Origin of the sequence: Brevundimonas intermedia (genome assembly GCF_027922165.1) — a bacterium.
In the GTDB taxonomy this organism is placed as follows: domain Bacteria; phylum Pseudomonadota; class Alphaproteobacteria; order Caulobacterales; family Caulobacteraceae; genus Brevundimonas; species Brevundimonas intermedia.
On record NZ_BSFD01000006.1, the window covers coordinates 1 to 55,079 of the forward strand.

Annotated in this window: 52 protein-coding genes and 1 tRNA gene (1 of these 53 running past the window's edge); 24 read left to right on the forward strand and 29 right to left on the reverse strand. The window is 67.3% G+C overall.

All coding sequences use genetic code 11. The features are described 5' to 3' along the window. Window positions 1-190: 190 nt before the first annotated feature. Complete coding sequence (locus PKE72_RS10230) at window positions 191-751, forward strand: lipocalin family protein (RefSeq protein ID WP_271165278.1); 561 nt, start codon at window positions 191-193, stop codon at window positions 749-751. 112 nt (window positions 752-863) lie between these two features. On the opposite strand, the gene PKE72_RS10235 is transcribed toward PKE72_RS10230, so the two are convergent. Together PKE72_RS10235 and cpdR are read right to left on the reverse strand one after the other, a co-directional pair. After that, a tRNA-Val gene (locus PKE72_RS10235) sits at window positions 864-938 on the reverse strand. A 146-nt stretch (window positions 939-1,084) separates the two neighbouring features. Then, the gene (cpdR, locus tag PKE72_RS10240; RefSeq protein WP_054764657.1) at window positions 1,085-1,441 is read right to left on the reverse strand and encodes a cell cycle two-component system response regulator CpdR; all 357 of its coding nucleotides are present in this window, start codon (window positions 1,439-1,441) and stop codon (window positions 1,085-1,087) included. Between the two features lie 58 nt (window positions 1,442-1,499). Here cpdR and PKE72_RS10245 point away from each other — a divergent pair, with 58 nt between their 5' ends. Next, window positions 1,500-2,393 carry an N-formylglutamate amidohydrolase gene (locus PKE72_RS10245; RefSeq protein ID WP_271165279.1) on the forward strand — a complete coding sequence of 298 codons (894 nt, stop codon included), beginning with the start codon at window positions 1,500-1,502 and terminating at the stop codon, window positions 2,391-2,393. A 254-nt stretch (window positions 2,394-2,647) separates the two neighbouring features. On the opposite strand, the gene PKE72_RS10250 is transcribed toward PKE72_RS10245, so the two are convergent. Beyond that, window positions 2,648-3,331, reverse strand: coding sequence for a DUF599 domain-containing protein (locus PKE72_RS10250; protein ID WP_271165280.1), 684 nt, complete (start codon window positions 3,329-3,331; stop codon window positions 2,648-2,650). Window positions 3,332-3,455: 124 nt separating this feature from the next. Between PKE72_RS10250 and ppa the strand changes: the two genes are divergently transcribed. Then, window positions 3,456-4,004: an inorganic diphosphatase gene (ppa, locus tag PKE72_RS10255; protein WP_271165281.1), complete on the forward strand. Its 549-nt coding sequence runs from the start codon at window positions 3,456-3,458 to the stop codon at window positions 4,002-4,004. Between the two features lie 59 nt (window positions 4,005-4,063). Here ppa and arsC read toward each other — a convergent pair whose 3' ends face one another. Continuing rightward, window positions 4,064-4,489: an arsenate reductase (glutaredoxin) gene (gene arsC, locus PKE72_RS10260; RefSeq protein WP_271165282.1), complete on the reverse strand. Its 426-nt coding sequence runs from the start codon at window positions 4,487-4,489 to the stop codon at window positions 4,064-4,066. Window positions 4,490-4,594: 105 nt separating this feature from the next. On the opposite strand from arsC, the gene PKE72_RS10265 reads away from it, so the two are divergent. Next, window positions 4,595-5,878 carry an arsenic transporter gene (locus tag PKE72_RS10265; RefSeq protein ID WP_271165283.1) on the forward strand — a complete coding sequence of 428 codons (1,284 nt, stop codon included), beginning with the start codon at window positions 4,595-4,597 and terminating at the stop codon, window positions 5,876-5,878. Window positions 5,879-5,881: 3 nt separating this feature from the next. Here PKE72_RS10265 and PKE72_RS10270 read toward each other — a convergent pair whose 3' ends face one another. Further along, entirely contained in the window at window positions 5,882-7,279 is a 1,398-nt protein-coding gene (locus PKE72_RS10270; protein WP_309298340.1) for an amidohydrolase family protein, read from the reverse strand. On the opposite strand from PKE72_RS10270, the gene PKE72_RS10275 reads away from it, so the two are divergent. After that, window positions 7,278-7,481, forward strand: a complete 204-nt coding sequence (locus tag PKE72_RS10275; RefSeq protein WP_444979385.1) for an ArsB/NhaD family transporter — start codon at window positions 7,278-7,280, stop codon at window positions 7,479-7,481. The genes PKE72_RS10270 and PKE72_RS10275 overlap by 2 nt on opposite strands. A gap of 227 nt (window positions 7,482-7,708) precedes the next feature. On the opposite strand, the gene PKE72_RS10280 is transcribed toward PKE72_RS10275, so the two are convergent. Continuing rightward, window positions 7,709-9,049 (reverse strand): serine hydrolase, encoded by a 1,341-nt coding sequence (locus tag PKE72_RS10280; protein ID WP_271165284.1) that lies wholly within the window; start codon window positions 9,047-9,049, stop codon window positions 7,709-7,711. Between the two features lie 262 nt (window positions 9,050-9,311). Here PKE72_RS10280 and PKE72_RS10285 point away from each other — a divergent pair, with 262 nt between their 5' ends. After that, the gene (locus tag PKE72_RS10285; RefSeq protein WP_271165285.1) at window positions 9,312-9,830 is read left to right on the forward strand and encodes a MarR family winged helix-turn-helix transcriptional regulator; all 519 of its coding nucleotides are present in this window, start codon (window positions 9,312-9,314) and stop codon (window positions 9,828-9,830) included. 436 nt (window positions 9,831-10,266) lie between these two features. After that, window positions 10,267-11,568 (forward strand): ATP-dependent protease ATPase subunit HslU, encoded by a 1,302-nt coding sequence (hslU, locus tag PKE72_RS10290; protein ID WP_271165286.1) that lies wholly within the window; start codon window positions 10,267-10,269, stop codon window positions 11,566-11,568. Here hslU and PKE72_RS10295 read toward each other — a convergent pair. Further along, window positions 11,558-12,889 carry a YihY/virulence factor BrkB family protein gene (locus PKE72_RS10295; protein WP_271165287.1) on the reverse strand — a complete coding sequence of 444 codons (1,332 nt, stop codon included), beginning with the start codon at window positions 12,887-12,889 and terminating at the stop codon, window positions 11,558-11,560. The genes hslU and PKE72_RS10295 overlap by 11 nt on opposite strands. Window positions 12,890-12,898: 9 nt before the next feature. Here PKE72_RS10295 and prmC point away from each other — a divergent pair, with 9 nt between their 5' ends. The 3 genes from prmC (at window position 12,899) to PKE72_RS10310 (ending at window position 16,075) form a co-directional block, all read left to right on the forward strand. Further along, on the forward strand, window positions 12,899-13,813 hold the full coding sequence (gene prmC, locus PKE72_RS10300; RefSeq protein WP_271165288.1) for a peptide chain release factor N(5)-glutamine methyltransferase: 915 nt from the start codon (window positions 12,899-12,901) through the stop codon (window positions 13,811-13,813). A gap of 92 nt (window positions 13,814-13,905) precedes the next feature. Further along, window positions 13,906-15,063 (forward strand): zinc-dependent alcohol dehydrogenase, encoded by a 1,158-nt coding sequence (locus PKE72_RS10305; RefSeq protein ID WP_271165289.1) that lies wholly within the window; start codon window positions 13,906-13,908, stop codon window positions 15,061-15,063. 655 nt (window positions 15,064-15,718) lie between these two features. Next, window positions 15,719-16,075, forward strand: coding sequence for an endonuclease domain-containing protein (locus PKE72_RS10310; RefSeq protein WP_271165290.1), 357 nt, complete (start codon window positions 15,719-15,721; stop codon window positions 16,073-16,075). 282 nt (window positions 16,076-16,357) lie between these two features. Here PKE72_RS10310 and clpB read toward each other — a convergent pair whose 3' ends face one another. Further along, window positions 16,358-18,946, reverse strand: a complete 2,589-nt coding sequence (gene clpB, locus PKE72_RS10315; protein WP_271165291.1) for an ATP-dependent chaperone ClpB — start codon at window positions 18,944-18,946, stop codon at window positions 16,358-16,360. 256 nt (window positions 18,947-19,202) lie between these two features. On the opposite strand from clpB, the gene PKE72_RS10320 reads away from it, so the two are divergent. Beyond that, window positions 19,203-19,565 (forward strand): BA14K family protein, encoded by a 363-nt coding sequence (locus PKE72_RS10320; protein ID WP_271165292.1) that lies wholly within the window; start codon window positions 19,203-19,205, stop codon window positions 19,563-19,565. A gap of 59 nt (window positions 19,566-19,624) precedes the next feature. Here PKE72_RS10320 and PKE72_RS10325 read toward each other — a convergent pair whose 3' ends face one another. Continuing rightward, window positions 19,625-21,934 (reverse strand): TonB-dependent receptor domain-containing protein, encoded by a 2,310-nt coding sequence (locus PKE72_RS10325; protein ID WP_271165293.1) that lies wholly within the window; start codon window positions 21,932-21,934, stop codon window positions 19,625-19,627. A 162-nt stretch (window positions 21,935-22,096) separates the two neighbouring features. Then, entirely contained in the window at window positions 22,097-22,741 is a 645-nt protein-coding gene (locus PKE72_RS10330; protein ID WP_271165294.1) for a LysE family translocator, read from the reverse strand. Between the two features lie 132 nt (window positions 22,742-22,873). Here PKE72_RS10330 and PKE72_RS10335 point away from each other — a divergent pair, with 132 nt between their 5' ends. Continuing rightward, a complete protein-coding gene (locus PKE72_RS10335) occupies window positions 22,874-24,520 on the forward strand; it encodes a serine hydrolase (RefSeq protein WP_271165295.1) in 1,647 nt (548 codons plus the stop codon). A gap of 21 nt (window positions 24,521-24,541) precedes the next feature. Here PKE72_RS10335 and PKE72_RS10340 read toward each other — a convergent pair whose 3' ends face one another. The 3 genes from PKE72_RS10340 to PKE72_RS10350 all read right to left on the reverse strand — a co-directional run bounded on the left by PKE72_RS10340 (window position 24,542) and on the right by PKE72_RS10350 (window position 27,133). Next, entirely contained in the window at window positions 24,542-25,282 is a 741-nt protein-coding gene (locus PKE72_RS10340) for a DUF4893 domain-containing protein (RefSeq protein ID WP_271165296.1), read from the reverse strand. Window positions 25,283-25,340: 58 nt separating this feature from the next. Further along, window positions 25,341-25,997, reverse strand: a complete 657-nt coding sequence (locus PKE72_RS10345; RefSeq protein WP_271165297.1) for a DUF4893 domain-containing protein — start codon at window positions 25,995-25,997, stop codon at window positions 25,341-25,343. Window positions 25,998-26,176: 179 nt separating this feature from the next. Further along, window positions 26,177-27,133: a DUF4167 domain-containing protein gene (locus tag PKE72_RS10350; RefSeq protein WP_271165298.1), complete on the reverse strand. Its 957-nt coding sequence runs from the start codon at window positions 27,131-27,133 to the stop codon at window positions 26,177-26,179. A 353-nt stretch (window positions 27,134-27,486) separates the two neighbouring features. On the opposite strand from PKE72_RS10350, the gene PKE72_RS10355 reads away from it, so the two are divergent. Together PKE72_RS10355 and PKE72_RS10360 are read left to right on the forward strand one after the other, a co-directional pair. Then, on the forward strand, window positions 27,487-28,719 hold the full coding sequence (locus PKE72_RS10355; protein ID WP_271165299.1) for an NAD-dependent epimerase/dehydratase family protein: 1,233 nt from the start codon (window positions 27,487-27,489) through the stop codon (window positions 28,717-28,719). 8 nt (window positions 28,720-28,727) lie between these two features. Further along, window positions 28,728-29,621: an NAD-dependent epimerase/dehydratase family protein gene (locus tag PKE72_RS10360; protein WP_271165300.1), complete on the forward strand. Its 894-nt coding sequence runs from the start codon at window positions 28,728-28,730 to the stop codon at window positions 29,619-29,621. Window positions 29,622-29,628: 7 nt separating this feature from the next. Here PKE72_RS10360 and PKE72_RS10365 read toward each other — a convergent pair whose 3' ends face one another. After that, on the reverse strand, window positions 29,629-30,684 hold the full coding sequence (locus tag PKE72_RS10365; protein ID WP_422653188.1) for a 1,9-bis(guanidino)-5-aza-nonane synthase: 1,056 nt from the start codon (window positions 30,682-30,684) through the stop codon (window positions 29,629-29,631). A 191-nt stretch (window positions 30,685-30,875) separates the two neighbouring features. Continuing rightward, the gene (locus PKE72_RS10370; RefSeq protein WP_271165302.1) at window positions 30,876-32,141 is read right to left on the reverse strand and encodes a type III PLP-dependent enzyme; all 1,266 of its coding nucleotides are present in this window, start codon (window positions 32,139-32,141) and stop codon (window positions 30,876-30,878) included. Window positions 32,142-32,517: 376 nt separating this feature from the next. Here PKE72_RS10370 and phnC point away from each other — a divergent pair, with 376 nt between their 5' ends. From phnC to PKE72_RS10405, 7 genes are all read left to right on the forward strand, one after another. Beyond that, window positions 32,518-33,327, forward strand: coding sequence for a phosphonate ABC transporter ATP-binding protein (gene phnC, locus PKE72_RS10375; protein ID WP_267515367.1), 810 nt, complete (start codon window positions 32,518-32,520; stop codon window positions 33,325-33,327). Continuing rightward, entirely contained in the window at window positions 33,324-34,340 is a 1,017-nt protein-coding gene (gene phnD / locus PKE72_RS10380) for a phosphate/phosphite/phosphonate ABC transporter substrate-binding protein (RefSeq protein ID WP_271165303.1), read from the forward strand. Before phnC ends, phnD begins: the two co-directional genes overlap by 4 nt. Before the next feature lie 17 nt (window positions 34,341-34,357). Further along, a complete protein-coding gene (gene phnE / locus PKE72_RS10385; protein ID WP_373878096.1) occupies window positions 34,358-35,227 on the forward strand; it encodes a phosphonate ABC transporter, permease protein PhnE in 870 nt (289 codons plus the stop codon). Between the two features lie 96 nt (window positions 35,228-35,323). Further along, on the forward strand, window positions 35,324-36,394 hold the full coding sequence (locus tag PKE72_RS10390; RefSeq protein WP_271165305.1) for a substrate-binding domain-containing protein: 1,071 nt from the start codon (window positions 35,324-35,326) through the stop codon (window positions 36,392-36,394). Between the two features lie 86 nt (window positions 36,395-36,480). Beyond that, entirely contained in the window at window positions 36,481-37,359 is an 879-nt protein-coding gene (gene galU, locus PKE72_RS10395) for a UTP--glucose-1-phosphate uridylyltransferase GalU (RefSeq protein ID WP_271165306.1), read from the forward strand. Between the two features lie 254 nt (window positions 37,360-37,613). Beyond that, entirely contained in the window at window positions 37,614-38,411 is a 798-nt protein-coding gene (locus PKE72_RS10400) for an enoyl-ACP reductase FabI (protein ID WP_267516691.1), read from the forward strand. 64 nt (window positions 38,412-38,475) lie between these two features. Beyond that, complete coding sequence (locus PKE72_RS10405; protein ID WP_271165307.1) at window positions 38,476-39,636, forward strand: benzoate/H(+) symporter BenE family transporter; 1,161 nt, start codon at window positions 38,476-38,478, stop codon at window positions 39,634-39,636. On the opposite strand, the gene PKE72_RS10410 is transcribed toward PKE72_RS10405, so the two are convergent. The 11 genes from PKE72_RS10410 to PKE72_RS10460 form a co-directional block, all read right to left on the reverse strand. Continuing rightward, on the reverse strand, window positions 39,633-40,334 hold the full coding sequence (locus PKE72_RS10410; protein WP_271165308.1) for a glutathione S-transferase N-terminal domain-containing protein: 702 nt from the start codon (window positions 40,332-40,334) through the stop codon (window positions 39,633-39,635). The two genes, PKE72_RS10405 and PKE72_RS10410, sit on opposite strands and share 4 nt — an antisense overlap. Window positions 40,335-40,416: 82 nt before the next feature. After that, a complete protein-coding gene (rimM, locus tag PKE72_RS10415; RefSeq protein WP_271165309.1) occupies window positions 40,417-40,944 on the reverse strand; it encodes a ribosome maturation factor RimM in 528 nt (175 codons plus the stop codon). 69 nt (window positions 40,945-41,013) lie between these two features. Then, complete coding sequence (gene rpsP, locus PKE72_RS10420; RefSeq protein ID WP_271165310.1) at window positions 41,014-41,556, reverse strand: 30S ribosomal protein S16; 543 nt, start codon at window positions 41,554-41,556, stop codon at window positions 41,014-41,016. Between the two features lie 24 nt (window positions 41,557-41,580). Then, entirely contained in the window at window positions 41,581-43,128 is a 1,548-nt protein-coding gene (ffh, locus tag PKE72_RS10425; protein WP_271165311.1) for a signal recognition particle protein, read from the reverse strand. A gap of 316 nt (window positions 43,129-43,444) precedes the next feature. Further along, entirely contained in the window at window positions 43,445-44,818 is a 1,374-nt protein-coding gene (locus PKE72_RS10430; RefSeq protein ID WP_271165312.1) for a S41 family peptidase, read from the reverse strand. 138 nt (window positions 44,819-44,956) lie between these two features. Continuing rightward, on the reverse strand, window positions 44,957-46,036 hold the full coding sequence (locus PKE72_RS10435; RefSeq protein WP_271165313.1) for a murein hydrolase activator EnvC family protein: 1,080 nt from the start codon (window positions 46,034-46,036) through the stop codon (window positions 44,957-44,959). Between the two features lies 1 nt (window position 46,037). After that, window positions 46,038-46,502: a 23S rRNA (pseudouridine(1915)-N(3))-methyltransferase RlmH gene (gene rlmH, locus PKE72_RS10440; protein WP_271165314.1), complete on the reverse strand. Its 465-nt coding sequence runs from the start codon at window positions 46,500-46,502 to the stop codon at window positions 46,038-46,040. A 4-nt stretch (window positions 46,503-46,506) separates the two neighbouring features. Next, on the reverse strand, window positions 46,507-46,932 hold the full coding sequence (gene rsfS / locus PKE72_RS10445) for a ribosome silencing factor (RefSeq protein WP_271165315.1): 426 nt from the start codon (window positions 46,930-46,932) through the stop codon (window positions 46,507-46,509). Window positions 46,933-47,065: 133 nt separating this feature from the next. Next, window positions 47,066-47,674, reverse strand: a complete 609-nt coding sequence (locus PKE72_RS10450) for a nicotinate-nucleotide adenylyltransferase (RefSeq protein ID WP_271165316.1) — start codon at window positions 47,672-47,674, stop codon at window positions 47,066-47,068. 155 nt (window positions 47,675-47,829) lie between these two features. After that, window positions 47,830-48,720 carry an alpha/beta hydrolase gene (locus PKE72_RS10455; protein WP_373878090.1) on the reverse strand — a complete coding sequence of 297 codons (891 nt, stop codon included), beginning with the start codon at window positions 48,718-48,720 and terminating at the stop codon, window positions 47,830-47,832. A gap of 2 nt (window positions 48,721-48,722) precedes the next feature. Next, entirely contained in the window at window positions 48,723-49,220 is a 498-nt protein-coding gene (locus tag PKE72_RS10460) for a Fur family transcriptional regulator (protein ID WP_271165318.1), read from the reverse strand. Window positions 49,221-49,327: 107 nt separating this feature from the next. Between PKE72_RS10460 and PKE72_RS10465 the strand changes: the two genes are divergently transcribed. Beyond that, the gene (locus PKE72_RS10465; protein WP_271165319.1) at window positions 49,328-51,364 is read left to right on the forward strand and encodes a TonB-dependent receptor; all 2,037 of its coding nucleotides are present in this window, start codon (window positions 49,328-49,330) and stop codon (window positions 51,362-51,364) included. A gap of 110 nt (window positions 51,365-51,474) precedes the next feature. After that, on the forward strand, window positions 51,475-52,251 hold the full coding sequence (locus PKE72_RS10470; RefSeq protein ID WP_271165320.1) for a SapC family protein: 777 nt from the start codon (window positions 51,475-51,477) through the stop codon (window positions 52,249-52,251). Between the two features lie 56 nt (window positions 52,252-52,307). On the opposite strand, the gene PKE72_RS10475 is transcribed toward PKE72_RS10470, so the two are convergent. Beyond that, on the reverse strand, window positions 52,308-52,715 hold the full coding sequence (locus PKE72_RS10475) for a hotdog family protein (protein ID WP_271165321.1): 408 nt from the start codon (window positions 52,713-52,715) through the stop codon (window positions 52,308-52,310). A 9-nt stretch (window positions 52,716-52,724) separates the two neighbouring features. Continuing rightward, window positions 52,725-53,753, reverse strand: coding sequence for an NADP-dependent oxidoreductase (locus PKE72_RS10480; RefSeq protein WP_271165322.1), 1,029 nt, complete (start codon window positions 53,751-53,753; stop codon window positions 52,725-52,727). Between the two features lie 341 nt (window positions 53,754-54,094). Here PKE72_RS10480 and PKE72_RS10485 point away from each other — a divergent pair, with 341 nt between their 5' ends. Further along, window positions 54,095-54,445: a hypothetical protein gene (locus tag PKE72_RS10485; protein ID WP_271165323.1), complete on the forward strand. Its 351-nt coding sequence runs from the start codon at window positions 54,095-54,097 to the stop codon at window positions 54,443-54,445. A 61-nt stretch (window positions 54,446-54,506) separates the two neighbouring features. Here PKE72_RS10485 and phyR read toward each other — a convergent pair whose 3' ends face one another. After that, window positions 54,507-55,079, reverse strand: the 3' portion of a protein-coding gene (gene phyR, locus PKE72_RS10490) for an anti-anti sigma factor/receiver protein PhyR (protein ID WP_271165324.1). The gene runs 222 nt beyond the window's last position; 573 of the gene's 795 nt are visible here — the last part of the coding sequence; the start codon falls outside the window, past its right edge; it ends in the stop codon at window positions 54,507-54,509.

Genomic DNA, 55,079 nt, shown 5'->3' on the forward strand with positions numbered 1-55,079 from the left:
TTCCGAGCGAGGCGGTCCTATACGGGCCACCCTTTTTCACCGCAACCAGATTCTGAACCTTTGTGAAAGATTCTCGAAAACCATCGATGGACGACCCGCGTCCGCCATTCTCGTTCGCCCCGCGCCGGCCCGGCCCCTCTCTCAGCCTCCTCCGCCAGGAACGGCGCGCCTGCCCGCCCGTTGGGCGCTCATGACAAGACCTATCCTCGCGACCCTGATGGGCGCCGGCGCCCTCCTGGCCCTTTCCGCATGCGCCAGCCTGCAATCCGGCCCGGTCGGCAACAGGGCGGTTCCCGAGCCGACCCGCCCCGTAGACCTGACCCTATATGCGGGACGCTGGTATGAGATCGGCCGCTACGAGGCCGGCTTCCAGCGCGGATGCGAAGCCAGCACCGCGACCTACGGCCTTCGCGCAGACGGACTGGTCAGCGTGATCAACACCTGCCGTCAGGATCGGGTGGACGGCCCGCTGCGCTCTATAGAAGGCAAGGCGAAGGTCATCGACGGCAGCGCAAACGCCAAGCTGAAGATCTCCTTCTTCGGCCCCTTCTATATCGGGAACTACTGGGTGCTGGATCACGCTGAGGACTATTCCTGGTCCATCGTCGGCGAGCCTTCAGGTCGCTATCTCTGGCTGCTGTCGCGGACGCCCCAGCCTTCAGCGCAGACCCGACAGACGATCATGGCCCGGGCGCGCGACCTGGGTTACGACCTGTCTCTGGTGAGATGGACCCGGCAGCCGGGCGCCTGAGGCCCTGCGGAACGCCCCCGGTGCGGCGGCCGCGCGAGCGGCGCGCCGCAAATGCGAGCCGTCGACCGCTGGAGAGCGGTTTTCGCAACCCTTTGAATGTCTTGGGAAGAAATGGTGGACGCGACAGGGATTGAACCTGTGACCCCCTCGATGTCAACGAGGTGCTCTCCCGCTGAGCTACGCATCCGCCGTAGGGCTCCGGGAAATGGCTCCGGAGCGGGAAGAGCGGTCGTATAGCGGCAGGCCCGGACGGCATCAAGCCGATTTCACGGCGAGAATGCGATTTTTGGCCGAACGCCGTTAAGCCCGCCGTTCTGCCGCCTTAAGACCGCGTCAGGCCGCAACCATCCGTTCGACCTCATTGACCAGGTCTCGCAGGTGCACGGGCTTGGACAGTACCTTGGCCTGAGGCGAGGCCTGGGCGGCGGTGAGGGCCACCGCGGCGAAGCCGGTGATGAACATGATGCGAAGCCCCGGCTGGCGGGCGGCGGCGACGCGCGCCACCTCGATCCCGTCGGCGCCCGGCATGACGATGTCCGTCAGCAGCAGATCGTAAGGGCCGTGCTCCAGGGCGTCGATGGCGTCGTCGCCATTCTCGCAGTCGATCACCTGATGCCCGGCCCGCTCCAGCGCCCGGGTCAGGAAACCGCGAAGCGAACTGTCGTCTTCGGCCAAAAGTATGCGCGCCATTCGAGAAGCACCCGTTTTAATCAGGGCCGCAGCCTAGGCCGCCAAGCGTAAACCGGCGATGAAATTCCGGACTTCGCCGCCTTCCTTCCACAACGAAACGCGCTATGCGGTGCTTATGAGTACGGACGGGGCCAGTTTCACGATCACTCTGCCGCCCGAGTCGGCGCCACAGACGCCCCTGGTCTTCGCCTCCCCCCACTCGGGGCAGACCTATCCCGACGACATGGGCGCGGTCGAAGGCCTGTCGCGTTCCAGCCTGAAAAGCGCCGAGGACGCCCTGGTCGGAACCCTGGTGCGGGCCGGCCCCGACCATGGAACGCCCCTGATCGAAGCGCGGATCGGTCGGGCCTATCTGGATCTGAACCGCGATCCCGCCGAGCTGGATCCCAGCCTGATCGACGACGTCGAGGGACCGGTCGGGGCGAAGACCCGGGCAGGATACGGTCTGATCCCGCGCCTGACCGGCGACGGCCTGCCGCTTTACGACCGCCGCCTGTCACGGGCGGAGGCCGAGGCGCGGATCCGCACGGCCCATACCCCCTATCATGACGCCCTCGCGGAAATGATGGCCCGGACGCACGGCCGCTGCGGCCGGGCGGTGCTGATCGACTGGCATTCAATGCCGGCGCGGGCGGTGGGCGCCGAGGTGGTGCTGGGCGACAGGCATGGGACCTCATGCCGATCGCGACTGACGCGGCGGTTGCGCGATCTGTTCGAGGGACTGGGCTGGCGGGTGGCGCTGAACCATCCCTATGCCGGCGGCTGGTCTACCCAGGTCTGGGGCCGGCCCGAGGACGGCTATGAGGCGATCCAGATCGAACTGAGCCGCAAACTCTATCTGGACGAGGCGACCCAGACGCCGAACGCCGCCCACGGCGCGACGGCCAAGGCGTTGAACCGCGTCATCGCCGCCCTGTGCCGCGAGGATTGGGCGGACGGATCCCGTCTCTGACTGATCAACGACAAGTCAAAAAAAAGCCGCGCCCGGAGGCGCGGCATATAAAGTCTATAGGGAGGAAACGCCCAGGAAGGGCAAGACGCCCGGAGGCGTCGAAGATCAATCTAGGTTGCGATGCACAATCGGTCAAGCGGCGACAGCGGTTTTCGGGTCACGGGTTGTTACGCAATTGCGGCGCCTTTCGCCGCAATTCACCGCTTTGGCGATGTCTCGGGGCTTCCGCGCCTACCGCAAACGCAAAATAACCGTCATTCACCCAGCAGGCGACGCGCGGTGCGGATGGCGCGGGCGGCGGGCGAGGCTTCCTGGCGATAGATCAGCAGACCGAAGGACGAGGCCACGCCCAGGGCCAGCCACAGCGGTCCGAACAGCCAGGCCGCCGCCGCCAGAGCGAAGTAATAGCCCCGCACGCCCTGGCTGAACGAACTCAGCGCCGGGTTCAGCAGTTCGGCCGCCGCATCGCCGAACGCCTTGCGGTCAGTCTTGTGGTGTAGCTCGGGGGCCGAACCGATCAGGGCCAGGGTGTAGTTCATCTGGCGCAGGGCCCAGATGAAATCGAGGAAGCCGCGCGTCAGGCAGATCAGCACCAGGGCCAGCTTGGCCTCCAGGATCTTGATCGGAACATTGTCCGCCCCGACGGCGGCGAAACCTTCCAGCTTGCTCTCGCCGCCGAACAATATCCCCCCCACCGCCGCGATCAGCAGCAGGTTGGTCGAGGCGAAGAAGGAGGCGGAATTGATCGAATGGCCCATCAGCTGGCTGTCGACCAGCCGGATCTCGCGGTGGGTCATGGCCGACATCCACACCCGGCGGACATGGCTCATGTCGTCGTTCAGCGAACCGCCGTGGCGGCCGACGAACTTCAGGATCGGCGCATAGCCGAGCCAGCAGATGAAGAAGAGCGCCAGCGCGGCCCAATCAACCCAGGTCATGGCGCGAAATGACCCCAGTCCGGGGCGCCGCGCAAGGGCGCCGACTCACGTCGCGCTTGCCCCGGCCGCGCGCGCGGCCTATCACCCATCGCCCAATATTCGCAGTCGCAGCAAAAGACCCGCCATGAACCTCGACGCCATTCCGGTCGGCCCGAACGCCCCCTGGGACATCAACGTCATCATCGAGATCCCGCAAGGGGGCCTGCCGGTGAAGTATGAGATGGACAAGGCCTCGGGCGCCCTGTTCGTCGACCGCTTCCTGCACACGGCCATGTACTATCCCGGCAACTACGGCTTCATCCCGCACACCCTGTCGGACGACGGCGATCCCTGCGACGTGATCGTGCTGAACCCGACGCCGGTCGTGCCGGGCTGCGTCATCCGCTCGCGCCCCATCGGCGTGCTGAAGATGGTGGACGAGGCCGGCGGCGACGAGAAGATCCTGGCCGTGCCGGTCGACAAGCTGAACCCCTATTACACCGAGATCGCCAGCTATCGTCAGCTGCCGGCCATCCTGATCGAGCAGATCGAGCACTTCTTCACCCGCTACAAGGATCTGGAGAAGGGCAAGTCGGTCACGGTCAAGGGCTGGGGCGACGCCGGCGAGGCCGCCGAACTGATCCAGGCCGGCATGAAGGCCCACCAGGACAAGCTGGCCGCCAAGAAGGCCTGATCCAAGGCGGCATCGCCGAACCCATCAAGGCGTCCTCCGATCCGGGGGACGCCTTTTTGCTATCCCCCGACCCGGCGACCGTCAGCGTCGATCACCACCTCGCCGTCCTCCTTGACGAAGGGCTTCAGCCCCTCCTCGGGCAGCAGGTCCAGCACCGCCTCGGACGGCCGGCACAGTTTCACGCCCCGGGGCGAGACGACAATGGGCCGGTTCATCAGGATCGGATGGGCCTCGATCGCATCCAGCAACTGATCGTCCGACAGGCCGGGCTCGCCCAGACCCAGTTCGGCATAGGGCGCGCCCTTCTCGCGCAGGATGTCGCGCACCGATACGCCCATCCGTTCGACCATCTGCGCCACCATCGCCCGGCTGGGCGGGCTCTTCAGATAGTCGACCACATGAGGCTCGATCCCGACATGGCGGATCAGGGCCAGGGTGTTGCGCGACGTCCCGCAGGCGGGATTGTGATAGATGACGACGTCCATCAGGGCCTCGGTTGCAAAAGAGAGCCGGTTCAGTCAGCAGGAAGCCGCACGCCCGACGCCGGCCCCCTGCTGACTGAACCGGGCCCGCGCGTCCAGAGCCTCTTCATGATCGTCGCCCTTCTGATCTTCGCCGTCACCATCGTTCTGGTGCTGTGGCAGCCCAGGGGATTGCAGATCGGCTGGAGCGCCCTGGGCGGGGCGGCGGCGGCCCTGCTGCTGGGGGTCGTGGCCCTGAACGACATCCCCGTGGTCTGGGGCATCGTCTGGAATGCGACGGCGGCCTTCGTCGCCATCATCGTCATCAGCCTGCTGCTGGACGAGGCCGGCTTCTTCGAATGGGCGGCGCTTCATATCGGCCGCTGGGGCGGCGGTCATGGACGGCGGCTGTTTGTCCTCGTGGTCCTGCTGGGCGCAGCCGTCTCGGCCCTGTTCGCCAATGACGGGGCGGCCCTGATCCTGACGCCCATCGTCATCGCCATGCTGCTGGCGCTCGGCTATGGGCCCAAGGCGACCCTGGCCTTCGTCATGGCGGCGGGCTTTATCGCCGACACCGCCAGCCTGCCGCTGGTGGTGTCCAACCTGGTCAATATCGTCTCGGCCGACTTCTTCGACATCGGCTTTGATCGCTATGCGGCGGTCATGGTCCCGGTGAACCTGGCTGCCGTCGCCGCCACCCTGGTCGTCCTGTTCGCGGTCTTCGGGCGCGACATCCCCAAAGCCTATGAGGTCGAGCGCCTCGCAGCGCCCGACACGGCCATCAAGGACCGCGCGACCTTCGTCGCCGGCTGGCTGGTGCTGGCCCTGCTGCTGGTCGGCTTCTTCGTGCTGGAGCCCCGGGGCGTCCCCGTCTCCGCCATCGCCGCCGCCGGCGCCGTCGTGCTGCTGGTCGTCGCCGGGCGCGGTTCGAAGATCAGCACCACCAAGGTCCTGCGCGAGGCGCCCTGGCAGGTCGTGATCTTCTCCCTCGGCATGTATCTGGTGGTCTATGGATTGGGCAACGCCGGCCTGACGCGTCACCTGGCCCAGCTGATGGACGGGTTCGCCCAAGGCGGAGTCTGGGGCGCGACCTTCGGCACCGGCTTCCTGACCGCCGTCCTGTCGTCCATCGCCAACAACCTGCCCACGGTCCTGATCGCGGCCCTGTCCATCGACGCCTCGTCGGCGACCGGCCCGGTGCGGGAAGCCATGATCTACGCCAATGTCATCGGCAGCGACCTGGGCCCCAAGATGACCCCCATCGGCTCCCTGGCCACCCTGTTATGGCTGCACGTCCTGGCCCGAAAGGGCGTCCGCATCGGCTGGGTCTATTATATCAAGATCGGCCTGATCCTGACCCTCCCTGTCCTCGCCGTCACCCTGACCGCCCTGGCCCTGCGGCTGACGGTCTAGCCGTCAGGGGCGTCTGTAAACGACCTTGCCTGCGCGGATCACCAGAACCACGTCCGACAGGGCGCCCAGGTCCGCCGTCGGATCTCCGGTCACGACCACCAGGTCCGCGACCATGCCCGGCGCCAGACGGCCCCGCCGGGCCTCTTCGCCGACCACGGCCGCCGGCGCCGTGGTCAGGGACGCCAGCAGGCCCCGCCAACCCACAGCCTCATACATCAGCCGCATCTCGCTCGAGGTGTCGAAGGCGTCGGTAAAGCCTGCGTCCGTGCCGAACAGCACCCGTCCCCCCGCCGCATACAGGGCGCGGGTCTGCTGGATCGCGGTCTGGACCGGCGTGCGCGGATCGGCGGCTTCCTCGAACAGGGCCAGCGTCGGAACCAGCGCCACGTCGGCGGCCAGCAAGGCGCGAACATCCGCGTCGGACCAGGGCCCCATGATCGGCGCCGAATGGGCCAGAACATCGACGCCGTTCCGGATCGCGACATCCAGGCCCGCCCGGTCGGTCGGGTGGGCGAAGACGGGTCGCCCCCTGCGATGCGCGGCGTCGGTGATCGCGCGCACCGTCGCGGCCTCCATATGCACCACATCTGGATCGCCGCCGACGATGGAGCCCGTGAACAGTTTCACGGCCGCGGCGCCCCCGTCGATCTGATCCGCCACCCTCGCGACGGCCTCGTCCGCCGACACGATCTCCGCCGACGGCAGGCCGAAGGCCTCATAGAAGGGACGGGCGTAAACCGGCGTCGCCCCCGGCGGATAGAAGGGCGCGCCGACACTCAGCAATCGCGGGCCGCGCACCCGCCCCTCTTCGATCCGGTCGGAGACCCCCTTGGCGATCGCCGTCGTCGACGCCAGATCCAGGATGGTGGTGAAGCCCCAGCGGGTGAAGTCGTTGTCCAGTTCGGCCTGAAGGGCGGCGTCCGTCTGCTCGCTCGCCGTCATCAGGACGGGCCGGGTCAGGTGAATATGGCTGTTCCAGAAACCGGCCAAGGCGCTGCCGCCCGGCGTTTCCAGCACCTGATAGGCTTCGGGAACCGGCCCCGCCTCGCGCCCGGACACCCGCGTGATCACCCCGTCCTCGATCAGAATGACGACATCCTCGATCGGCGCCGCCTCCGGCGAGGGAAAGGCCCGCACCCCGACGACGGCGATCCGATCCGGCGTCGCCGAAGCCGTCGTCGCGCCCGACTGCGCCGCCGCCGGCCCGGCCAAACTCAAACCCGCCAGGACGGCGATCAGGGCGCGGGCGAAAGATCGGTTTGTGGTCATGGCGGCGTCTCCCGCCCCCACCATATCGGACCGCGCCGCCGGGTAAACCTCAGCCGCACGGCCCACAAAACATCGGTCGCCGCCATCGTGCTGCTGTGCGTCGCCAGCGACCGGCCCGGTGCGGGAGGCCATGATCTACGCCAATGTCATCGGCAGCGACCTGGGCCCCAAGATGACCCCCATCGGCTCCCTGGCCACCCTGTTATGGCTGCACGTCCTGGCCCGAAAGGGCGTCCGCATCGGCTGGGTCTATTATATCAAGATCGGCCTGATCCTGACCCTCCCCGTCCTCGCCGTCACCTTGACCGCCCTGGCTTTGCGACTGACGGTCTAGGTCGCAACACCAGCCGCCGCCGCCCAACCACCCGCCCGTCTCCTCCCCCTCCGGGGGAGGTGTGACGGAGGGGGTGTGTCCGCGAAGCCGGCGCCCTGATCGCACGCAGACCCTTGGCTACCATGAGCCTAGCTTCGCCCGATTGTCCGCCCGTGACTCCAAGGCGAAGTTCGGAAGATGGACGACGGCGGGTCCCGCCCTCGGGGTTGAACCGTCAGCGCTTGCGGTCAGCGGCCGTCGCCGCCTCGTAGGCGTCTGACGCCGTCGATGGCGTATTGGTTTTCCGGGTCGATCTGCAGGGACGTCTCGAAATGCAAGATCGCCGCAGCCTTGTCGCCTTCGGCCGCCGAAATATCGGCCAGGCCGTCATGGCTGTAGGCCGATTGGGGAAACTGCTCGAGCGCGAACTGGAACACCCGACGCGCCGCCTCCATTGAGGGCAGCCCAAGAAGTTCATAGCCTATCTCGACGATCATTTCGTCGGTCGTGAAGATTTCAGCGGAGGGCTCAGCGACCTTCATCTCCTGATACCGACGCAGGCCCGCATCCACGCCGCCCGAGAGGATCGCATCCAGGATCAGCGTCTTTGGCTGGACTTCAGGCAGAGCCTGCGGGTCGCCGAAATATATCCCGGCCAGGGCGCGGGCCGTGCCGCCCCCGCTGGCCTCGTCGCTGTTGCTCAGAACGACGACCGTCAAGTCGTCGTCCGGGAAACGCGCGACCATGTTCGAGAAGCCCGGCCCGCTGCCAGCGTGACCAATCATGCGACGACCGTGCCAGGTCCTGATTTCCCAGCCGAAGCCGTAGTTGTTCCGAGCCTGGTCGATCATCTGTTCAGTGGACGCGCGAGAGATAAGCGTGTGGGTGTCAACCGCGCGAGCCCAGATCAACAGATCGCCCACCGTACTGCTGAGCCCGGCCTCGCCATACACGCCGGTCATCGATTGCGGCGTGGCCTCAATGAAGGTGGAGCCGAGGGAATAGTAGCCCGTCGCCAGATGAGGGATCACGAGGCGGGAGGCGTTGAAGACCGTATGGTCCATTCCAAGCGGCGTCAGGATCCGGTCCTGTAAGACATCCGGCAGCGGCTTTCCGGAAACGCGTTCGATGATCGCGCCGAGCAGATTGTAGCCCGCGTTGCTGTATCGATAGCCTTCGCCGGGTGCGAACTCGAGCGGGAGGTCCCGCACAAGCGCCACCAAGCCGCCCGTGCCGTAGGTCCGGCTGTCCAGGGTTTCGTCCCAATCCGGCAGGCTGCTGTAATTCGGTATGCCGGAGGTGTGGGTCAGCAGTTGCCGGATGGTGATGGAACGCCAGGCGAGGGGGCAATCGGCGAGATAGTCACAGGCAAGATCATCGACCTTCAGCTTGCCTTCCTCCTGCAGCATCATGATCAGGAGGGCGGTGAAGGGCTTGGTGACCGACGCCAACTGGTAAAGGGTGTCGTCCGCATTGGGAACGTCAAAGGCTCTGTTCGCCAACCCATAGCTCTTGCGGAAGATCGGCGCGCCGTCCCGGGCGACCAGGACCGTGCCGCTGAAGGCCGCGTTCCGGACGGCGGCCTGCATATAGGCGTCAAACGCTGCGCTTTGGTCCGCCGACCGCCCGGACGGCTGGGTCGCTGCGGAGTGAGCCGGGCCGGCGCCTGGAGCCGCGAGCGCAGGCTGCCCCAGTGTGAATGCCGAGATGGCGAAGGTCGCCGCCAAAAGTTTTGTCATGGTCACGGTGACGGCCCCCTGAAGCGAAAATATCTTTGTATCAAAATATATTATGCAAAGATTCTTTCTGTCAAGGTTTGTGCCCACCCGAGCGCTGGGTTAGTGTGATCGAATGACGACGACATCATCCCGTCCGGACGTGATCGATACGGTGCTCGCAGATTGGCGGAGCGCGCGCCCAGAGACCAAGGCAGGCGCGTTGCACGTGGTGGGGCGCATTCTTTGGTTGGGGCGGCGCTATGAAGAAGCCGTCGCTCAGTTGCTGTCGGAGCACCATCTCTCCTATTCCGACTACGACGTCCTCGCGACCCTGCGCCGGGCTGGCGCGCCCTTCGAGTTGACCCCGACCGAATTGGCCAAACGCGTGCTTCTGAGTTCCGGCGGCCTCACCGCCTGTCTTCGACGTCTGGAGTCCTCGGACCTCGTCTCCCGTCATGGCGTGCCGGAAGATCGCCGACGCCTGATGGCCAAACTGACGCCCAAGGGGTTTGACCTGGTGGAATCGTTCATTGATCAGCGGTTCGCCCTGGCGGATCTTGCCTTGGTCGAGCTTGATCGTGATGAGAGAGATCAGATGGAAGCCCTGCTGCGTCGGCTTGTGGTTTCGGCTGGGGGGGAGGCGCTCCGCTAAGCGGCAGAGCCGTGGCCTCCAAAGCTGACCGTTTCAGACGGCGCCTGCGGCTCTCGCCCTCGGCCGGAACCGTCGCCAACCGACGTCTATTCGCCGTTTCCTGCATCGGAACAGCGTCGCCTGGGACGCTCGCGATCACGACTTCCCATCCCAATTCCGCAACCAAACCCCCGCCTTTTCAACCCCCTGCCTCCCGCAACCGCCCTTCAACCTATCACACCCCAAAACCGTGCCATCATGCCCGCACGGTCTTTGACAACTGAACCCCCTCGCCCGTCCCGACCCGCTCGGGTCGGCGCGCCCCGGCGCCCCACCCCGAAGATTGTACGAAAATAGACTCCTTTTTTTTGCAGTGGATTGAGTCTAATCCCGCCCCGGAACGGCCCGTCGGCCCCGCCCCCTCCCGCTCGGGCTTTCGGCGCCCTATCTGCAGTCCATGACTGACCTCTCCCCCCGCGAAATCGTCTCCGAACTGGATCGCTATATCGTCGGCCAGGACGACGCCAAGCGCGCCGTGGCCGTGGCCCTGCGCAATCGCTGGCGTCGCAAGCGCGTGCCCGAGGATCTGCGTGACGAGGTGACGCCCAAGAACATCCTGATGATCGGCCCGACCGGCGTCGGCAAGACCGAGATCGCCCGGCGGCTGGCGCGGCTGGCCGGGTCGCCCTTCCTCAAGGTCGAGGCGACCAAGTTCACCGAGGTCGGCTATGTCGGCCGCGACGTCGATCAGATCATGCGCGACCTGGTCGAGAGCGCCCTGGTCATGGTGCGCGACCGCCGCCGCGGCGAGGTCCGGGCGCGGGCCGAGGGCGCGGCCGAGGACCGGATCCTGGACGCCCTGGTCGGTCCCGGCGCCGGGCCGGCGACGCGCGACAGCTTCCGCAAGAAGCTGCGGGCCGGCGAACTGGACGACAAGGAGATCGAGATCGCCCTGGCCGACACCGCCTCGCCGATCCAGGGGCTGGACATCCCCGGCGGCGGGGCCGTGGGCCTGCTGAACCTGTCGGAGATGCTGGGCAAGATGGGCGGCGGCCGGACCAAGACGGTCAAGCTGACGGTCCGCGACGCCACCGGCCCCCTGATCGCCGAAGAGGGCGACAAGCTGCTGGATCAGGACAGCCTGACCAAGGAGGCGCTGATCCTGGCCGAGAACGAGGGCATCGTCTTCCTGGACGAGATCGACAAGGTGGCCGCCCGCCAGGGCGCGTCCGGGGCCGATGTGTCGCGCGAGGGGGTGCAGCGCGACCTGCTGCCCCTGATCGAGGGGACCACCGTCTCGACCAAATACGGGCCGGTGAAGACCGACCACGTCCTGTTCATCGCCTCAGGCGCCTTCCACGTGGCCAAGCCGTCGGACCTGCTGCCCGAACTTCAGGGCCGGCTGCCGATCCGGGTCGAGCTGAAGGCCCTGACGCGGGACGACTTCAAGCGGATCCTGACCGAGCCCGAGGCCAATCTGATCCGTCAGAACCAGGCCCTGCTGGCCACCGAGGACGTGACCCTGACCTTCACCGACGACGCGGTCGAGGCCCTGGCCGACGCAGCGGTGGCGGCCAACTCGGCCGTCGAGAACATCGGGGCGCGGCGGCTTCAGACCGTGCTGGAGCGGGTGCTGGAGGAGACCAGCTTCAAGGCCTCGGACCTGTCGGGCCAGACGGTCACCTTCGACGGAGCGGCGGTGCGCGACAAGCTGAGCGCCCTGACCAAGGACGTGGATCTGAGCCGGTTCATTCTTTAGCGGCCTTGTCCCGCTCGCGGCGGTTCCGGCGGCGCATCAGCCGGTCGGCGACCGCCTCGGCGTGGCGCTGGGTGAAGGCCAGGGCGGCGGGGTTGCCCCGCTTGGCGCCGACGCTGTCGGCCACCTTGGCGCCCCGTTCGCCTATGGGCTGCGACTTGCCGGTGGTGGTGTCTATCGCCGTCTGATGCTCGATCTCGGCGTTCAGCTCGGCGCCCATCAGGATCACCTGGACCGACAGCCAGGTCCACAGCAGGAAGCCCATCATGGCCGCCAGCGGGCCATAGGAGTCGGTGCGGACGAAGTTGGTCAGGTACCAGCTGAAGACGAACGAGACCGTCAGGCTGACCACCGCCGCAAAGATCGCCCCCGGCGTCAGCCAGCGCCAGCGCGCCTTCTGCCGGCACGGACCGAACCGGTAGATCAGGGTCAGGGCCGCGACATAGCCGACCAGCAAAAGGGGCCAGCGCAGCAGGGCCAGCAGGCCCCACTCCTCCTGCAGACCGAACAGACGCACCACCACCGGCACCCCGACCACCAGCAGCGAGCTGAACAGCACGGCGGCCACCGCCCCCAGAGTGAAGCCCATACACAGAAGGTTGTAGCGGACGATGTTGCGGCGCTCGACCTCGTGATAGGCGATGTTCAGCCCGTAGAAGAGCACCTTGACCGCCCCATTGGCCGTCCACAGCGACAGGGCCAGGGTCCAGATCAGGGTGAAGGTCAGTTGCCCGCTGGAGTTCGCGGCCAGCCGCTCCATCTCGCCGCCCAGGAAGGCGGCGATGCTGCTGGGCATGACGCCATACAGGAACTGGAGCCGGCTCCAGGCGTCGGCCGGATCGGCGAACAGGCCGTACAGGGTCACGAACGTCCCCAGCAGCGGGAACAGGGACAGCAGGGTGAAGAAGGTCACGCCTCCAGCCACGAACCCGACCCGGTCGCCGAAGTAGGAGCCCCCCGTGCGCCACAAGATGTCGGTCCAGCCCTTGCGCGGGATGTGTTCGGGCCGGGCCGCCATCCGGCCGCGGCCCGGCTCCTTCGTTTCGTAGTCCTCGGGCGTCGGGGGTTTGGGCGGCAGGGGTTCGGGGCGTTCGGGCCGCAGCTCCAGCCCCACCTTGTGACCCTGGGTATAGAGCAGATGGGCCGCGCCGGCGCCGGCGCTCAGACCGCCCAGGGCCGCAGCGACGAACTTCCACAAGGGGCGGCGGGGGGGAGGCGCGGAAGACTTGAACCTGGACATCAGCAGGCGAACGGCGCAGCCGCCGCGACGTTCCCGCCGGGCGCGCAACCGGCCGTGCTTGAAATCCCCGCCGCGAAGGGCCAATCACCCGAAATGACCACCGAGCCCCTCTCCCCCAAGCCGAACGACGGCGCCGCAACCCTGCTGACCGTGTGGAAGGCCGCCCAGGCCCGCCTGAAGGGCGGACGCATCGACAGCCCGGCCATCGACGCCCGCCTGCTGCTGGAAGCCGCCGCCGGCGCCAGCCGTATGGACATTCTGACCGATCCCTATCGCGTCGTCACGCCCGAGCAGCAGGCCGAGTACGAGGCCATGGTCGAACGCCGCCTGCGCCGCGAGCCCGTCTCGCGGATCGTCGGCAAGAAGGGCTTCTGGAAGATCATGCTGAACGTCACCCCCGACGTCCTCAGCCCCCGCCCCGACACCGAGACCATCCTCGACATCGCCCTGCTGGCCTTCGCCAAGACCCAGGCCTTCAGCATCGCCGACCTGGGCACCGGCTCGGGCGCCATCCTGCTGGCCCTGCTGGCCGAGCGGCCGGCGGCTCAGGGCGTGGGCACCGATATCTCGACCGAGGCCCTGGCCGTGGCCAAGGAGAACGCCGCCAACCTGGACCTGAACGAACGCGCCGCCTTCCTGCGCACCGAATGGGCGGCGGGCTTCGGCGACGCCGGCTTCGACCTGGTGGTGTCCAACCCGCCCTATATCCCCACCGACCACATCCCGACCCTGGACCCCGAGGTCCGCGACCACGACCCCCACCTGGCCCTGGACGGCGGCCCCGACGGGCTTCAGGCCTATCGCGACCTGGCGCCCGAGGTGAAGCGGATCCTCAAGCCCGGCGGCGTCTTCGCCGTCGAGATCGGCTGGGACCAGGGGCCCCAGGTCAAGGCCCTGTTCGAGGCCCAGGGCTTCGCCGACGTCAAGGTGATCAAGGACCTGGGCGAACGCGACCGCGTCGTCACCAACGGCCCCGACCCCCGGACCAATCCGATCCCGCAGGACTGAGGGCGAACTGTAAAGCCTTGATTTTTCAAGCGGCGCCTTAGGAACCGCGCCCGCACAGCCGGATTGAACTCGCTCACACTGGGAGATCCGACATGAAGGCGTTGTGCTGGCACGGCAAGGGCGACATCCGCTGCGAAGAGGTGCCTGATCCCACCATCGAGGACGGCCGCGACGCCGTCATCCGGGTGACGAGCTGCGCCATCTGCGGCTCGGACCTGCACCTCTACGGCGGCTTTGTGCCCGGCATGAAGTCCGGCGACGTCATGGGCCACGAAACGATGGGCGAGGTCGTCGCCGTCGGCAAGGACAACGACAAGCTCAAGGTCGGCGACCGCGTCGTCGTGCCCTTCACCATCAGCTGCGGCGACTGCAAGATGTGCCGCGCCAGCCTGTTCAGCCTGTGCCAGCGCTCCAATCCGAACGGCGCCGAACAGGCCAAGCAGACCGGCTATCCGACCGCCGGCCTGTACGGCTACAGCGAGATGTACGGCGGTTTCGCCGGGGGCCAGGCCGAGTACCTGCGCATCCCCTACGCCGACGTCGGACCGATCAAGGTGCCCGAGGGTCTGACCGACGATCAGGTGCTGTTCCTGTCCGACATCTTCCCGACCGGCTGGATGGCGGCGGAGAACTGCAACATCCAGCCCGGCCAGACCATCCTGGTGTTCGGCTGCGGGCCGGTGGGCCAGTTCGCCATCCGCAGCGCCTTCATGATGGGCGCCGGCCGGGTCATCGCCATCGACCAGGTGCCCGAGCGGCTGGCCCTGGCCCAGGCGGCCGGCGCCGAGACCATCGACTTCTCCGAGGGCGACCTGCAGGAACGGATCAAGGCCCTGACCAACGGCGAAGGCCCGGATGCGGTGATCGAGGCCGTCGGTCTGGAGAGCCACGGCTCGGGCAGCATGCTCGAGAAGGTGCAGGAGACGGTCGCCGGCAAGCTGGAACGCCCCTATGCGTTGAACCAGGCCATCGTCGCCTGCAAACCCGGCGGGATCATCAGCCTGCCCGGCGTCTTCGTCGGCGTCGTCCCCACCATGCTGGGCGCCTTCGTCGGCAAGGCCCTGACCCTCAAGACCGGTCAGACCCACGTCCAGCGCTACCTGGAGCCCCTGATGAAGAAGGTCGTCGACGGCGAGATCGACCCCAGCTTCCTGATCACCCACAAGATCGGGCTGGAAGATGGGCCGGACGCCTACAAGACCTTCCAGGAGAAGGCGGACGGCTGCATCAAGGTGGTGATCAACCCCTGACGCCGGTTCCAGACCCTGGGGGAAAGACCAGGGTCTGGAGCGTCGCACCGAGTCGGGGTTGGCGCATGAGCCTGTCGTAAAAACAGGGTGACAAAGCGCCAAAAGCGCCAAATCCCGATATGCATTTCGTCCGAACATGCGCCATGCCGTCCTTGGTCCCGAAACTTCGCGGGCGACAGGATGGCATGGTTTTCGGGGGTGGTGGGCAGGAGGCGGTTTGACGGGGTCAAGGCCTTGATAAGGCAGGGATTTGCGATTCGAATTGGGCGCGTTCGACGGCGAGGCGGACCTTCCCCCGCTTGCGGCACGCGTGACTATTGGTCCCTCTCCCGTTGGGAGAGGGCTTGAGCGCACGGCGGCGCAGCCGTCGTCCTTGCGCGAAAGGGTGAGGGTCGTGCGCCACCCGGCGTCCGCTGCGGCCAGACCGGTGCGACGGCTTGCGCCGACTTGGACACCCGACCCTCATCCGTCCGCTTCGCGGCCACCTTCTCCCAATGGGAGAAGGATAAGAGGTGCGGCTGTCCGATTCACTGTGCGCTTACCCATCTTGCCGAAAGGCGCAGAACGGTATCGGATGACTGTCGGCAGGAGGCTTGATGGCTTTTTATCGGGCGGTCTCCCTGCGACGGGTTGAGATGACGCCGATGCTCGAGCAATGACGTCCAACCGGCTGACGCCGCATGCGCGGGGACTGCGACAAAGCGGCGGCTTGGCCGAGGACCGTGTCTGGACGCGGTTGCGCGGCGGCGCTGTCGATGGCTGGAAGGTTCGGCGTCAGCATCCGGTCGGCCGCTTTGTCGTCGATTTCGCCTGCGTCCCGCTCCATCTGGTCATCGAGATCGACGGCGGGGTGCATGAACGCGATGACGTGGTGCTGAACGATCACCTTCGCCAGCAAACCATCGAGGCCCTCGGCTGGACCGTCGTTCGCTTCACCAATGCCCAAGCCCTGACCGAACCCTGGCGCATAGACGACGCGATCCGGGATCGCGCGAAGACACTAGGCTTCTGACGGCCTTCCCTTTCCCGTTGGGAGAGGGCTTGAGCGCACGGCGGCGCAGCCGTCCTTCTTGCGCGACCCGAAGGGCGGCGCGAAGCAGCCAAAGGGTGAGGGTCGTGCGCCGCCCTATCGTCCGCTGCGGCCCGGCCGGTGCGACGGCTTGCGCCGGCTTCGACACCCGACCCTCATCCGTCCGCTTCGCGGCCACCTTCTCCCAATGGGAGAAGGATAAGAGGTGCGGCGTCCAGAACCCCTCCAACCCCGCGCAGGCGGGGAGGAGACGGCGCGACGGCCCTAATGCACCCGCGCCTTCCCGATCTCCAACCCACCCTCGCCGGCCGTCACCGCAATAACCCCGCCGTCCTCGATCTCGCCGGCCAGCAGCTTGCGCGCAATCGGGTCCACCAGCTCCTTCTGGATCACCCGCTTCAGCGGCCGCGCGCCATAGGCGGGGTCGTAGCCGCGGTCGGCGAGCCAGGCCAGACCGGCGTCGTCGATGGACAGGTTCAACCGCCGGTCGGCCAGCAGTTTTTCGAACCGTGACAGCTGGATCCGCACGATGCCGCCCATCTGTTCGCGGCCCAGGCGGTGGAACAGGATGATCTCGTCGATCCGGTTCAGGAACTCGGGCCGGAAGTGGGCGCGGACGGCGTCCATGACATAGGGGCGGACGGCCTCGACGTCGTCGCCCTCGCCCTGTTCGGCCAGATACTGGCTGCCCAGGTTGGAGGTCATGATGATCAGGGTGTTGCGGAAGTCGATGGTGCGGCCTTGGCCGTCGGTCAAGCGACCGTCGTCGAGCACCTGGAGCAGCACGTTGAAGACGTCGGGGTGGGCCTTTTCGACCTCGTCGAACAGGACGACCTGATAGGGGCGGCGACGCACGGCCTCGGTCAGGGCGCCGCCCTCGTCATAGCCGACATAGCCGGGAGGGGCGCCGATCAGGCGGCTGACGCTGTGCTTCTCCATATATTCGGACATGTCGAGGCGGGTGATGGCCGCCTCGTCGTCGAACAGAAACTCGGCCAGGGCCTTGGTCAGTTCGGTCTTGCCCACGCCGGTCGGGCCCAGGAACAGGAAACTGCCGAGCGGGCGGTTGGGGTCGTTCAGGCCGGCGCGGGCACGGCGGACGGCGTCGGAGACGGCGGCCAAAGCCTCGTCCTGACCCACGACGCGGCCGCCCAGGGCGGTCTCCATCTGGAGCAGTTTCTCGCGCTCGCCCTCCAGCATCTTGTCGACGGGGACGCCGGTCCAACGGCTGACGACGGCGGCGATCTGTTCGGCGTCGACGACTTCTGGCGTCAGGGGGCCCTTTCCGGAGGTTTCATTGGCCTCGGCCTCGGCCAGCTGTTTTTCGATCTGGGGGATCTGGCCGTAGGCGATCTCGGACGCGCGGCCGAGGTCGCCGGCGCGCTGGGCGTTGGTCAGTTCCAGACGCAGGCGGTCCAGGGTTTCACGCAGCTGGGCGCCCTGGCCGACCTTGTCCTTTTCGGCCTTCCACTGGGTGGTCAGGTCGTCGGACTGGCCTTCCAGATCGGCGATCTCGTCCTCCAGCTTTTCCAGCCGGGCCTTTGAGGCCTGGTCGGTCTCCTTCTTCAGGGCCTCGCGTTCGATCTTCAGCTGGACCAGGCGGCGGTCGATTTCGTCCAGGGCCTCGGGCTTGGAGTCCACGGCCATGCGGACGCGGCTGGCGGCCTCGTCGATCAAGTCGATGGCCTTGTCCGGCAGGAAGCGGTCGGTGATGTAGCGGTTCGACAAGGCAGCAGCGGCTATGATGGCGCCGTCAGCAATTCGCACCCCGTGGTGGACCTCGTACTTCTCCTTCAGGCCGCGCAGGATGGAGACCGTGTCCTCGACCGTCGGTTCGGCGACGAAGACCGGCTGGAAGCGGCGGGCCAGGGCGGCGTCCTTCTCGACGTGCTTGCGGTATTCATCGAGCGTGGTGGCGCCGACGCAGTGGAGTTCGCCGCGCGCAAGGGCGGGCTTCAGCAGGTTGGAGGCGTCCATGGCGCCGTCGCCTTTGCCGGCGCCGACCAGGGTGTGCATCTCGTCGATGAACAGGACGATGCCGCCCTCGGCCGCCGAGACCTCGTTCAGCACGGCTTTCAGCCGCTCCTCGAACTCGCCGCGGTATTTGGCGCCGGCGATCAGGGAGCCCATGTCGAGGGCCATGACGGTCTTGTCGCGCAAGGATTCGGGCACGTCGCCGTTGACGATGCGCAGGGCCAGGCCCTCGACGATGGCGGTCTTGCCGACGCCGGGCTCGCCGATCAGGACGGGGTTGTTCTTAGTGCGGCGGGCCAGGACCTGGATGGTGCGGCGGATCTCTTCGTCGCGGCCGATGACCGGGTCGATCTTGCCGTCGCGGGCGGCCAGGGTCAGGTCGCGGGCGTAGCGTTTCAGGGCGTCATAGCCGTCTTCGGCGCCGGCGCTGTCGGCGGTCTTGCCCTTGCGCACCTCGGCGATGGCGGCGTCCAGTTTTTCGGCGTTGGCGCCCGAGGCCTTCAGCACCTCGGCGGCGACCCCGCCCTCGCGCGCCAGGGCGGCCAGCAGGCGTTCGGTGGTGACGAAGGCGTCGCCGGCGGTCTTGGAGGCCTCCTCGGCGGCGGCGAAGACGCGGGCGGTGTCGCCGTCCAGATAGAGCTGGCCCGAGCCGCCGGAGACCTGGGCGCGCTTCTTCAGCGCGGTCTCGACATCAGCCTCGGCGCGGCGGGCGTCGCCGCCGGCGGCGGTGATCAGATTGCGCGCCAGGCCGTCGCGTTCTTCCAGCAGCACCTTGAGCAGGTGTTCGGGGGCGAACTGCTGGTGACGGCGGGCCAGGGCCAGCGACTGGGCCGACTGGACCGCCTGTTTGGCGCGGTCGGAATAGAGATCGAGATTCATGCGTGTCCCCTCGTGAGGCGGAAATGGTCCGACGCGCCCTCTGGAGCAAGCGACGCGTCCGTTCGCTGATGGAAGTGGGTGTGTTGAACCGGCCACACAAGAGCCCGAGCGGGGGCGGGCGCGCCTTGACCGGGGTCAATTGCGGCGAACACCGGTCCGGTTGATGTCCGAAACGAAATATTCAAATGAATGCAACGGATTAGCCGGGACGAAGCGTTTAGCAGACATCTATTCAACTACGGAAAGGCGCTGTCCCATGCGCAAGTCAATCATCGCAATCGCCGCCGGCCTGATGGCCCTGAGCACCGTCTCGGCCCAGGCCGCCGCCCTGGACCAGAACCGTCCCGCGCCGGATCGCCAGGAGCAACGCCAGGACCAGCGCCCGAACAATGATCGCGGCAACGACCAGCGGAACAACGCGCGCGGCGAACACCGCGATTCTTACGGCTCTTGGTCGTCGAGCTGGGGTTCGCGCCCGCCGGCGCCGCCGGCCCACTTCAAGCGCCAGTCGAATTGGTACGCCCACGTCCGCGCCTGCCAGCAGCGTTATCGCAGCTATAACCCGCGCACCGACCGCTACACGGTCCGCGCCGGCCGCACGGCCGTCTGCAGCCTGTAAGGCCGACAGCGCCGCCCGCCCCTCCCGGCGGGGCGGGCGGCGCAAAGCCGATCCGGGCGTCAGCCGCCGGTCGGGCCCGTCGAGAAGTCGAACTGCTCCGGCTGGCGACGCGGCCCGCCGAAGTTCCAGGTCAGGCCGATGTAGAAGGCCCGCAGCTTGATGTCCTGGTCGGCCTGTTCGCGGAACTGCGGCGTCTCGAAGATGGTCGTGGTGTTGAAGGTGTTGAACAGGTCGCGGGCGGTGAAGTTGAACGACAACTGCTCGCTCAGCTTGCGGCGATAGCCGAGGTTGATCATGCCGCCGGCCTCGCGACGGCCCTGGGCCAGCAGGCTGTCGCCCTGCCAGAAGCTGGACACCTGGAGGAAGTCCTTGGCCGTCGGCTGCCAGTTCAGGCTGATCCGGCCGCTGGCCAGGGTCGCCTCCCTGTCGTCGCCGCCGACCACGGCGCCGGCCTCGATCTCCTGACGGAAGACATTGACCCCGGCGCTGTAGCGCAGGGTCGACAGCAGGCGGCCGTTCGCCGTCGCCTCGACCCCCAGGTCCTGACGCGAACCCAGGTTCTCGGGCCGGGTCAGGAAGACGTCGCCGCCGATGTCGGTCGTCACGTCGGTGAAGGCCTTGTCCGTGTTCCGCAGATAGGCCGTCGCCTGGTAGAAGCTCTGGCCCTTGCGCAACTGCCACATGGCCTCGAACGAGTCCGTTTCCTGCGGCTCGAGATCCGGATTGCCCGACCGCACGTTCAAAGGATCCTGATAGGTCACCAGCGGGTTCAGCTGGGCGGGCTGGGGCCGCTGGATGCGGCGCGAATAGCTGGCGCGCAGGGTCTGGGTTTCCGACAGCTGATATTGCAGGTGAGCCGTCGGATAGGTGCGGAAATAGTCCTGAGAGGCCGAGGCGCCGCCCGTCAGATCCTTGATCTCGACCTCGGCCTGCTCCAGCCGCAGACCCAGTTGGGCCGACAGCTTGTCGCCCAGGGGCCGTTCGTAGGTAGTGTAGAGGGCGTGCACCGTCTGCTCGGCCTCGAACCGGTTGTTCAGCCCCGGCGCCGGCGCCAGGGCCGCCTCGGACGGTCCGCGCAGGAACTCAGCCTCCTGCTCGGGCTGCTGGATGTTCAGCTCATACCCCAGCCGCAGCTTGCCCCCGTCGGACATCGGACGGGTGTAGGCGCTGGTGAAGCCCCAGGTGACCTGATCAACAAGGTTGCGCGTCCGCTCGTACAGATCGGCCCCGGCCGGCGTCAGGAAGATGGAGCGCGCCTGGCCGTCGCTTTCATTGCCGTTGGAATCGTAGCGCAGTTCGTTCGACCACTCGTGGCCGTCGCCGGTGAAGCGGCGCAGCACTCGCGCCGTGGCGCCCCAGTTGGTGAAGTCGAAATCCGACGAGCCGTCGCGACGGTAGGCGCTGGTCACGGCGCCGGCCGCATTGCGCGTCTCGTACAGGCTGGAGGTCGATCCGGTCCCGTCGAAGGCGACGCCGCGCAGTTCGCCGGTCACCTGGGTCTTGTCGTCCAGCTTGTATTCGGCGGTGAAGCGGCCGATGAGCCCGTTCTGTTCGGACTCGATCGGCTGATCGACCGTAGTGGTCGCGATCAGCGCGCCCGTCGTCGGATCGAACTGCTGACGCACGCGGTTGAAGCTCAGCTCGGTGGGGTCGGAGCGATAGCTGGCGTCGCCCGACAAGGTCAGGCGGTCCTTCTGCCACGACCCGCTGAGGCCGGCGTTCCAGCGTCCGTTGTCGCCGATGTTCACCCGCACGGAGCCGGTGGTCTGGGTTCCCGGCTTGGGCGCCGTCGGCTTGGTGATCAGGTTGATGACCCCGCCCGAGCCTTCGGGGCTATAGGCGGCGGAGGGGTTGGTCATGACCTCGATCCGCGCATACTGGCTGGCCGGGAGTTGGATGAGCGCCTGACCGCGACCGGGGCCGGTCAGGATTCCGGACGGCCGCCCGTCGACCAGGATGGTGACGTTCGAATCGCCACGCAGCGACACATTGCCTTCCGGGTCCACATCGACCGAGGGCACATTGCGCAGGGCGTCGGCCAGGCTGCCGGTCGTCGCCTGCAGATCATTGGCCAGGCTGTAGCTGACCGAATCGATTGAGGTGCGGACCTGGTCCGCACGCCCGGTCACCGTCACGTCGCCGACCGTGGCGGGCGCTTCCTGAGCCGGGGCCGGCTGGGCTGCGGGCTGTTGGGTTGCGGACGGCTGGGTCGCGGGCTGGCCGGAAGAGGACTGGGCGCCGGACTGGGCCGGAGTCGAAGGCCCCGTCGTAGCCGGCGCCGGCGGGGCGCCCGCAGACTGAGCCCATGCTCCCCCCGCAACACCCGAAACGGCGACGCCGAGCATTAGCGCGAACTTGAAGGATTTCATAGCTTTGCGACCCCAATACGACCCCGGCGTCAAGCCGTCCCCGTCGTGACGTCCCTGGAAATACCGAGGGCGCTTTGAAATGCAAAGTTACTTCTTGTCCATATGATTACCGCTTCGTCATGATGATGGCCGCACAGCCTGGGCCGGTCGGATGCCGGCGCGCTATAGCCGCGTCTCCCAAGCGGTCCACGCGGCGATAAGAACCATGGCCCCGGCCATCAGGGCCCGCACGCCGGAGCCTTGGCTACGCGCGATCAGGCCGCCGGCGCGGGCGGCCAGAACGACGATGAGACTGTGGACGGCCAGGCTGATCACCACATGGATGGCGCCCAGTGCGAGCGCCTGGGGCAGGGTCGGGCCGTGGCTGGGCCGGATGAAGCCGGGCAGCAGGGCGATGTAGAACAAGGCCGCCTTGGGGTTCAGCAGATTGGCTGTCAGTCCACGCAGGAACAGGGCGCGGCGCCGATGTTCGGTCTCTTGCGTCGGTTTGGCCGGATCGCCCTCGCCTCGCCACGCCTCCCAGGCGAGCCAGAGCAGGAAACCGACCCCGGCCCAGCGCACGGCCTGATACAGGGCCGGCCATTTCAGCACGATCTCGGTCAGGCCGAAGGCGGCGGCCAGCATCCACAGCGTCAACCCCAGGGTGATACCCGCCACCGCCGACAGCCCCGCCGTCCGCCCCTGAGACACAGACAACAGCGCCAGCCAGCCCATATTGGGGCCGGGCGTGAACTCGATCAGAACGACCGCAACCAGGAACGGCAGGATCACGCCTGGATCGACCGGCCCGTTCGTCAGAAATTCCATCCACGCCTCCGGCCTGAGGTCTAGGCCGTGTCGGGCGGCGGGTCCAATCGCGACCGGCGGGCCTTGGCCAGGCGTTGCATTCGGCCCGGCGGGGCGGCTAAGCCTTGTCGTCCTTCGTCGGAGTGCTTTTTCATGACCGTCCGCCTGTCGCGCCGCGCCCTGTTCGTTTCCGGAGGCGCGACGGCGCTGGCGGTCCAGTCCGTGGGCGCTCCGGTCTGGGCCCAGGCGGCCAATGACGACGCCGCCCTGGCCGAGGCGGTCGACGCCTATGTGAAGACCGCCATGGCGGCCTGGCCCGAGCAGCCGGCGCTGGGGATCGCCGTGGTCAAGGATGGAAAGCCGGTGCTGACGCGCGGCTATGGGGTCAAGGTCCAGGGCAAGGCCGCCCAGGCTGACGAACACACCCTGTTCGCCATCGCCTCGAACAGCAAGAACGTCACCGCCGCCGCACTGGCCACTCTGGTGGACGAGGGCAAGGTGAAGTGGGACGCGCCCATCAAGACCTATCTGCCCGATTTCCAGCTGGTCGATCCCTATATCGCCGACCACATCACGGTGCGCGACACCCTGAGCCACCGGGCCGGGTTCGGCCTGGGCGCCGGCGACCTGCTGTTCTGGCCCAACAGCGACCGGACCCGGGCCGAGGTCCTGGCCCAGGCCGCCTTCGTGCCGATCGAGGACGGGTTCCGGGCGCGCTATCACTATTGCAACCTGATGTTCGTGGTCGCGGGGGCGGTGATCGAGGCCGTGTCGGGCCTGACCTGGGAAGACTTCATCCAGACGCGCATTCTGGACCGCGTCGGCATGAGCGAGACCGTTCCCCTGGCGCGGTTGGCCGATCCGGCCAAGTCCGCCCTGCCCCACGGCCGGGTCGGACCGCCCCTGCGTTATCAGGGCGCGATGACCCAGATCGCAAACTCCATCGTCGATGTCTGGAACTGGGATTCGGCGGCGGCGGCGGGCGGAATCTGCACCACCCCGACGGACTGGGCCAAATGGATGACCATGCGGCTGAACGAGGGCCTGCTGCCCGACGGAACGCGGCTGTTCTCGGAAGCGGCGGCGCGCGAGATGGTCCGGCCCAATATCATTACCGGCAGTTCGCCGGGACCCACGGCGGAACTGCCGAACCGGGCCATCGCCTCGACCTACGCCATGGGGTTCCAGGTCCAGGACTATCGCGGCGAACGGCTGATCAGCCACGGGGGCGGCTCGCCCGGCGGGATTTCGGCGACGGTGCTGATCCCCGGCCGCAAGACCGGCTTCAGCATCTTCTCCAACGCCGAGGAGAGCTTCCTGCTGCGGGCGCTGCGTTCGGGCGTCGCCGACCTTTGCATGGGCAAGGTGGATGTGGACTGGATCGCCGATTCCAAACGGCTGGAGACCGAGGGGAACGCCAAGTCCATCAAGGCGGCGGCCGAGATCGACGCCAAACAGGCGGCCGGTGCTGCGCCGTCAATGCCGCTGGACGCCTATGCCGGAACCTGGCGCGATCCCTGGTACGGGGACATCGTGATCGCCCCCAAGACCGAAGGGCGGGGGCGCAATCGCAAGACCGGTCTGTGGCTCAGCTTCACCCACACCCCGGCGCTGCAAGGCTGGCTGGAGCCCTATGACGGCGAGACCTTCCGCACCCGGTTCCCGGACAAGCGGGAGGAGGACGCCTTCGTCACCTTCAACATCCAGACCGCCAAGCCCGCCACGGCGACGATGAAGGGGGTCTCGCCCGACATCGACTTCTCGTACGACTATCAGGATCTGAGATTGACGCGGGTCTAGGGGCGCAAGCCCAGGCCAGGTTCAGCGGGTGATCTCGAGCAGTTCCAGCTTGGCTTCCTGTTTCGGCCAGGGGATGACCAGCCGCCAGCGGTTCTGACCGATCCGTTCAAGAACGCCGACCTGATCACGCTCGCGGGTGTCGCCATAGGCAGGGAAGGCGGTTTCCGCCTCGCCCCAGGCCTGGGCTCCGATATAGACGAGGCGACGCTCCGTATCCGGATAGAGCAAGCCACGCGTGCGCTGCGAGCCCGTGGTCTTGGTGAGGACCAGGTCGCCGCCGGGTGTCAGTTCGACTGAGCAGGCGAACCAGGGATAGCCGACATAGGCCAGGCCCTGGCCCTCTGTGCGACGCCCCAGTTTGATGGTGCGGCAGCGATAAGTTCCGGGCGTGGGATGAAGACGTCCGGGCTGGGCCGCGTTGGGGTCCACCAGCGGCCCCAGGGCTTCGACCTGCTGCGCGAATCCAGCCGTTTCCGCCTCTGCGCGCGCCAGGCGCCAGGCCTGGTCCAGACGCCCCAAAATGCTGGCGTCGGCGGCTGAGGCGACACGGCGCCAGTCGGCGGCCCCGCCTTGGAGGCCGCCGACCGGGGCCGCCGCCTGTTGTTCGGGCGTGGCGCGGGCGGAGGGAGCGGCGCGGGCGGGCACGCCTGCGGCGGGTTCGGATACGGCGGGCGAAATCTCGGCCGCGCTGTTCGGGCTGTTTTCCCCGCAGGCCGAAAGGGCGGTCGCGGCGGCCATGGCGAGGAGAAGCGTGCGGCGCATGATCGAAGGGTCCCACGGAGGTTCCCCAGCCTAACGGCCAGGCCGCCGCAGGGTTCAGTCAGCCGCCGCTGGCCGGAACCAGTTCGATCAAGTCGAGGTTGGACTCGTACTGGGGCCAGGGCAGGACCAGGCGCCAGCGGGCGTCGCCGACCCGTTCAAGCACGGCGACCAGATCGCGGTCGGGGTTGCGGCCGTAGGAGTTGGCGGCGGGTTCCTGGGCAAGGGCCATGGAGCCGAGCAGCAGCATGTGGCGGTCGTTCTCGGGGAACAGCAGGCCGGAGGGGCGTTGGGACCCGGTCAGTTTGGTGAACTTCAAGCCGCGCGGGGTCTGTTCGATTCGGCAGGCGAACCAACCGTAGACGACATAGCCGAGACCTTCTTCGCCGCCCTGGGAGCCCAGTTTGACGGTGCGGCAGCGATAGGCGCCGGGGGGCGGGGCGACGTCGGAGCGGCCGGCGTAGGGGTCGATCAGGGCGCCGAGGCTGTCCAGGTCGCCCGAACCGCGTTGGCGGCGCGCCTGCTGCAAGGCCAGGCTCCAGGCGGCGTCGCGGCGCTGGTAGCGATCACGGTCTGCAGCGGTGATGATCCCGCGCCAGTCCATCAGGACCGCGCCGGTCCCCCCGCTGGGCGCCGGCGGAGGCGGCGGCGGCGGCGGTGGTGCGGAAGCGCAGGCCGCAGCGGCGAGCACCGCAGTCAGCGCGACGGGTCTGATCATGGCGCGAAGCCTGTCGGACGCCGAAGAGCGAGACTGTAAGCATTGACGCATCAAGGCTTCCCTTAAGGCTGGTCGAGGGCCGCGCCTGGCGACGCGGGCCCTTTTAGGCGCCGTATGGGCCGCCGACGTCAAGGCCGTTCGTGCGCCGCCCGGCCGGAGAGGCCCGGGAGCGCGGCCGGTCAGCCTTCGCTGTCGGCGACCTCGGCCTTGCGACGGGGCGCGCGGCGGCGGGGCGCGGGTTCTGCGTCCTCGGCGGTCTCGGCGGCGGGAACGGAGGAGCGGGTCAGGAAGCCCGGCAGAGCCGTCGGCGCCTCATCGTCGGCGGCGACGACAGCCGGACGACGCGACCGGCGCGCGGGACGCTCGTCCGCCGCCGGCGATTCGACGGGCGCCTCGAACGCAGGCTCGGCGGCCGGCGCGGCCTCGGCTTGAACGTCCGAGCCTTCATCCGACCCGGGGTTTTCCTGGTTGTCGAAGCGGCGGTTGCGTTCTTCGCGACGACGCTCCCAGCGTTCGCGACGGCTCTCGCGACGACCGCCGCCCTCGCCCTCGGCGCGGACCTCGCCGTCTTCGCGCGGCTCGCGGGGTTCGCGTGGAGGCTGGGCGTCGCGGTTCTGGTCGCGGTCGCGGTTCTGAGATTGGTCCCGGTCCCGGTCCCGCTCGCGATTGAAGTCGCGGTCACGGTTCTGGTCGCGATCGTTGCGGTCGCGATTGGGGTTCTGCTCGCGGTCCGCAGCCTCCTGGGCCTGACGGTCGGCGGCCTGCTGGGCGGCGACGAAGGCGGCGGCCTGGGCGCCGGACTCGTCCTCGAAATCGATGTCGAAGCCCTGGTTCGACTGTTCGCGCGCGGCGATGTCGGAGAAGGACCGCTGGGGCTGAAGGGCGCGCAGGACGCGGTAATAGTGTTCGGCGTGCTGCTGATAGTTTTCGGCCAGCACCCGGTCGCCGCCGGACGCCGCGTCGCGGGCCAGCTGCTGATAGCGCTCATAGACGGTCTGGGCGTTGCCGCGGACCTTGATGTTTTCGGGGCCTTGCGAGTCCCACGAACGATTCGGATTGGCGCTGTTGGCGTTCGAAGCGCCCGCCTTGTTCCGATTGCGTCCGCGCTGACGCTTCATGCCCTTGAAATCTCTCATTCGCGCTACCGTGTGCAGGGATGGAGCCCAGGCCAGCGGCCGGTTCCGTCCGTTTCGTGGTTCCGTTTCGCTCGGGGCCGATCCCCGATTGTCGAACTGTCGGAATGCCTTGTCGCCCGCATGGTGCGCCGGTCCTTTCGGGACAGACCGTCATGATCGGCTCAAGCCGCGAACAGCCGGGTGTAGGCCCGTAAAGCTGCGTTTGAGTGGGAGACGAGCGAGACTTAGCCTGTGCGACGGCGCTTTCCAAGGGGTATTCGTCAAAGCGTCGCACCCATAGGCCACAGCCCCGCTTTGCCGAAGGCCCTCGCCTGGGCTAGGCATGAACTTTGAGACGACGACGAGGCTTTTTCATGCGGGTTCTGGTTCTGGGCGGCGACGGCTTCTGCGGTTGGCCGACGGCCCTGCATCTGTCGGCCAACGGCTGGGACGTGATCATCGTCGACAACCTGAGCCGCCGGAACATCGACAACGAGCTGGAGGTCCAGTCGCTGACGCCGATCCGCACCATGGGCGAGCGGATCAAGGCTTGGAAAGCGGTGTCGGGCCGCGACATCGGCTTCGTCAATATGACCGTCGGCAAGGAGTTCGATCGCCTGGTCGCCCTGATCCGCGACCTGGCGCCCGACAGTGTGGTGCACTTCGCCGAACAGCGGGCGGCCCCCTATTCGATGAAGTCGGCGCGGCACAAGCTGTACACCGTCGACAACAATATCAACGCCACCAACCACCTGCTGGCCGCCATCGTCGAGAGCGGGCTGGACGTGCATCTGGCCCACCTGGGGACCATGGGGGTCTATGGCTACGGCACCGCCGGCCTGCGCATCCCCGAGGGCTATCTGAAGGTGACGGTGGACACCGACCACGGCCCGGCGGAACAGGAGATCCTGTTCCCGCCCAATCCGGGCAGCATCTATCATATGACCAAGACGCAGGACGCCCTGCTGTTCCAGTTCTACGCCCGCAACGACGCCTTGCGGATCACCGACCTGCACCAGGGCATCGTCTGGGGGACGCAGACGGTCGAGACCAAGCTGGACGAGCGGCTGATCAACCGGTTCGACTATGACGGCGACTATGGCACGGTGCTGAACCGGTTCCTGATGCAGGCGGCGGTCGGCTATCCGTTGACGGTTCACGGATCGGGCGGCCAGACCCGGGCCTTCATCCATATCCAGGACACGGTGCGCTGCGTCGAACTGGCGCTGAAGAACCCGCCCAAGCGCGGCGACCGGGTCAAGATTCTGAACCAGATGACCGAAAGCCGCCGGGTCCGCGACCTGGCCGCCCTGATCGCCGACAAGACCGGCGCGGTGATTCACAACGTCGCCAATCCGCGCCAGGAGGCCGACGAGAACGATCTGGTCGTCGCCAACGACCAGTTCCGCGACCTGGGGCTGAAGCCCATCACCCTGGCCCAGGGCCTGATGGACGAGGTGACCGAGGTCGCCCGACGCTATGCCGACCGGGCCGACCTGACGCGGGTGCCCTGTGTCTCGGCCTGGAACCAACGCCGGGCCGAGGCGCTGGAAAATGAAGCGCGGCCATATTCACCGTCTTCGTCGCCAAAAGTCCTGTCTGCCTGAGTAGATTTATGCCCGATTCCGCCCCTGTACCGTCCCTGCTGGTCTTCGGCGGCGGCTATCTGGGTCGCGCTGCGGCGCTGGAGGCGATCCGGCGCGGCGGCCGGGCGACGGCCACGTCCCGCGACCCCGAACGACGGCGCGCGCTGGCGGCCGAAGGGATGACCGCGATCGATCCAGCCGATGCGCAGTCGCTGAAGGGTGCGCTGGAGGCGGCGACGGCGGTGCTGGCGACAGCGGCGCCCGACTCCCACGGCTGTCCGGGGCTGCGCGCCCTGGCGCCGGTGGCGTCACAGGCCTGGCCCGATTGGATCGGCTATGTCTCCTCAACCAGCGTCTATGGCGACCGGGCGGGCGGCTGGGTGTTCGAGGACGGACCGTTGAACGCCGCAAGTCTGGAAGGCGCGCGGCGCGTGCGGGCCGAGCGCGACTGGCTGGACGGGGCGCAGGGGATGGGGCTGACGGTGCAGATCTTCCGCCTGCCCGGCTTCTATGGGCCGGGACGCAGCGTCGTGGATCGGCTGCGCGACGGGACGGCGAAACTGGTGAAGAAGCCGGGCCAGGTGTTCAACCGCATCCATGTGGACGACGTGGTCTCGGGCCTGTTCGCCTCGATGGATCGGCCGCGCCCCGGCGCCGCCTATAATCTGACCGACGACGCCCCTTCGCCGGCCGATGTGGTGACGGCCTGGGCCGCCGACCGGATGGGCCTGCCCCGCCCGCCCGAGGTCGACTGGACCGACGACAGCGTCAGCGAGGCCATGCGGCGCTTCTATCTGGACTCCAAACGCGTCTCGAACGCCCTGGCCAAGGCGGAGCTGGGCTGGCGGCCCGTCTATCCGAGCTGGCGCGAGGGGTTGGCGGCGCTGATGGACGCGCCGCCGCCCTTGAGGTTGGTCGGTTAAGTCCGCCTCAGGCCTTTTCGAACAGCTTGTTCCAGCGGCGCTTGTCGCGGGCCTTCCAGGCGCCGCGGTGATAGGCGTCGGAGCCGATCAGGGGGACGACGGTGGTGGCCTCGGCGAAGACCATCTGTTCGTGGGTGGTCTGGACCTTGCCCCACGACGCCGCCTCTTTCAGCGTCGAGGACGAGCAGGCCCCGTCGCGGACGTCGGCGACGGTGATCTGGACCGCATAGCGGTGCATCTCGGCCTCGACGCCCAGGATTTCGGCGCAGACGACGGTGTCCTGGGCGAAATTCTTGGGCACGCCGCCACCGACCATGAACAGGCCGGTGACGCCGGCGGCGATCTTGATATCGGTCAGTTCGCGGAAGTCGGCGATGGCGTCCAGCATTAGATAGGCCTGACCGGCGGCCGCGCGTTCCTTCTGATGCTTGACCAGGCCGAACCCGGCGGAGCTGTCGACGAAGGCCGGGCAGAAGATCGGCACGCCTTCTTCATAGGCGGTCTGGATCAGCGAGCCGGGCTTCTTGGCGTTGCCCTCGCTCAGCCACTTGCCCATCTCCCAGATGAACTCACGGCTGGAATAGCCGCGCGGCTCCAGCCGGTTGGCGATCTCCAGGATGGTGTGGTCGCAGGCCTGGAGCTCTTCCTCGTCGATATAGGTGTCGTAGATCCGGTCGATGTAGTTTTCGCGCAGGACGTTGTCGTCCACCTCGCCGGCGGCCTGATAGTGTTTGAAGCCCAGGGCCTCGAAGAAATCCATGTCCACGATCGAGGCGCCGGTGGCGACGACGGCGTCGACCATGCCGAACTTCACCATGTCGCGGTAGACGTGCATGCAGCCGCCGGCCGAGGTCGAACCGGCCAGGATCAGCCAGGGCGAGCAGTCCTTGTCCTCAATGGCCATGGAGAAGATGTCGGCGGCGCGGGCGGTGTCGCGCGACGAGAAGGACATCTTGCGCATCGAGTCGATGATCGGGCGGGCGTCGAAGGACGTGATGTCGACGTGTTCGACGACATTTTGCAGCAGCTGAGCCTTGGCGTTCGACGAAACGGGTGCGTTCATTTCGGAGGTTTCCCTTTTGATTTGAGCGCCCGTCATAGCCTTCTGGACCATCGGGACGGAGCGACCGAGGATCCTAATAGACCGTCAGCCTCGGGCTTGTCCCGAGGGCCCACCTGTCAGTCGCACAATCCCATCATCGGGGAGGCAAAACCGTGGGCCCTCGGGACAAGCCCGAGGGTGACGCAATCAAGTTACTTCCGGCGCGACTTGCGCTGACCGGCCTTACCTTTCGGACGTGACAGGCGCACGACCTTGCGGGCGTTCTCCTCGGCCGTGGTGCGCACGGTGGGGATGGAGCGCGGGGCCAGGCCGTAGAGCGAGGCCATCGGGGCGTCCTCGACCGCAGCGATATCGTGTTCGCCATAGCCGTTAAAGCCCGTCGACATGGCGACGCCATAGGCGCCGAGCATGCCGATCTCGATGAAGTCGCCTTCGCGGATGTCGGCCGGCAGCCAGAACGGGCCCGGCATATGGTCGATCGAGTCGCAGGTCGGACCGTAGAACTGGAACGCCTTCAGCTCGGACGCAGCCTCGCCGTCCCGGACCAGCTTGGTGGGGAAGGGCCAGCGCGAGTGGGTCGCGTCAAACAGCGAGCCGTACGAGCCGTCGTTCAGATACAGGGCGTCGCCCTTGCGCAGATCGACGCGGGCCAGGATTGACGAGGATTCGGCGACCAGGGCCCGGCCGGGCTCGCACCACAGCTCGGTCGTTTCCGACACCGGCATCTCGTTGAAGCCGCGATGGATGGCGTCCGCGTATTCGCTCATGTCCGGCGGGACCATGCCCGGATAGACCGAGGGGAAGCCGCCGCCGACATCGACGATGTCCACGATGACGCCGGCGCGGCTGATCGAACGGCCGACCTGGGCCATGGCGGCCTGGTAGGCGGTCGGACGCATGCACTGGGAGCCGACGTGGAAGCTGACGCCCATCAGACCGTCCTTGACCGCCTGGCGGGTGGCCATCAGCAGGGCCGGCGCCTGATCGGACGAAACGCCGAACTTGCCCGAAAGCGTATAGGCGGCGCCGTCGGCGGAAACCGCCATGCGCACGATGAGATTCAGGTCGTCCGCGCCGCCGGTGGCGTCGAGGATCTTGTTCAGCTCATCGACACAGTCGAGCGAGAAGGTCCGAACGCCATGTTCGAAATAGGCCTTGGTGATCGCAGACCGGCTTTTGACCGGGTGCATGAAGGCCAGGCGAACGTCATGGCTGACCGAGCGGACCAGCTCGATCTCGGCGATGGACGCCACGTCGAAACCGCGAACCCCGGCCTCGATCAGGGTCTCGATGACCCAAGACGACGGGTTCGCCTTCACGGCATAAAAGACGTCGGCCTTTAGATTATCCTGGAACCAGCGCGCCGCTACGGAAACCGAACGCGGCCGCACGAGGGCGACGGGACGTTCAGGGGACCGCTCACGGACCAGGTCCAGGGGAAGCTGATACGTGCGCAATTCACGTAACCCCCTGCTAATTGTGAAACCCAGACCGGCGTTAGCAGCGCTTAACGGTTAGACCACGGGGTCCGCCGGAAGGCGCGATATGGGGGTATCGAACTGTCATGTAAAGGGGTTTTTTCGTGGCGGGGCCTAGGTTTGGACTGTCACAAATCCCCTACGGCAGCGTCACAGGCCCCAAGGGGCTCGCGGTCGAGCTTTCTGCACCGATTATGGAAGGTCCGCACCTCGCCCCGACACGGACAATCGCGGCATAAAAGGCCACGAACGGCACGGCTCTGGACGACATCGCGCCCAACGTGCGATTAAGACTTGCCCAAACGCGCCTATCGCGTCATGCGGCGCCCGTTCGCCACAGCCTCCCAGCGAGTTCATGAGTTCATCCGCAGCCGCCGTCGCCCCCGGGCTAGTCCTGGCGCGTGACGTGTCGAAGACCTTCGGATCGCGAAAGGCGCTGGACGGCGTCTCGATTTCCGTCGCCTCGGGCGAGATGGTCGCCCTGATCGGCCCGTCAGGATCCGGCAAGTCCACGCTTCTGCGCTCCATCACCGGGCTTCAGTCGATCGACCCCGGCCAGGGGACGATCAGCGTCTTCGGCGAGACGGTTCAGAAGGACGGCCGCGTCACCGGCGCCGTGCGCAAGGCGCGCGGCAAGCTGGGCATGATCTTCCAGCAGTTCAATCTGGTCGGGCGCCTGAGCCTGTTCGCCAATGTCATGCTGGGCGCCCTGGGGCGACTGCCGGCTTGGCAAGGCCTGCTGGGCCTGTGGCCCCAGGCCGACAAGGACAGGGCCATGGCCGCCCTGCACCGGGTCGGGGTCAGCGACTACGCCGGGCAGCGCGCAAACACCCTATCGGGCGGCCAGCAGCAGCGCGGCGCCATTGCCCGCGCCATTGTACAAGGCGCAAAGGCCATCCTGGCCGACGAACCGGTCGCCTCGCTGGACCCGGTTTCGGCCCGCAAGGTCATGGAACTGCTGGTCGAGTTGAACAAGCGCGACGGCATGGGGGTGATCGTCACCCTTCACCAGGTCGACTACGCCATCCGCTACTGTGACCGCGTCATCGCGCTGCAGGGCGGCAAGATCGTCTATGACGGTCCCGCCACGGGCCTGGATCACCAGCGCCTGATCGATATCTACGGTCCTGAATTCGAGGACGCGTTCTGGGAGACCAAGGCATGAGCCTGTCCCGCAATCCCCTGTCCCGTCGCCTGTTCGCGGCGGCCGGCGCCGCCGTCCTGCTGCTGGGCGTCGCCTCGTGCGGCGGCGGCGATGAAAAACAGGCCGCCGGAGCCATGCCGTCGGAACTGACCTTCTCCATCCTGTCGGCGGAAGGCCAGGCGTCTTCCGGACCGCTGTGGCAACCGCTGCTGGATGACATGTCCAAGGCTGTCGGCGTGCCGGTGAAACCCTTCTTCGCAGGCAACTATAATGTCCTGATCGAAGCTATGCGTTTCAACCAGACCCAGGTGGCCTGGTTCTCGGCCAAGCCGGCGCTGGAAGCCGTGGACCGCGCACAGGGCGAGGTCATCGCCCGCATCGTCGATCCGGAAGGCCGCGACAGCTACACCTCGACCCTGATCGTGCGTAAGGGTTCGGGCGTCACGCTGGACAAGGTGCTGGCCTGCGGCAAGCAGTATGACTTCGGCATCGGCGACGCCCAGTCGACCTCGGGCACCCTGGCCCCGCTGACCTTCCTGTTCAATCCGCGCGGCATCGTGCCGAACCAGTGTTTCAAGACCGTGCGCTCCGCCAGCCACCAGGCCAACGCCTTCGCCGTCGCCACCGGCGTGGTCGATGTGGCCACCTCGAACTCGGTCAACACCGTCTTCATGCGTCGCGAGAACCCGCAACTGGCGTCGCAGATCGAGGACATCTGGGTTTCGCCGCCGATTCCAGAATCGGGCATCGTCATCCGCGAGGATCTGGACCCGGCGCTGAAGGAGAAGCTGCGCAGCTTCTTCCTCACCTATGGCCAGGGCCAGGGGCCAGAGGCAGATCGCCAGCGCCAGGTGTTGGCCGGACTGAACTATTCGATGTTCCGCGCCGCCGACGATTCCTACCTGGATCCGGTCCGTGAGATGGTCGCTGACCAGAAGCTGAGCGAAGCCAAGGCCAAGAACGATCAGGCCGGCGTCGCCGCCGCCGAGCGCGACCTGGCCGCCCTGCGCGCCAAGCGTGAGGTCCAGCCTTGACCGACGTCACCGCAGACATGGCGGCACGGGGCGGCGTCGCCCCGGGAACCGTGCCCTCGGCCCCGACCAAGTCGCTGTCCTCGACCCTGTTCGACCTCCTGCTTTGGGGGGGTCTGGCGATCATACTGATCGCCAGCTTCGGCAAAGTCGACATGCAGAATTTCGGCCGGCTGTTCTCGGGCTCGTCGAACATCTCGACCTATGGCGCGGATCTGCTGCGGCCCGACTGGGCGGCCATCTTCCCGCCCGGCGACTTCTGGACCTCCTTCACCCACATATTCACCCAGCCGACGACCAGTCTGGCCGGCCAGATGTGGCTGACGGTGCAGATCGCCCTGTGGGGCACCTTCCTGGCCGTCTTCCTGGCCCTGCCGCTCAGCCTGATGGCGTCGCGCAACATCGCGCCGGGCTGGATGGTCTTCATCGTGCGCCGGTTTATGGACCTGCTGCGGTCGATCCCCGACCTGGTCATCGCCACCCTGTTCATCGTCGCCGTCGGCCTGGGCCCGCTGGCCGGGGTGCTCGCCCTGGCGCTCAACACCGGCGGGGTGCTGGCCAAACTGTTCTCGGAAGCGGTCGAGTCGATCGACAAGGGACCGGTCGAGGGCGTGCGCGCCACGGGCGCCGGCAAGCTGCACGAGATCGTCTGGGGCGTCTTCCCCCAGGTCGCGCCGCTGTGGACCTCGTTCGCCCTGTACCGGTTCGAATCGAACAGCCGCGCGGCCACCGTGCTGGGCCTGATCGGCGCGGGCGGCATCGGCCAGACCCTGTTCGAAAGCATCCAGGCCTTCGACTATAGCCGCGTCGCCGCCATCGCCATTGTCATCGTGGTGGCCGTGACCTTGATCGACACCCTGTCCCAGGTCATGCGCAAACGCCTGCTGTAACGGTTTCGCCCCCTGTCTCGCTGCCGGGACGCGGGAAAAACCTTCACAATCGTCTGGTCTAAACGTCGTGAAATCGATGCTCAGGGAGAGCGCAGAATGATCCGCACACTGAAACTGACAACGGCGGCAGCCGCGCTTCTGGCCCTGGCGGCCTGCGGCGACGGCGGCTCCGGCGGCGGGTCCTCGGGCGCTCGTTCGGGCATCTGGTCGGCCGGTTCGTCCACCGTCTTCCCCTTCGCCACGCGTGTGGCCGAGAATTTCGCCCGTACCTCGGGCGGTTCGGCGCCGCGCGTCGAATCCCTGGGCACCGGCGGCGGCATCCAGGCCTTCTGCCAGGGCGTCGGCCCGACCACGCCGGACATTGCCAACGCCTCGCGCCAGATGAAGGCGTCCGAGTTCGACCTGTGCGCCAAGAACGGCGTGACTGAAATCGTCGAGATCAAGATCGGCTTCGACGGCATCGTCATCGCCACGGCGCGCAACGGCAACAGCTTCAACTTCGAGCTGAACGACATCTACGAAGGCCTGGCCAAGGAAGTCCCCGGACCGAACGGCGCCTTCATCGCCAATCCCGCGACGACCTGGAATCAGGTCAACGCCGGCCTGCCGAACCAACGCATCCAGGTCTATGGCCCGCCGCCCACTTCGGGCACGCGCGACGCCTTCCTGGAGCTGGGCATGACGCCAGGCGCGAAGCTGGTGCCCGCCGCCGCCGCCGTGGAAAAGGCCGACAAGGACCGGTTCGAGGCCCTGGCCCACACCCTGCGTGAAGACGGCGCCTGGATCGACTCGGGCGAAAATGACAACGCCATCGTCCAGACCCTGACCCGCACCCCCGGCTCCCTGGGCGTGTTCGGCTATTCCTTCCTGGAACAGAACCTGGACACGGTGAAGCCCGAGACCATCGACGGCGTCACGCCCAATGCGGACACCATCGCCAGCGGCGAATACCCGCTGTCGCGCAGCCTCTACATCTATGTGAAGAAGGCCCATGTCGGGGTGATCCCCGGCCTTCAGCAGTTCGTGCAGGAATTCCTGTCCGAAGGTTCGGCCGGCAAAGGCGGCTATCTGGCCGATCGCGGCCTGATCCCGCTGCCGGAAGATCAACTCGTCGCTCAACGCGCCATCGTTTCAGCGATGACGCCGATGCAACGGCCCGCCAAGTAACGACGCTCTCCCTGAAAGCTACCCGCCCCTTTCCTCAGCCGGTCCGTCGGCTATGATGGGGGCGGGATAGCAATCAGGAAAACCCTATGACTTCTCAGCCCGCGCGTCTGCGCAAGGCCGTGCTGCCTGTCGCCGGTCTCGGCACCCGTGTCCTCCCCGGCACGAAGACCACGCCGAAGGAACTGCTGAACGTCGTCGATCGGCCGATCCTTTCGTATATCGTCGAAGAGGCCCGCGAGGCCGGGATCGAGCATATCGTCTTCGTCACCGGCCGCTCCAAAGGTGCGATCGAGGACTATTTCGATCACCAGATCGAGCTGGAAAGCCAGCTGGAAGCCAAGGGCAAGACCGAGATCCTGGACCAGCTGCGGGCCGAACTGCCGAACGCCGGCGAGATGAGCTTCACCCGCCAGATGTCGCCCAAGGGCCTGGGCCACGCCGTCTGGTGCGCCCGCGACATCATCGGACATGAACCCTTCGCCGTCCTGCTGCCCGATGTCATCGTCGACAGCCGGCCGGGCGCGCTGAAGCAGCTGATCGACGCCTATAACGAGGTCGGCGGCAATCTGATCGGCGTCGAGGCCGTGCCCGAGAGCGAAACCCACAAATACGGCATCGTCGATCCGGCCAGCCGTGAGGGCCGCCGCATCACCATGAAGGGGATGATCGAAAAGCCGGCCAAGGGCACGGCGCCGTCGAACCTGTCGATCTCGGGCCGCTATATCCTGCAGCCGGAAATCTTCGACCTGCTGGCCACCCAGGAACGCGGCGCCGGCAACGAGATTCAGCTGACCGACGCCATGGCCCGCCTGATGGCCGACCAGTTGTTCACCGCCGTCGAATACGAAGGCGTGACCCATGACTGCGGCGACAAGATCGGCCTGCTGAAAGCCAATGTCGCCCTGGCCCTGAAACGCCCCGACCTGGGCGAGGCCGCCCGCGCGGCGGTGACGGCCTTGCTGTAAACACGGCGACTTTTCTCCCTCCCCCTGCGGGGGAGGGGCGTCGCGTCAGCGACGGGGCGGGGGCGGCAAGGCGATGTCGCACGGATCTTATGTCGGTGATGCTTCACCCGGCCCTTCCCACCCGGCTTCGGCTACGCCTTCGCCCCCCTCCCCCGCAGGGGGAGGGAGAAGACGTTGAGCCGATGGCCCGCCCCTGCTAACCCTCCGCGCAAATCATCAGGAGACGAACCATGGCCACTTCCGAAGGCTGGGACATGCCGACCGGCGACCTCATGAAGGGCAAGAAGGGCCTGATCATGGGCGTGGCCAATTCCAGCTCCATCGCCTGGGGCATCGCCTCGCAACTGGCGGCCCAAGGCGCGGAACTGGCCTTCACCTATCTGGGCGAAAGCCTGGAGCGTCGCGTGCGCCCGTTGGCCGAAAGCGTCGGCGCCAAGCTGCTGATCCAGGCCGACGTCACCGACGACGCCTCGATGGACGCCGCCTTCGCCGAACTGGAAAAGACCTTCGGCACGATCGACTTCGTCGTCCACTCGGTGGCCTTCGCCAACAAGGACGAGCTGAAGGGCTCCTTCGTCGACAACACCACGCGCGACAGCTTCCTGCTGGCCATGAACATCTCGGCCTTCAGCTTCGTGGACGTGTCCAAACGAGCCGCCAAGCTGATGCCGAACGGCGGCAGCCTGATCACCCTGACCTATCTGGGGTCGGAGCGGGTCATTCCGAACTACAACACCATGGGCGTGGCCAAGGCGGCGCTGGAGGCGGCGACCCGCTATATCGCCCGCGACCTGGGGCCCAAGAACATCCGCGTCAACGCCATCTCGGCCGGGGCCATGCGCACCCTGTCGCTGGCCGGCATCTCGGGCGGGCGCGGCCTGCATTCCAAGAGCGCCCAGTTCTCGCTGATCAAGGAAGAGACCTCGATGGAGGGCGTCGCCGGCGCCGCCCTGTGGCTGTGCTCGGACCTGGGTCGTTCGACCACGGGCGAGGTCGTCCACGTCGATGCGGGCTTCCACGCCGTGGGCCTGCCGGACGACATGGAGAGCTGATCCCGCTCTTCCGCCGCTTACGGCGACGGTTTAAGGCCGGGGCATGACTGCCCCGGCCTTTTCCATGCGCGCCCCACCTGCCTCCGCCTTTTCATCGGCCGCCGTCGCCACGGCGATCGGCTTCGGCGGGACGGTGGCCCTGGTGGTTCAGGCGGGGCAGGCCCTGGGCGCGGACGCCGGGCAGATCGGCTCCATGGTCACGGCCCTTTGCCTGGCCATCGGCGTTCCGGGCGCCCTGCTGAGCTGGCGGCTGAAGATCCCTGTGGTCCTGGCCTGGTCGACGCCGGGCGCGGCCCTGCTGGCCGCTTCGACGCTGGGGCTGTCGTGGCAGACGGCGGTCGGCGCCTTCGTCTTTGCCGCCCTGCTGATGATCCTGACCGGCCTGATCCCGGCGCTGGGGCGACTGGCGGGGCGGATCCCGTCGGCGGTAGCCTCGGCCATGCTGGCGGGCGTGCTGCTGCCCTTCGTGATGCGACTGTTCAAGGTCGTGCCGGACGACGGGGTTCTGGTCGTGGGCCTGATCGCGGTCTTTCTGGTCTTTCGGCGGCTCTGGCCGACCTGGGCCCTGCCCGCCGTGCTGGCGGCGGCCTTTGCGGTTCTGGCGGTGCGCGGCCAGCTGGCCCTGCCCGCGGGGACCGGCCTGTTCGGCCACCTGGGGCCCGTGGTTCCCGCCTTCGACTGGAAGGCGGCGGTCAGCCTGGGCTTCCCCCTGTTCCTGGTGACCCTGGCGGCGCAGAACCTGCCGGGTCTGGTGGTGCTGCAGAGCGCCGGCTATCCGCCCCCCGCCAACCGGCTGATCCTGGCGACCGGGATCGCCAGCCTGGTCGCCGCGCCGTTCGGCGCGCACGGGGTCAATCTGGCCGCCATTACGGCGGCGATCTGCACCGGCCCCGACGCCCATCCGGATGCAGGCCAGCGCTGGGTGGTGGGGGTGATCTACGGCGGCTTCTATCTGATCACGGCCCTGTTCGCCGCGCCGCTGGCGGGCCTGTTCATCGCCATGCCCCCGGCTGTGCTGGCGGCCGTAACGGGCCTGGCCCTGATCGCCCCCCTGACCGGCGCCTTACAGAGCCTGACGGCCGATGCGCCATCGCGCGAGGCCGCCGTCCTGACCTTTGCGGCGACGGCCTCGGGCCTGGCCCTGTTCGGGGTGGGATCGGCCTTCTGGGGCCTGGTGGTCGGCTTCGCGGCCCTGGGCGCGGGCCGCTTCCTCCGGCGCGGTTAGTCCCGCGCCGGAATGTTCAGGCCGCGCTGAACGGCCGGACGGGCCAGGCCGCGTTCCAGCCAGGCGGCGACGCGGGGGAAGTCCGCAAAGCCGACAATCTCGCCCGCCTCGTAGAAGCCGATCAGATTGCGGACCCAGCCCAGGGTGGCGACGTCGGCGATGGAGTAATCCCCTACGATCCAGTCCCGGTCTTCAAGACGCGTCTCCAGCACGCCCAGCAGGCGGCGGCTTTCGGCGACGTAGCGGTCACGCGGACGCTTGTCCTCGTAGTCCTTGCCCGCAAACTTGTGGAAGAAGCCCAACTGGCCGAACATCGGGCCGATCGCGCCCATCTGGAACATGACCCACTGGATGGTCTCGTACCGGGTCGCAGGATCGGCGGAGAGCAGTTTGCCCGTCTTCTCCGCCAGATAGATCAGGATGGCGCCGGATTCGAACAGGGCCAGCGGCTGTCCGCCGGGGCCGTCCGGATCCAGGATCGCCGGGATCTTGCCGTTGGGATTCAGCGACAGATATTCCGGCCCCCAGGTCTCATTGGCCATGATGTCGATCAGGTGCGGCTCATAGGCCAGGCCGATCTCCTCCAGCATGATCGAGACCTTCACGCCGTTGGGCGTCGGCAGGGAATACAGCTGGAGCCGGTCGGGATGCTGGGCCGGCCAGCGGCGGGTGATCGGGAAGTCGGTCAGGGCGGTCATGGGTCAGCCTCGGCTTTGCGATAGGCCCTATGTCGGAGCTGACTTCCCGATCCGCAACACCCACAGGAGCGGTGAGACGCCTTTAGTCCGGCTCGCGCTCACCCACCTCGGTCGGCGGTACGGCCAGAAGCCAGCCGTCGGCCAGGTGCAGCTCGGGCGTCGCTTCCTTGGTGAAGGGCAGGTACCAGGTCGGGCCGCCGGTGGCGGGGGCGATTTCCAGCATGTCGTCGGCGCCGAAGTTCTGGACCGACTTGACCGTGCCCATGACCGCGCCCGCCGTGTCGCGGACCTCGACCCCGATCAGGTCGGCGAGATAGAATTCATCCTCCTCCGGCTCTGGGAAGCGGTCGCGGGGCACGTAGAGTTTCAGGCCGCGCAGGGCGTCGGCTTCCTCTTTCGTCGCGATCTCCTTGGCCCGTCCGACGACGCCGTTCTTATCGGGCCGCGTCGAGGTCAGGGTCAGGGCCACGGTCCCATCGGCGCGCAGCAGCGGGCCATAGGCGGTCAGGGCCAGGGGATCGGCGGTGAAGGCGGTCACCCGCACCTCGCCCCGCACCCCGAAACCGCCGCCGATCTGGCCGACGAGGATCAATCTGCTGTCCGTGGTCATGGTCGTCCTTAGCGCATGAAAAAGGCGGCGTCGAAGGACGCCGCCTTGATCGTGTCGAGACCGAGAGCCTTAGGCTTCGGTCTTTTCTTCGGTTGCTTCTTCAGCAGCCGGAGCTTCTTCAGCAACAGCTTCAGCGGCGGGCGCTTCTTCGGCCGGGGCTTCCTCGACAGCCGGAGCAGCAGCAGCGGCGGCGGCTTCTTCCTTGGCGCGAGCGGCGGCTTCAGCGGCCTCAACCTTGGCGGCGGCTTCGGCTTCCAGGCGGTCGGCTTCGCGCTGGGCGCGTTCGGCGGCGCGCTCTTGCGCCTTCTTGCCGGGAGCGCCCTTGTTCGGGTTGTTGGACTGGGTCCACTTCACCTTGGCGCCCAGGGTCTCGTCCTGCGACAGGAAGCGAGCGACGCGGTCGGTCGGCTGGGCGCCCTTGCCGAGCCATTCGGCGATACGCTCGACCTTCAGGGCGACGCGCGGCTGAGCGCCGTCCTTGGGCAGCATCGGGTTGTAGCTGCCGACCTTCTCTATGAACTTGCCGTCGCGGGGCGAGTGCGAGTCGGCGATGACGATGTGGTAGTAGGGGCGCTTCTTGGCGCCGCCGCGGGCCAGACGAATCTTCAGCATTGTCAGTCTCTTTCTAGGAAATCGTTATTTCTTGGGAGGGAAGCCCGGAAGGCCCGGCAGGCCGCCCGGAAGTTGTCCGCCGCCCAGGCCCGCGAGGCGGTCCTGAATGGCTTTCAGTTCGTCGGCGCTGGGTTCCGGCGTCTTGCCGCCGCCCAGGGCCTTCAATCGGTTCAGATCGGGGCCGCCGCCCATGCCCGGCATGCCGGGGATGCCGCCGCCGCCGCCGAGGCCGCCCAGCATGGCGGCCATCTGCTGCATCTTCTTGGGTCCGCCGCGCGCCATCTGTTTGACCACGTCGGCCATCTGGCGGTGCTGTTTCAGAACCCGGTTAACGTCCTGCACATCGACGCCGGCGCCGGCGGCGATCCGCTTCTTGCGGCTGGCGTTCAGCAGGTCGGGCTTCTTGCGCTCGGCCTTGGTCATCGAGGAGATGATGGCTTCCTGGCGCAGGATCATGCGGTCATCGACGCCGCTCTCGGCCATCTGCGACTTCATCTTGGCCACGCCGGGCAGCATGCCCATAATGCCCTGAAGCCCGCCCATCCGCTTCATCTGCTGAAGCTGACCGGCCAGGTCGTCCAGGTCGAACTGGCCCTTGGCCAACTTCCTGGCCATCTTCTCGGCCTTGGCCTGGTCCAGGTCCTGGCTGGCCTTCTCGACCAGGGCGACGATATCGCCCTGGCCCAGGATGCGGCCGGCGACGCGGCGGGCGTCGAACACGTCCAGGGCGTCGACCTTTTCGCCAGCGCCCAGATATTTGATCGGCAGGCCAGTGACCGCCCGCATCGACAGCATGGCGCCGCCGCGACCGTCGCCGTCGGCGCGGGTCAGGACCAGGCCGGTCAGGGGCAGGCGGGCGTGGAAGGCGGCGGCGGTGCGGACGGCGTCCTGGCCGGTCAGGCTGTCGGCGACCAGCAGGGTCTCGACGGGCTTGGAGATCTCGGCGACCTCGGCCACCTCGTTCATCAGCCCTTCGTCCAGGGTGATACGGCCGGCGGTGTCGAGGATCAGGACGTCGAAGCCCTGAAGCTTGGCCGACTGCAGCGCCCGGCGCGTGATCTGGACGGCGCTTTCGCCCGCCACGATGGGCAGGACGGCGACGTCGATCTGTTTGCCCAGCTGGGCAAGCTGTTCCATCGCGGCCGGACGACGCGTGTCCAGCGAGGCCATCATGACCTTCTTGCGATCGAACTTCGTCAGGCGCAGCGCCAGCTTGGCCGAGGTCGTGGTCTTGCCGGAGCCCTGGAGGCCGGCCATCAGCACCACGGCAGGCGGGGTGGCGTTGGTGTTGAGCGGGACGGGCTCCTCGCCGCCCAGCATCTCGATCAGGCCGTCATAGACGATCTTGACCACCTGGTCGGCGGGGCGGACCGAACGGATGACCTCTTCACCGGTGGCGCGTTCGGTGGCGAAGGCGATGAATTCCTTGACGACCGGCAGGGCGACGTCGGCCTCGAGCAGGGCCACGCGCACTTCGCGCATCGCCTCGGCGACATCCTTTTCGGACAGGGCGCCGCGGCCGGTGATCCGGTCGAAGACGCCTGTCAGCCGCTCGTTCAGAGCCTCGAACATTCACTACCTCGTGGCGACGGGTGAAGCGGCTCCATACGACAACGGCCTCTGGCGACGATCACGTCGGCAGAGGGTTCTCGCCAGCCTCGTTCTTTCCTTAGGGCTACCGGCCTTCGGCCTACTTGAGCCCGAAAAGGGCCGTGCTCAAGTAGCGCTAAGCGCGATAGCACAACAGAAAAGCTGTCGTGCTGGTGGAGACGCGAGGTTCACTTGCGTCGGAAGCGGCGGCTTATGAAGGAAAACAAGGGGAATGTCGAATCCCCTCTTTCGTCATTCTCCGGCATGCGGCGAAGAGCCGGAGAATGACGAAAGTAGGTTACGGCTCCTCGGGCGTCTCGGCCGGAGTTTCGTCCTTCTTCGGTTCGGAGCCCGGCTCCGTCACGACGATGGTCTCGGGCGGGGCGGACAGTTTCGACAGGTCGCCGCCGGCGCGCAGGACGTCGAGGGCGCGCTGAAGCTGGTAGTCCTCGTCCTTGTCGAAGTCCTTGCCCGGAGCCTCATAGGGCGTGTGCGGTCCCTTGCGCTCGGCCCCGATGGAGGAGTCCAGGGCCGTGGCGTAGGCCGCTTCGGAATAGATGAAGCTGGAACGCGAAACGATCCGCGCCTCGGCCTCGGACCGGGCGACCTCCAGGTCCGGCTCGATGCCGATCTTCTGAATCGAGGCGCCGGACGGGGTGTAGTAGCGGGCCGTGGTGATCGACAGGGCGCCGTCGCGCCCCTGGCGCAGCGGGATCACCGTCTGGACCGATCCCTTGCCGAAGCTGGTCAGGCCGACGATGGTCGCCCGCTGGTGATCCTTCAGGGCGCCGGCGACGATTTCGGACGCCGAGGCCGAGCCGTAATTGACCAGGACCACGACCGGCAGGCCGCCGGTCAGATCGCCTGCCTTGGCGGAATAGCGCTGGATCTGCTCGGGCTTGCGGCCGCGCTGGCTGACGATCTCGCCGCGCTCCAGGAAGGCGTCGGAGACGTCGATGGCGGCGTTCAGCAGGCCGCCGCCATTGTTGCGCAGGTCCAGGACATAGCCCTTCACGCCGGGCTTCTCGGCCTTGATCTTGGCGATGGCCTCGGTCAGTTCGCGGCCGGTGTTCTCGTTGAAGGTCGAGACGCGCAGATAGCCGAAATCGCCTTCGACCCGGCCGGTGACCGACTGGACCTTGATGATCTCGCGGGTCAGGACGACCTCGCGCGGCTCTTCGCCGTCACGCAGGAAGGTGACGCGGACGCTGGTGCCGACGGTCCCGCGCAGTTTCTCAGACACCTGGCTGACGGTCAGGCCCGCCGCGTTCTGGCCCTCGATCGAAGAAATGACGTCCCCGGCCTGAACCCCGGCCTTGGCGGCGGGGCTTTCGTCCATCGGCGAGATGACCTTCACCAGGCCGCCTTCCGAGGTGATGGTCAGGCCGACGCCCGAATACTGGCCCTCGGTCCGTTCGCGCAACTCGTCATAGTTGGACGGCGGAAGATAGTTGGAGTGGGGGTCCAGCGCCGTCATCATGCCGGCCAGGGCGGCCTCGATCAGCTTCTTGTTGTCGACCGGGACCACATAGGCCTGCTCGACGATGCCGACCACGTCGCCGAACAGCTCCAGCATGCGGAAGGTTTCGTTGCGGGGCGTCTGGCTGGTGGCGACGGCGGCCGAGCCGCCGAGAACCAGGGCGGCGCAGCCGACGAGGAGCAGTTTACGCATTCGGTCTCTTTCGGTCGGGCCGATCATGATGGGCGCCCGTTGGGAAGGTAAGGCCCCGCAGACACGACGGAATCGTGGCGGCGCGGCGTCATGTCGATAAAATCAGCGTCAGGGCGGATTGCAAAGCTCTATTGCGGGTTATCGCAGCCAAGGACCGGGGTCGATGGGGCGTTCCTCGCGTCGCAGCTCGAAATAGACGTCGCCGTCCGGGCCGCTGCGACCCAGGGTCTGGCCGTCGGCGACGCGGGCGTCGGGCGCCACCTCCACGCTCTCGAGCCCCGCGATCACCGCCCGCCAGCCGGGGCCCAGGTCCAGGATCACCACCTGGCCCCAACCGGTGAGAGGCCCGGCATAGGCGACCTTGGCGTCGGCGGGCGCGACCACGGCCGCCCGATCCGCGCGCCAACGCCAGCCTGATGTCCCTGCCCCCCAGGTCTGGCTGGGCGCGCCCTGGACCGGCGCGCTGAGGCGGCTGCGGCCTGCGGGCAGGCGGGAGGGCTCGGCCTCGGTCGTCGCTGCGGCCGGGACGGCGCCGCCCAATTCGCGAATACGGCCTTCCAAAACGCGAGCGGCCCGTTCGGCGGTACGGGCCTCGGCGTTCAGAACGGCGGTCAGGGCGGTCTTGCGCGCGGTCAGGCCCTCGATCTCGGCGCGGCGGTCGCCCTGGGCGCTTTCAGTCGTCAGCAGCCGCTCGGACGACAGGACCGCAAGACGGCGGATGCGCATGATTTCCGCCTGACGCGCGGCCAGGGCTTTGGCGCGCTTTTCCAGGTCGGGCGTCATGGCCTTCAGCAGGATGGAGGCGCGCACCGTGTCGATCGCCTTGTCCGCCGGGACCAGCAGGGGCGGCGGGGGGCGGCGGCTCATCATCTGCAGGGCGCTGAGCAGACGGCCCTGGGCGCCGCGTTCGCGAGCCAGGTTCGCGACCAGTTCAGCCTCACGCGCGCTGAGTTGCTGAAGGCGCGCACGCTGATCCTCGATCTGACGGTCATCGGTCTGTTCGTCGGCGCGCAGACCGGCCAGCCGACGCTCCAGCTGCGCCAGTTCGTCCTTGGCGGCCTCGGCGTCGGCGCGCAGGCGACGCGCCCGCACGGCCTCGTCGCGATATTCGGCTTGAATGCGCGCCAGTTCGCTCTCGGGCGCCTGCCGTCCTGCGGCAGGGGCGGCGAGGACGAGCCCCGTCAGCAGGGCGAGGGAAAGTGTGGCGGCGCGACCCATGTCAGTCGCGATGATAGGGTGATCCGGCCAGAATGGTAACCGCCCGATACAGCTGTTCGGCCAACATGGCGCGGGCCAGGGCGTGGGGCCAGGTCTGGGGACCGAAGGCCAGGGTCGAGGCGGCGGCGACGCGCACGCTCTCGTCCAGCCCGTCCGCCCCGCCGATCGCGAAGACCAGGCGGCGTTCGCCCTGGTCGCGCAGTCTGGCGATATGGTCGGCGAAGGCGCGCGAGCCATAGGTCTTGCCCCGCTCGTCGCAGGCGATCAGGTGGGCGCCCTCAGCGGCGGCGAGGATCAGCTCCGCCTCCGGCGCCTTGCCCGGCTTGCGGGCCTCCAGATCGATCAGTTCGAGGGGACCCAAGCCCAGCGCGCGTCCCGCTAGGGTGGCGCGCCGGGCGTAGTCGTCGGCGAGCGTCGCCTCAGGCCCTCGGCCCGGTCGGCCGATGGCGACGATGCTCAGCTTCACGATCTTAGTCGCGGACCATGCGGTGGGCGGAATCGACCGCCCAGATCTTCTCGATATTGTAGAAGGTGCGCACTTCCGGGCGGAACAGGTGGACGATCACGTCGCCGGCGTCGATCAGGACCCAGTCGCAGTGCGGCAGGCCCTCGACCTTGGCCTTGCCCAGACCCTGTTCTTTCAGAGTGCGCAGCAGGTGGTCGGCGATGGCGCCGACGTGACGGTGCGAGCGCCCGGAGGCGACGATCATGGTGTCGGCCATGGCGCTTTTGCCCTTCAGGTCGATCAGCACCATGTCCTGGGCCTTGTCCTCGTCGAGGCGGCTCAGCAAGGCTTCTTCCAGCGGTGTAGAGCCCACCGGGCGCGGGGCGGAATCGCCGAACGCCAGGGGGGATTCATATCCGTCTTCGGAATGGAGAGGTTCGATAGGGTCCATCTCGTGCGCCGTGTTCGAAACGGCGGCGTCTTGCGTATCATACGCGGGCGAGGGGGTCAGCGGAGGGCTCCGGGAGCGTTGACTAAAGAAGTCCTCTAGCACGAATGGGCCGGAACGTGAACCGTCGCCCCGATCACGAGCCTGCGCGTCGCCCTTTCGCCGTTCTGATCGCCGTCGAGGACAGGGGATTCAGGGGCGCCGTCAGATAGGTCCAGGCCGGCGCCGCCAGGGTCGGCAACAGGCCTGCTTGCTGGGCGGGAATACGGAAACCGGCGAAGCGTGCGGCGGCGGGCGCCGTGCGGCTGTCCAGCAGCGAGCCCGGCCGAGCGATCACCGCCACGGGCATCAGACGCATGATGTCGGTCCAGCCTCTCCAGCGGTGGAAGCTGGCCAGATTGTCCGACCCCATCAGCCAGACGAAATGGACGCCGGGATGCCGGGCGACCAGCAGGCGCAGGGTGTCGACGGTCCAGGCCACGCCGGTGCGGGCTTCAAAGTCAGAGACGATCATGGACGGGCCATGGGCATGTTCGCGCGCGGAGGCCACGCGGTCGGACAAGGGAGCGCTATGGCGGGCGTCCTTCAAAGGATTCTGAGGCGAGACCAGCCAGACCACCCGGTCCAGGCCCAGGCGACGCATCGCCGTCTCGGCCACATGGGCGTGACCGTCGTGGGCCGGATTGAAGGAGCCGCCGAACAAGCCGACCTTCATCCCCGGCGTCAGGATCAGACCGTCACGCAAGCCCCCGGTTCGGGGACCGGCGCCTTTGGGCGCGGGACCGGCGTGAAAGAAGGACAAGCGGGGCGTCTCGGGGAGTTATGCTCAGCGGCGCCCTTATCATGGCGGGCAATGGTCCGCATACCGATTTCTCCCCCGTCAGGAGAAGTCGCCCCGATCTAGACGGCGGCCTCGAACAAGGCGTCGCGGGCGACGTCGGCGTGGGTCATGGGGAACAGGTGGCCTGCGCCGCTCACGACCTCGACCGTCACGTCCCCAAGCCCTTTCTGCGACACAGGCACGAAGGTCAGAGCGCCGTGCTCCGCCTTCAGAATACGGATCGGGCCGGGGTATCGCCGCATCGCGCGCCAGGGATTGTGCGCCTGGGCCGCATAGTTGGCGGCTTCCCAGGCGGGAGTGGCGCTGAGACTGAGCCCCTCAGGCGTCTCGACCAGGCCCTCGGACAGATAGTCGGCCAGGACCATGTCCGGCCAACCTTTGAAAGCGCCGCGTCCGCGATAGGCGGCCAGGGCCTGTTCGCGGCTGTCGAATATGGCGCGCCGACGCCGGGTGGCCTTGGCGATGGGAATGCCCGCCATCAGCCGATGCGCGAACGGCAGGTTGAAGGCGAAGACCGCCGACCGCCTCCAGATCACCGGATCGAAGAGCACGAGGCTGGAGACCCGGTCAGGCCGTTCCGCCGCCGCCAGCAGCGAGGCGGTTCCGCCCATGGAATGGCCGGCCAGCACCACGGGCGGTCCGTCGATGGCCTCGAGCAGAGCCAGCAGATCGTCGCGGTGGTCCAGCCAGCTGGCCTTGGGTCGGGCGAAGACCGGCAGGCCGGAGGCGCCGTGCCCGCGAAGGTCGGGCGCCCAGATGCGCAGCGAGGCCGACAGAGGCGACAACAGGCTGCGATAGGTGGCGGCGTTGAAGCCGTTGGCGTGAGAAAAGACCAGGTCGACCGGCCGGTTTGGATCGCCGAAATCCAGCACCGACATCTGACCGGCGCCCCAATGGTTCTCAATGGGGATGCTGAGCCGGCGCGGCGCGGACATCCGGGCGACGTCCATGATCAGCCGGCCTCGCGGCAGGCCAGGCACAGGCCGTGCGCCTCGATCGTGGTGCGCGCGATCACATAGCCGGCGCCGGCGGCGGCGGCGTCGATGGAACCCTGGTCCGGGCCGGCGATCTCGCGCGTCGCGCCGCAGCAGTCACAGATCAGAAAGGCGGCGGCGTGGGGCGCCGACCCGTTCGCGGCGCTGCCCGAACAGGCGACATAGGCGCTGATCGAAGCGATCCGGTGCGCCATCCCCAGACGTTCGAGAAACTCCAACGCGCGATAGACGGTCGGCGGCTTGGCGGCCTGTCCGTCCTCGCCGAAGCGGGCGATCAGATCATAGGCCTTCACCGGCTCGCCGGTTTCCAGCAGCAGGGACAGCACCCGACGGCGCGGGGCCGTCATCCGCTCCCCCGCCTCAGCCATTCGGGCTTCCGCGCCCTGCAGTGCGCGCGCCAGGGCCGCGCCGTGGAGGCCGGAATGGTCGTGGTCATGGTCGCAGGTGGAACTCATAGGCCACAGCTAATGGCTGACAGGCGTCACCGCAACAGATCACGGCTTGACGCCTCGTGATGTTATCTCATAACACACCATCATCTCTCCCCGAAAGTAGGCCGTCCATGCGTCCCTTCGTCACCCGCCCTCTGCTGCTGTCCGCCGTCGCGTGGAGCGCCCTGGCCTCCAGCGGTCTGGGCGGCGCCGCCTTCGCCCAGACCCAAACTCAGCCCACCACGGTGGATGACGTCATCGTCACCGCCACCCCGTTCGCCGTGACGCAACGTGCGACCACCATCGCCACCGACGTGCTGGACGAGCAGAAGCTGGCCATCGCCCCCGCCACCTCGTTGGGGGATCTGGTCAACGGCATGCCGGGCATTCGCTCCACCGATTTCGCGCCGGGCGCCAGCCGGCCGGTGATCCGGGGCCTGTCGGGACCGCGCGTCCAGGTGCTGACCAACGGCCTGGGCCAGATCGACGCCAGTTCGGTGTCGCCTGACCACGCCGTGGCCACCGATCCCGGCGAAGCCCACCGCATCGAGATCGTGCGCGGTCCGGCGACTCTGGTCTATGGCGGCTCGGCCATCGGCGGGGTGGTCAACATCATCGACGACCGGATTCCCGAGACCCTGCCGGAAGGCGGGATCGAGGGCCGAGTCTCGACCCAGTATTCCAGCGTCGACGACGGACGCGGCGCCTCGGGCCACGCCACGGTCGGCGTCGGGCGTTTCGCCTTCAACGTCAGCGGCGTGACCCGCAAGACCGACGACTATGACATCCCCTCGCCCGCCCGCTCGCAGGTGTTGGCCGACAGCGACGGCCAACCGCGGGGCGACGGCGGCAAGCAGCCCAACTCCTGGTCCGAACTGAACGCCTGGGGCGTCGGCGGCGCCTATATCGCCGACAAGGGCTTCGTCGGCCTGTCCTACAAGTCCACCGAGAGCGAATACGGCACGGTCGCAGAGCCGGAAGTCTTCATCAATCTGGAACAGGAGCGCTGGGACGGACGCGGCGAGTACCGATTCGACAGCGGCCCCTTCGCCAAGGTCCGCGCCTCCTACGGCCACGCCGACTATACCCACACCGAGTTCGAAGGACCGGGCGAGCCCGGCACCGTGTTCAACTCCGACGGCTGGGAAACGCGCGGCGAACTGGTTCAGCGCGAGCAGAACGGCTGGAACGGCGCCATCGGCGTCCAGGCCCTGGAGCGCAATTTCGAGGCCATCGGCGAGGAAGCCTTCGTCCCGACCGTGAAGATCGAGGAACAGGGCCTCTACACCGTCCAGCGCTATGACCTGGGCCGCTACGGCTTCGAAGGCGGGCTGCGCTACGACCGCCGCACCCTGACCGCCACGCCTCTGGGCAAGACGGCCGAGGTCGAGCGTGAGTTCGATAACTGGTCGGCCAGCGCCGCCGCCTTCCTGCGCCCGCAGGCTGGCCTGTTCCTGGGCCTGAGCCTGTCGCGCACCGAGCGCGCGCCCAGCGAGGTCGAACTGTTCGCTGACGGCGTCCACATCGCCACCGCCGCCTATGAGACCGGCGACGTGAACCTGGACACCGAGAAGGTCACCACCCTGGAAGGCACGATCCACTATGATCGTGGGCGCTTCACCGGCGACCTGCACGTCTACAAGTCCTGGTACGACAGCTTCATCGACGAACGCCGCACCGGCGCAGACTTCACCACCGACGAAGGCGACGTCTTCCCGGTCTATCAGTTCGTTCAGACCGACGCCGATTTCTATGGTTTTGAAGCCGAGGCGGCCTACGCCCTGTGGCAGAGCGGCGACCGCAAACTGTCGCTGGAAGGCGTTGCGGACATGGTCCACGCCGACACCGACCTGGGGCCCGCGGCTCGCATCCCGCCGTGGTCGGCGACCACCCGGCTGGCCTGGACCTCGAAACTGTGGGATCTGGCCGGCGAAGTCCGTCACGTCGGCGAGCAGGATCGCCTGTCGGAGGGCGAACTGCCGACCGACAGCTACACCATGGTCAATGTGCGCGGTGCGATCCGTCCGTTCCAGGATCGCGACATCACCGTCTTCGCCGAGGCGCACAATCTGACGGACGAGGAAGCGCGCGAGCATACCTCCTTCCTGAAAGATATCGCGCCCCTGGCCGGTCGGAACCTGCGCGTCGGCGTCACCTACGCCTTCTAATCGTGTCGATGCGGCCTCATGGAATCCCCTTCTCCGTGAGGCCGTTTGCCGCTGGGGCGGGCTTGAGCTAGAAGGCCCGCCTCAATCAATTCCAGAGTGCCTGGCTTCAAATGACCGACACGACCAACTCACCGCTCGAAGGCAACGTCCTCTTCTACACCAAGCCCGAGCCGTTGGATCCAGTCCAGCACGGCGGGCTGGGCGTCAACCCGGCCGACAAGCCCTACGCTTTCGTGGCCCAGACCAATGTCGTGCCCCTGACGGTGACCGAGTTCGCCGCCGCCGCCCTGTCCTATCCGGTCATCTTCACCGGCGAAAACCGCCAGCCGGTCGTGGTCATGGGCCTGCGCCAGGGCGAGAACCTGTTCGTGGCGGGCGACGGCGAGTTCCGCCCCGACGCCTATATCCCGGCCTATGTGCGCCGCTATCCGTTCGTCTTCGCCGACGACAAGCAGAACCAGCGCCTGATCCTGTGCATCGACCGCGGCTCCCCGATCGTCGCCGAAGGCGGCCAGAACCCCCTGTTCGTCAATGGCCAGGCCAGCGACTACACGACCATGGCGATGGAGTTCTGCAACAACTTCGAGCAGGAGCGCCAGCGCACCGACGCCTTCGTCAAACTGATCCAGGATTTGGATCTGCTGGACGTGCGTGAAGCCGTCTTTACCCCGCGCAACCCGGACGGCACGCCGGGCGCGCCGCAGAAGTTGGCCGAATACTACGCTGTGTCGGAAGACAAGCTGAGGGCCCTGCCAGCCGAGAAGCTGGCCGAGCTGCGCGACAACGGCGCCCTGGGCCAGATCTACGCCCACCTGGTGTCGCTGCTGGGCTGGGACCGCCTGATCGCCCTGGCCTTCCTTCGCCAGGCGCCGGGCACGGTCAACTAAGACCTCGGCATCGAGAACAAACGCCCCGCCGGTTCGCCGGCGGGGCGTTTTTCGTTTCAGCGTCGCGCGAACAGGGCTCGGGTCAGGCAGGAGAAGACCAGCCGCCCCGCCTCGTCCAGCAGGTCGTGCGACGCGATCACGATGCCTTTTTCGTCGCCGACCGGATCCTTGCCCATCACGGTCATCCGGCCGCGCAGCAACTCGCCCGGCGGCGGATTGCGCATGAAGCGCAGGCCGTCCACGGCCAACACCTTGGTCTGGGCCCAGCCGCCGGATTTTTCAGCGGCCAGGCGGCTCCACAACACATAAACCATGGCGTCAGGTGCGCCGTAGGCGGTGTCCCAGCCGGGCGCAAACCGCTCGACGAAGACGTCGAGGGCCGCCGGATCGACCGCGCAGGCGCCCAGCGGCACCACCTGCCCTGTCTCTAGATCCTCAAAATGGACGAGCAGGGGGTCGCTCATGGCAATCCTTCAGGCGGGTTCTTCGGAAACGCGAACCAGCAGCTTGCCGTCATGATCGCCGGTGAACAAGCGGTTCAGCGAGTCGACCGCGCCTTCCAGCCCGTCATCGACGTGAACCTTCCATTTGACCTTGCCTTCGCTCAGCCAGGGTCCCATCTCGGCGACCATTTCACGGGCGAGGGGAGCGTAGTCGAGCACCAGGAAGCCCTGCACGTTCAGGCGATGGGTGATGATCCGGGCGAAGTTGGGCGACGGCGGAGCCTTGGTGGCGTTGTAGGAGGACACCAAACCACAGACCGCCATCCGGCCATGCACCTTCAAACGGTTGAAGACGGCGATCATGATATTGCCGCCGACGTTCTCGAAATTCAGATCGACCCCATCGGGCGCCAGACGGTCCAGCGCCTCGCCGACATCCTCGTTCTTGTAGTCGATGGCGGCGTCGAAGCCGAGCTCGTCCGTCAACCACGCGCATTTCGCGGGTCCCCCGGCGATACCGATGACGCGGCAGCCGCGCTGTTTGGCGATCTGTCCCGCGATCGAGCCCACCGCGCCGGCGGCCGCTGAGATCACCAGAGTCTCGCCCGCCTTGGCCTTCAGCACATCGGTGACGCCGAAATAGGCGGTCAGGCCCGTCATGCCGAGCACGGAAATATTGGCGGTCAGAGGCAGGCCCGGCGCGCGGTGCACCGGTCGAAGCCCGGCCTCCGGCACGACGGCGTAGTCGGCCCAGCCGCCCGAGGCCGGCATGACCAGATCCCCGACCTTGAACCGATCCGAGCGACTGTGCTCGACGATCCCCAAGGTCAGGCCGCGCATCACCTCGCCCAGGCCGACCGGCGGCAGATAGCCCTCGGAATCATTCATCCAGGTGCGGTTGGTCGGATCGAGCGACAGATAGATCGTCCGGACCAGAACCTCGGACTCTCTGATGTCGGGGATCCGGCCTTCGACCAGTTCGAGGTCGCCCGGCTGGATCAGGCCCTTGGGTCGCTGACGCAGCACCCATTGGCGATTGGTCTTTCCGTTCGAGGTCATCGTCTATCCTCCGCAGGTTTTCTTTGAGGACCATGGTGGCCCGGTCTCGCGCGACGGTCGAGGCCCGCCGCAAAGAAAAAGGCGACCCCTGAGGGCCGCCTTGAAGTGGCATCATCGAGAATGAGGCGCGGAGGCGACAGATTGGCTTTCGCCAATCTCAAGTCGGGGGGGCGTCGCCGCCTCCGCAATGCAATAACGACGACCTTGATTTGCGGTTCCGTACGCGTTGCGCTTTTTTCCTCATTCACCTTCGAACAGATCGGCCAATCCGCGGCGAACAGGAACGTCGGTTTCCACATCGCGTTGATCTCGCAACACGAACACATGCGGGAGCCCGGAAGATGACGCATCAAGACCCTTCCTTACGAACTGTAAAGCCGACAGAGGCTGGCCAGCCCGTTAGCGCTCGATCAACCCGCCAAGGCAGGCCGGGAACGCGGATCCTGTGGCTGCTGATCATTTCCGGCGGCGCGGCGGCCGTCCTGCTTCTGGGGATCTGGTTCTTCAGCCAGGGCGGGCTATCAAGCACCAACGCCAATAACGGCGATCAGGCTACAGATGCTCAAGCCTTCCAGGGCGATGCCGCAACCCCGCCGGCCGCCGACGCGCCCACCGGACCGACCGGCGAGGCAAGGCCGGCCCCCACAGGAGAAACGCCGAACGTCAACGCGCCGACCGCGCCCTCCAACTAATAGGCAAGAAAAAGGTCCCGCGACGCCGTCGCGGGACCCGCAGCCCATGACCCTCTTGGGATTAAGCCGCTTCTTTGTGGCGCGAGGGATGGAAGAACAGCGCCTGGCTGATCGCCGCCTTCACCGTCTCCGGCTGGAAGGGCTTGGTGATCAGGAAGGTCGGCTCGGGGCGCTCCCCGGTCAGCAAGCGTTCCGGGAAGGCGGTAATGAAGATCACCGGCACATCCATGCTCTTCAGGATTTCCTTGACGGCGTCGATGCCGGACGATCCGTCAGCGAGTTGGATGTCCGCTAGGACCAGGCCGGGCTTGTGACGCGCGACGGCCTCGATCGCTTCCTCATGCGTGGTGGCGGCTCCGGTGACACGGTGTCCCAGTTCCTTCACCAGGCTCTGGATGTCGGCCGAAATGATGGCTTCGTCCTCGATCACCAAGACGTCGGTCGCCAGTTCGGCGTCGATGTCGGACTGAGCGTCGGCGATCAGGCGTTCCACGTCCCGCGCATCGGCGGAGAGGATCTGGGCGGCCTCGGAGGGCGTGAAGCCCTCAAGCGCAGTCAGCAGAAAGGCCTGGCGAGACCGGGGCGCGATGCGCAACAGGCGGCTGGATGCGTCCGAACCGCTCTCGGCGCCGAT

Bases quoted from the DNA above. Each gene is read 5' to 3' on its own strand.
- PKE72_RS10230 (WP_271165278.1), top strand. From the start codon at position 191: ATGACAAGACCTATCCTCGCGACCCTGATGGGCGCCGGCGCCCTCCTG.
- cpdR (WP_054764657.1), bottom strand. From the start codon at position 1,441: ATGGCGCGCATACTTTTGGCCGAAGACGACAGTTCGCTTCGCGGTTTC.
- PKE72_RS10245 (WP_271165279.1), top strand. From the start codon at position 1,500: ATGAAATTCCGGACTTCGCCGCCTTCCTTCCACAACGAAACGCGCTAT.
- PKE72_RS10250 (WP_271165280.1), bottom strand. From the start codon at position 3,331: ATGACCTGGGTTGATTGGGCCGCGCTGGCGCTCTTCTTCATCTGCTGG.
- ppa (WP_271165281.1), top strand. From the start codon at position 3,456: ATGAACCTCGACGCCATTCCGGTCGGCCCGAACGCCCCCTGGGACATC.
- arsC (WP_271165282.1), bottom strand. From the start codon at position 4,489: ATGGACGTCGTCATCTATCACAATCCCGCCTGCGGGACGTCGCGCAAC.
- PKE72_RS10265 (WP_271165283.1), top strand. From the start codon at position 4,595: ATGATCGTCGCCCTTCTGATCTTCGCCGTCACCATCGTTCTGGTGCTG.
- PKE72_RS10275 (WP_444979385.1), top strand. From the start codon at position 7,278: ATGATCTACGCCAATGTCATCGGCAGCGACCTGGGCCCCAAGATGACC.
- PKE72_RS10270 (WP_309298340.1), bottom strand. From the start codon at position 7,279: ATGGCCTCCCGCACCGGGCCGGTCGCTGGCGACGCACAGCAGCACGAT.
- PKE72_RS10280 (WP_271165284.1), bottom strand. From the start codon at position 9,049: ATGCAGGCCGCCGTCCGGAACGCGGCCTTCAGCGGCACGGTCCTGGTC.
- PKE72_RS10285 (WP_271165285.1), top strand. From the start codon at position 9,312: ATGACGACGACATCATCCCGTCCGGACGTGATCGATACGGTGCTCGCA.
- hslU (WP_271165286.1), top strand. From the start codon at position 10,267: ATGACTGACCTCTCCCCCCGCGAAATCGTCTCCGAACTGGATCGCTAT.
- prmC (WP_271165288.1), top strand. From the start codon at position 12,899: ATGACCACCGAGCCCCTCTCCCCCAAGCCGAACGACGGCGCCGCAACC.
- PKE72_RS10305 (WP_271165289.1), top strand. From the start codon at position 13,906: ATGAAGGCGTTGTGCTGGCACGGCAAGGGCGACATCCGCTGCGAAGAG.
- PKE72_RS10310 (WP_271165290.1), top strand. From the start codon at position 15,719: ATGACGTCCAACCGGCTGACGCCGCATGCGCGGGGACTGCGACAAAGC.
- clpB (WP_271165291.1), bottom strand. From the start codon at position 18,946: ATGAATCTCGATCTCTATTCCGACCGCGCCAAACAGGCGGTCCAGTCG.
- PKE72_RS10320 (WP_271165292.1), top strand. From the start codon at position 19,203: ATGCGCAAGTCAATCATCGCAATCGCCGCCGGCCTGATGGCCCTGAGC.
- PKE72_RS10325 (WP_271165293.1), bottom strand. From the start codon at position 21,934: ATGAAATCCTTCAAGTTCGCGCTAATGCTCGGCGTCGCCGTTTCGGGT.
- PKE72_RS10330 (WP_271165294.1), bottom strand. From the start codon at position 22,741: ATGGAATTTCTGACGAACGGGCCGGTCGATCCAGGCGTGATCCTGCCG.
- PKE72_RS10335 (WP_271165295.1), top strand. From the start codon at position 22,874: ATGACCGTCCGCCTGTCGCGCCGCGCCCTGTTCGTTTCCGGAGGCGCG.
- PKE72_RS10340 (WP_271165296.1), bottom strand. From the start codon at position 25,282: ATGCGCCGCACGCTTCTCCTCGCCATGGCCGCCGCGACCGCCCTTTCG.
- PKE72_RS10345 (WP_271165297.1), bottom strand. From the start codon at position 25,997: ATGATCAGACCCGTCGCGCTGACTGCGGTGCTCGCCGCTGCGGCCTGC.
- PKE72_RS10350 (WP_271165298.1), bottom strand. From the start codon at position 27,133: ATGAGAGATTTCAAGGGCATGAAGCGTCAGCGCGGACGCAATCGGAAC.
- PKE72_RS10355 (WP_271165299.1), top strand. From the start codon at position 27,487: ATGCGGGTTCTGGTTCTGGGCGGCGACGGCTTCTGCGGTTGGCCGACG.
- PKE72_RS10360 (WP_271165300.1), top strand. From the start codon at position 28,728: ATGCCCGATTCCGCCCCTGTACCGTCCCTGCTGGTCTTCGGCGGCGGC.
- PKE72_RS10365 (WP_422653188.1), bottom strand. From the start codon at position 30,684: ATGAACGCACCCGTTTCGTCGAACGCCAAGGCTCAGCTGCTGCAAAAT.
- phnC (WP_267515367.1), top strand. From the start codon at position 32,518: ATGAGTTCATCCGCAGCCGCCGTCGCCCCCGGGCTAGTCCTGGCGCGT.
- phnD (WP_271165303.1), top strand. From the start codon at position 33,324: ATGAGCCTGTCCCGCAATCCCCTGTCCCGTCGCCTGTTCGCGGCGGCC.
- phnE (WP_373878096.1), top strand. From the start codon at position 34,358: ATGGCGGCACGGGGCGGCGTCGCCCCGGGAACCGTGCCCTCGGCCCCG.
- PKE72_RS10390 (WP_271165305.1), top strand. From the start codon at position 35,324: ATGATCCGCACACTGAAACTGACAACGGCGGCAGCCGCGCTTCTGGCC.
- galU (WP_271165306.1), top strand. From the start codon at position 36,481: ATGACTTCTCAGCCCGCGCGTCTGCGCAAGGCCGTGCTGCCTGTCGCC.
- PKE72_RS10400 (WP_267516691.1), top strand. From the start codon at position 37,614: ATGCCGACCGGCGACCTCATGAAGGGCAAGAAGGGCCTGATCATGGGC.
- PKE72_RS10405 (WP_271165307.1), top strand. From the start codon at position 38,476: ATGCGCGCCCCACCTGCCTCCGCCTTTTCATCGGCCGCCGTCGCCACG.
- PKE72_RS10410 (WP_271165308.1), bottom strand. From the start codon at position 40,334: ATGACCGCCCTGACCGACTTCCCGATCACCCGCCGCTGGCCGGCCCAG.
- rimM (WP_271165309.1), bottom strand. From the start codon at position 40,944: ATGACCACGGACAGCAGATTGATCCTCGTCGGCCAGATCGGCGGCGGT.
- rpsP (WP_271165310.1), bottom strand. From the start codon at position 41,556: ATGCTGAAGATTCGTCTGGCCCGCGGCGGCGCCAAGAAGCGCCCCTAC.
- ffh (WP_271165311.1), bottom strand. From the start codon at position 43,128: ATGTTCGAGGCTCTGAACGAGCGGCTGACAGGCGTCTTCGACCGGATC.
- PKE72_RS10430 (WP_271165312.1), bottom strand. From the start codon at position 44,818: ATGCGTAAACTGCTCCTCGTCGGCTGCGCCGCCCTGGTTCTCGGCGGC.
- PKE72_RS10435 (WP_271165313.1), bottom strand. From the start codon at position 46,036: ATGGGTCGCGCCGCCACACTTTCCCTCGCCCTGCTGACGGGGCTCGTC.
- rsfS (WP_271165315.1), bottom strand. From the start codon at position 46,932: ATGGACCCTATCGAACCTCTCCATTCCGAAGACGGATATGAATCCCCC.
- PKE72_RS10455 (WP_373878090.1), bottom strand. From the start codon at position 48,720: ATGGACGTCGCCCGGATGTCCGCGCCGCGCCGGCTCAGCATCCCCATT.
- PKE72_RS10460 (WP_271165318.1), bottom strand. From the start codon at position 49,220: ATGAGTTCCACCTGCGACCATGACCACGACCATTCCGGCCTCCACGGC.
- PKE72_RS10465 (WP_271165319.1), top strand. From the start codon at position 49,328: ATGCGTCCCTTCGTCACCCGCCCTCTGCTGCTGTCCGCCGTCGCGTGG.
- PKE72_RS10470 (WP_271165320.1), top strand. From the start codon at position 51,475: ATGACCGACACGACCAACTCACCGCTCGAAGGCAACGTCCTCTTCTAC.
- PKE72_RS10475 (WP_271165321.1), bottom strand. From the start codon at position 52,715: ATGAGCGACCCCCTGCTCGTCCATTTTGAGGATCTAGAGACAGGGCAG.
- PKE72_RS10480 (WP_271165322.1), bottom strand. From the start codon at position 53,753: ATGACCTCGAACGGAAAGACCAATCGCCAATGGGTGCTGCGTCAGCGA.
- PKE72_RS10485 (WP_271165323.1), top strand. From the start codon at position 54,095: ATGACGCATCAAGACCCTTCCTTACGAACTGTAAAGCCGACAGAGGCT.